A 57671-nucleotide genomic window follows, 5' to 3' on the forward strand; every position below is an offset into this window, starting at 1 on the left:
ATAAGTTCAGGTCAATAGACCATTTAAGGCATGAGATAAAAGAGTACATCAATTATTATAACAATGACAGGATTAAACTAAATTTAAATGGAATGAGCCCGACACAATATCGGATCCATCATTATCAATGTAACTATTAACTTGTCTAAACTTTTGGGTGCAGTCTAACAAATCCACACAAAAAAACTGAAGAAATTAAACGGGCCTTCAATGAGATTCCTCCTGCCGTCGGAATGACAAACGAAGCGTGTTAATCTGCGGCGGAGCGCAGCGGAGCCGCTAAACGTTCAGCAAAATAAGCGAAGTAAATGTTTCTCGCACAAGCAAATGTTCTTCGTGAGGCCGCGTTAGCGATTGAAGTGGAAATCCTTTTAACGCAGCGCAGCGTAGGTAAAAGATTGCAGCGTAAAGCGCGGTGGCGGCGAGGAAAACGCGAATAGCTTTTGACGAGCCGCCAAACGCCAATAAACAATAAAGAATATTGAATTTCGAACAACGAATGTCGAATATCGAATTCGCCTCAATCAACGACCAGCGGCGAGTCAAATGCGAACAGCTTTTGACGAGCCGTCAAACGCCAATAAATAGTAAAAATAAAGAATAGCGAATGTCAATCAACGACCCGCCAATAAATAATAAAAATAAAAAATAGAAAATTAAAACAACCCGCCCTGGATATTATTCCTAATCTTCCCAAGGTGCCTATACGCCTTCTCCGTCACCTCGCGTCCGCGCGGCGTACGGATGATGAAACCCTCCTGAATCAAAAACGGCTCATACACCTCCTCGATCGTCTCGCCGCTGTCGGAAACGGCCGTGGCCAGCGTAGACAATCCCACGGGGCCGCCCTTGAATTTGTCGATGATGGTGTTCAGGATTTTGTTGTCCATTTCGTCGAGCCCGTGCGCGTCTACGTTGAGCGCGCGCAGCGCATACTTGGCGATCTCGATGTCGATTTTGCCGTTGCCTTTGATTTGGGCAAAGTCGCGTACACGGCGCAACAAGGCGTTGGCGATACGCGGCGTACCACGGCTTCGGCCCGCGATTTCGATGGCGGCTTCCATGGTGATCGGCATTTTGAGGATGGACGAACTTCGTTGGACGATGGTCGTCAGGAGTTCGGTCGTGTAGTATTGCAGGCGGCTTTGGATGCCGAAACGCGCGCGCATGGGCGAGGTCAACAACCCCGAACGTGTGGTGGCGCCCACGAGCGTAAACGGATTGAGGTTGATTTGCACCGTACGGGCATTCGGTCCCGATTCGATCATGATGTCGATCTTGAAATCTTCCATGGCCGAATACAGGTATTCCTCTACGATGGGGCTCAGGCGGTGGATCTCGTCGATGAACAACACATCGCGTTCTTCTAAATTGGTGAGCAGTCCGGCCAGGTCGCCGGGTTTGTCCAGCACGGGCCCCGACGTGATTTTGATGCCCACGCCGAGTTCGTTCGCCAGGATATTCGCAAGTGTCGTTTTCCCGAGTCCCGGAGGCCCGTGGAACAGCGTATGGTCGAGCGCCTCGTTGCGCAAATTGGCCGCTTCTACAAAAACCTTGAGGTTGTCCAGAATTTGGTCTTGCCCCGAGAAATCGTCGAACGCCAGCGGCCGCAATCTTTTTTCGAGATCGAGCTCTTCGGGATTGTAACGTTGGTTCGTGGGGTCAAGATTTTCGTTCATACGGCAAATATAGCCAAACCGATTTACATCTGATAGCCCTCGGACAAAATGGAACGCCACTCGGGATGCTCGTTTACATAGGCCGAAACAAAGCTGCATTGCGGCACCAAAATGCGGTGGTGCGCTTTGAGGTGCCGCAACGTTTTTTGGATGAGCTGCGAGGCGATGCCCTGTCCTTGCATAGACGCGGGCACTTCGGTATGCGTGAGGTAAACTTTCTTGCCTTCGGTGAAGTATTCGACAAACGCAGTTTGCCCGTCGATTTGGAATTCGAATTGGTGGTCGGCTTCGTTATGGAGGAGCTCGAAATCCATCAGCCGATGTTGTAGCCCGGTGCAAGCAGCGACTTCCATTCGGGATTGCGTTTGAGATAAGCCGCCACAAACGGACACAATGGCGCGAGTTTGTAGCCGTTGTCCTTCAGGTAGTGCAAGGCCTTTTCCACGATCGACTTGCCGACGCCTTTGCCGCCGAGCGCAGTGGGCACTTCGGTATGGGTGAGGTACATGTTGTTGTCTTTGTCGACGATGAATTCGATAAAGGCGGTATGGCCTTCTACTTCGAGTTCAAAACGTCTCTTTTCGTCGTTGCGGTGCAGGGTGTTATCCATGGTTGGGTTTTTGGGCGTTTAGGTAAGTGCTCAGCGCACCCGATGGGCATTTGCTGACCTGTTCGATGATTTGCGCCGTGGTCGCGCCGTCTTGCTTGATCCAGGGCTTTTCGCGCGGCTGGAACACCTTGGGCAATCCGCGGGCGCAAATACCCGAATGGATGCACAACTCGGGCTTCCATACAATCGTGACTTCGCCGTTTGAATATTCTTTGGTCATCGGGTTTTGGTTTGTATAAATATACGCATTTATCGCTTGCCGACACCATAAAAAATGACGATGAATGACCTTGCCTTTTGGGTATAAAAAAAGCCTCCCTAAATGGAAGGCTTTCTATATTTTGATGAAGATTAGTGGTGCAACTCCTCTTCGCCGTCTTTCATTGGGATGTGCTGTGGCACGAAATCGTCGTCGTGGCCCGGCTTGCTGTAATCGTATGGCCAACGGTGTACTTCAGGGATTTCACCCGGCCAGTTGCCGTGCATGTGCTCGACCGGTGCGGTCCATTCGAGCGTGGTCGAACGCCAAGGGTTTTGCTCGGCACGTTTGCCGAAAAAGATGCTTGCGAAGAAGTTGTACAGGAACACCAATTGGAATGCCCCGCCCACCAACGCGAACAAAGTAATCAAAACGTTTACGTCCTGCAATTCGTCGAACAACGGGAACGCAGTGTTGGTGTAGTAACGACGCGGCAATCCGGCGAGTCCGATAAAGTGCATCGGGAAGAATACGCCGTACGCACAAACCGTGGTCACCCAAAAGTGTACATAGCCGAGGTTTTTGTTGAGCATGCGCCCAAACATCTTCGGATACCAGTGGTAAATACCCGCGAACATACCATAAAGCGCAGAGATACCCATTACGAGGTGGAAGTGCGCCACGACAAAGTACGTATCGTGTACGTTGATGTCGAGCGTCGAGTCACCCAAGATGATGCCTGTAAGACCACCCGTGATAAACGTCGATACGAAGCCCATCGAGTACAACATGGCAGGGTTCATCTGCAGGTTGCCTTTCCACAACGTCGTGATCCAGTTGAACGCTTTTACCGCAGACGGGATCGCGATCAAGAGTGTCGTAAAGGTAAACACCGATCCGAGGAACGGGTTCATACCCGACATAAACATGTGGTGGCCCCAAACGATGGTCGACAAGAACGCAATGGCCAAGATCGACATGATCATCGCGCGGTAACCAAAGATCGGCTTGCGCGAGTTGGTGGCCATGATTTCTGATACGAGACCCATCGCAGGCAAGATAACGATGTATACTTCGGGGTGTCCGAGGAACCAGAACAAGTGCTCGAACAATACCGGTGAACCACCTTGGTAGTGCAATACTTCGCCGGCGATGTAAATGTCAGAAAGGAAGAACGACGTACCGAAACTTCTGTCCATGATGAGCAACAATGCTGCCGACAAAAGTACCGGGAACGAAATGATACCGATGATGGCCGTGATAAAGAACGCCCAGATCGTCAGCGGTAGGCGCGTCATCGACATGCCTTTGGTACGCAAGTTCAAAACGGTCACGACATAGTTCAACGAGCCCATCAACGACGAAGCGATGAAGACCGCCATCGAAACGAGCCACAACGTCATACCTGCACCCGACCCGCCAATGGCTTGCGGCAACGCAGAAAGCGGCGGATAGATCGTCCAACCTGCCGATGCCGGACCGGCTTCGACGAACAATGAACACACCATGATGACCGACGACGTAAAGAACAACCAGTACGAAATCATGTTCAAAAAGCCCGACGCCATATCACGCGCGCCACATTGTAGCGGAATAAGCAGGTTACTAAAGGTACCCGACAAACCGGCCGTCAAGACAAAGAATACCATGATGGTTCCGTGGATCGTGACGAGTGCCAGGTACATGTCGTTGTTCATCACGCCGTTTGGCGCGTGATCGCCCAGGAAGAAGCTGAATACTTTGAACGATTCTTCTGGCCAAGCGAGTTGCATACGGAACAACATCGACATCCCGACACCGATAACCCCCATGATGATACCCGTGATCAGGTATTGCTTGGCGATCATCTTGTGGTCAATACTGAAAATGTATTTGGTGATGAACGTGTCCTTATGGTGGTGTTCATGGCCGTGATCGTGGTCGTGTGAATGGTCGTGATCGTGTCCGTGATCGTGAGCTAATGCTGACATATTGTGTACTTTTAGTTCTTTTAATGAATTATTTGGCGGCAACGGCTTTGGCTACTGCGGTCGTGTCTTGCGCTTTGGCCGAATCCTGTGTGGCGGCCGGCGCTTCTGTTTCGGCCGGGGTGGCGTTGGCCGCTTTGACCTCTTCGATGAGCGTTGGCTTCTCGGCCAACCACTTCTTGAAATCCTCAGGCGTATCGACCACCACTTTCATTTGCATGTTGTAGTGCGACGAACCGCAAATCTTGTTACACAACAACAAATAGTCGAAGGTATACGGGTCAAGCGGCTGTCCGCCTTTGGCGACGAGTTCCTGGCTTTTCTTGGCGCGGATCACGTTGATGTTGGCCACTTTTTCTTTCATGAAATCCATGTCGCGCATTTCGGCCGTGGTGTAAATCGGCTCGAAAGCAAACTCCGTCACCATGCCCGGTACACAGTTCATCTGCGCGCGGAAGTGTGGGAAATAAGCCGAGTGCAATACGTCTTGCGAACGGAACTTGAACAAAACCTTCTTTCCTTTAGGCAAATGCAATTCCTGCGTGACTTTGTCGTCTTGCGCATTCGGGTCGGCCAAATCGACACCCAGGGTGTTGATGCCTTCAATGTAACGCACGTTGGCTTTGCCGAGCACGTCGTCTTCGCCCGAGTAACGCGCCGTCCATTTGAACTGCTGCGCATACACCTCTACAATCATTACGTCTTCTTCTTTTTCGTCGACGAACATGATGTTGGTCCAGGCATACAAACCATACAAGATCAAACCTGCCAAAACGATGGCCGGGATCACAGACCAGATGAATTCGAGTTTGTCGTTATCGGCAAAATACAAGGCCTTTTTGTCCTTGGTGCCTCTGTATTTAAAAGCAAAGTAGTGCAACAGGAACTGCGTGATGGTTTGCACGACAAACAACAGCACCCAGGTGATGTTCATGAGGTTGTCGACCAGTCCACCGTGTGCCGATGCAGGCGTACTCAAAACGAAGTGGCCCCATTTGATCAAGCCGTAGATCGTCAGGATATAAATGAACGCCAAGAAGATGAACATCAGGTATCCTTGGATGTTATTATCCTTGTCGTTGGCTACCTGCGAATTATTTGCCTTGGCCGCGATTTGCGTCAAATCAAATATTTTCGTCAGCTGCCACAACGCGACGGCTAATAAGACTAAAACTATAATTACCAACAAACTTGTCATCTGACTCTTGCTTTAAATATTAATAATGAAAATGTTTACTTTCTTCGATGAACGGGTTGCGTTTTGGCATCAGCGGCACTTTGGTAAGCGCGGTAAACACCACAAAAATGAACAATCCGAGGAAGAAACATACCGATGCGATCTCTGGGATGCCGATAAACCATTGGTCGCCCACGGTAGCCGGCATGATCATGTTGAAGAAGTCGACGTAGTGGCCGCAAAGGATCACGACACCGGCCATCACCAATACCCATGAAATACGTTTGAAATCGGTGTTGATCAAAATCAGGATCGGGAACACGAAGTTCATCACGACCGCGCCCCAGAAAGGCAAGGTGTAGTCGTTGATGCGCGTCACGAAATAAGTGACCTCTTCAGGAATGTTCGCATACCAGATCAACATGAACTGCGAGAACCAAAGGTAGGTCCAGAAAACCGAAATACCGAACATGAACTTGGCCAAATCGTGGATGTGGCTGGTGTTGACATGCTCCAAATATCCGTTGTTCTTCAAGTAAAGCGTAATCATACAAATGGTGGTGATGCCGCTCACAAAGAAACTCGCGAACACATACCAACCGAACAAAGTCGAGAACCAGTGCGGGTCAACCGACATGATCCAGTCCCAAGACATGATCGATTCCGATACGATAAAGAACACGAGGAATCCGGCAGACATCTTGAATACTTTTTTGTAGTTGCTGTCGTCGCTCGATTCGTCTTGCGCCAATTGGCCTTTTCTCGAGAAATGACGGTACAGGTTCCATCCGATCAGGAAGATCGCCGCGCGGATGAGCCAGAACGATACGTTCAAATACCCTGATTTACCCGCGATCAACTTGTCGTAATTCGGACTGGCTGGATCGGTCACCCCATCGGCCATCCAAACAAACAAGTGGTTGAAATGGAACGCGCTCAAAAGCAACAGGATAAAGAAAATAACCGACGCCACCGGCAAGTAAGCCGTGATGCCTTCCATGACGCGGAACAATACCGGAGACCATCCGGCTTGCGCCACTTGTTGGATCGCATAGAATGCAAGTACACCCATCGAGATCAACAAGAAAAAGATACAAGCCACATACAAAGCAGCCCAAGGCTTGTTCTGCAATTGGTGCAATACGTGGTTCAAATGTTTTTCGTGCTCGGCGTGCTCATCAACCTTTTCGGTCTTGTGTTTGCGGATGCCCAAATCGGCAGGCGCCTCGGTGTGAACGACCGGCGCGGCAGCGATTGCAACGGTATCGACATGCATCGAATCGAGTTCTTTTTCAGCGACATTGGCTACAGGAACGGCGTCGTGGTGTACCGGATCTACGGTAGGCGCGTGCGCTTCGGTGGCTTCGGCTTTGTGCGCTTCGGCCCCGTGGGCGTCATGGCCTTTGGCTTCGTGGCCTTCATGACCCGCAGCTTCATGCCCTGTTCCGTGGCCGTGGTGTTCGGCTGCCAGGATTGCCTCGACTTCCTTAATGTCTTTTGGTGCAGTTAAAAACCCATACCCGATCCCAAGCAGTCCGACGACCATCAGGATCAAAGAAAATGTTTTTAATTTACTTGAAAATGTGTACATATCTATTGCAATCAGTTTGTTCTACATTATTTGTTTTTGAGTTCCATGACGTAGGCCGCAATCATCCAACGCTCCTTGGTGCTGAGTTGATTGGCGTGTGAACCCATGGCGTTCAGTCCGTAAGTCTCTACGTGAAAGACGCTTCCTTCGGTGATCACGCGGTCTTTGTAGCTCGGCACCCCAAGGAACTTCTCCTGTTTGACGAGTTTTCCTTTTCCGTCGCCGGCAGCCCCGTGACAAATCGCACAATAAATTTCGTAAAGTCCTTTTGCTTTTTCCTTGTCGGCCTCAGACCATGGTCCGTAAGGCGACTTCGAATTGGCTTTGGCCGCTTCGTAACCTTCGGTGGTATTTGGGTAATCGTATACCTCAAACCCTCTGTTGATGGTTCCTGCCGGTGGCAACTGACCTTCCTTGCCGTTCTTGAAAGCATCGGATTCTGCGTAGGTCTCATACGAAACCGCCTCGTACATGTTGGGCATGTACTGGTAGTTTGGTTTCTTGGTGTTTTGGCAAGACGATGCAATGATCGCTACTCCTGCTAAAAGCGCAATATGGTATACCCTTTTCATAGATTAATGCTTTTCAATTACTTTAACTTCGACGGCACCTGTGTTCTGGAAGAAAGACACCATGTCGTTTTCGTTCCCGCTCACGGCTACTTCCATCAGGAAGTGGTCGTCGGTGGTTCTCACATCTGGATTTTCGGCTTGTTTGAACGGCCACATACGGCTTCTCATGTAAAACGTGATCACCATCAAGTGCGCCGCAAAGAATACCGTCATCTCGAACATTACCGGCACGAACGCTGGCATGTTCTGGATGTAGCTGAAACTTGGCTTACCACCAATGTCTTGCGGCCAGTCCGAGATCATGATGTTGTTCATCATCCAGGTTGCCGTAGACAAACCGATACAACCGTAGATGAAGGCGCAAATCGCCAATCTGGTCGGGGCCAAGCCCATCGCCTTGTCGAGTCCGTGAACCGGAAACGGCGTGTATACTTCCTCGATGTGGTGGTGTGCCTTGCGCGTTTGTTTTACCGCGTCCATCAAGACGTCGTCGTCGTTGTAAAGGGCGTGTATAACTTTATTAGTGCTCATGATGCGAATGTTTATTAGCTTCTCTTTCTCTCTTATAGTTTTCTCCCGATGTCTTCAAGATTGTCTTAACCTCTGCCTGCGCGATTACCGGGAAGGTTCTCGAGTACAACAGGAACAAGACAAAGAAGAATCCGATGGTTCCGATAAAGATTCCGATATCGACAAACGTTGGCGAGAACATCGTCCAAGAAGACGGCAGGTAATCGCGGTGCAACGATGTCACGATGATCACGAAACGTTCGAACCACATCCCGATGTTTACCACAATCGAAATCACGAACGAGAACATGATCGACGTACGGAGTTTCTTGAACCACATGAACTGCGGTGAGAACACGTTACAGGTCATCATCGACCAGTAAGCCCACCAGTAAGGGCCGGTTGCACGGTTCAAGAACGCGTATTGTTCGTATTCTACGCCCGAGTACCAAGCGATGAACAACTCGGTGATGTAGGCCACACCTACGATCGATCCGGTGATCATGATGATGATGTTCATGAGCTCGATGTGCTGGATGGTGATGTACGCCTCCATGTTACACACTTTACGCATGATGATCAAAAGCGTGTTTACCATCGCAAATCCAGAGAATACCGCACCGGCCACAAAGTACGGCGGGAAGATGGTCGTGTGCCATCCCGGGATGACCGAGGTAGCAAAGTCAAAGGATACGATGGTGTGTACCGAAAGTACGAGTGGGGTAGCAAGTCCCGCGAGTACAAGCGAAACTTCTTCGAAACGCTGCCAATCTTTGGCACGTCCGGTCCATCCGAAAGAAAGGATGGTGTAGATTCTTTTGGCGAAAGGAGTCACCGCACGGTCGCGGATCATCGCAAAGTCAGGCAAGAGGCCAGTCCACCAGAATACGAGTGAAACCGAAAGATAGGTCGAGATCGCAAATACGTCCCAAAGGAGCGGCGAGTTGAAGTTGACCCACAAAGATCCGAATTGGTTCGGAATCGGAAGCGTCCAGTAAGCAAGCCACGGGCGACCCATGTGGATGATTGGGAACAGACCCGCTTGGACTACCGAGAAGATCGTCATCGCTTCTGCCGAACGGTTGATGGCCATTCTCCATTTTTGACGGAACAACAAGAGTACGGCCGAGATCAGCGTTCCCGCGTGACCGATACCCACCCACCAAACGAAGTTGGTGATGTCCCACGCCCAGCCGACGGTTTTGTTCAATCCCCAGGTTCCGATACCGGTAGAGACGGTGTAAATGATACAACCAACTCCCCAAAGGAATGCGGCGAGCGCAATTAAAAATACTGTCCACCATTGTTTGTTGGCGCGGCCTTCTACCGGCGCGGCAATGTCCACTGTTACATCGTGATAGTTTTTATCACCAATGACCAACGGTTTTCTGATGGGTGCTTCGTAGTGAGACGACATAATCTGTATCTTGTTTTCTTAATAATTTACTTTACTAGCTGTTTCTGACTTTCACGTGGTAGAACACATTCGGCTTGGTGCCTACGTGCTCGAGCAAGTGGTACATCCTGTCGCTTTCGGCCAATTGGGCTACTTTATCTGCTTTGTTGTTGACATCCCCAAAGGCCATCGCTCCCGAAGAACAAGCCGCCGAACAAGCCACTTCAAATTCATCTGCCTTGACTGCACGGCCTTCTCGTTTGGCTGCAAGGATTGTCGACTGCGTCTTTTGGATACAGAACGAACACTTTTCCATGACCCCGCGCGAACGCACGTTGACATCTGGGTTCAACACCATACGGCCGAGGTCGTCGTTCATGTGGTAGTCGAATTCGCTGTTTTTGTTGTAGAGGAACCAGTTGAAACGACGCACTTTATACGGGCAGTTGTTCGCGCAATAACGCGTTCCGATACAACGGTTGTACGCCATGTGGTTGTGTCCTTGACGCGAGTGCGACGTAGCGGCAACCGGACAAACCGTTTCACACGGTGCGTGGTTACAGTGCTGACACATGACCGGCTGGAACGACACCTGCGGGTTGTCGGCAGGGCTTTCCATTTCACCGAATCCGCCCAATGAACCTTTTTCGCCGAACAAGCCGTCGAAGTTGTTCTTCTTCTCGTTGTCTTTGGCGAAAGTCTCTTCCGAAGAGTAGTAACGGTCGATGCGCAACCAGTGCATGTCGCGGCTTCTTCTTACCTCCGACTTGCCCACCACCGGAACGTTGTTCTCGGCATGACAAGCAATCACGCAAGCCCCGCAACCGGTACAGGCGTTCAAATCGATCGAAAGGTTAAAGTGGTGGCCCACCGAGCTGTCGAAAGACTCCCAAAGATCGACGGTAGTGGCCGGCACTTCTTCGTGGTCCAAAGACACGACCGGAACCGGGTTCCATACTTCGGCTTCTTCTTTGTTGTAAATATCGAGTGTGGTTTCCTTGATGATGTCGCCACGGCCCATAAGCGTCTTTTGTCCTTGGACACAAGCAAACTCGTGATTGCCGCCCGCTTCCTTGACGGTCGCGGTTTGCACATTGTTGAAACCTTTATAGAGAACGTAGGCATTGACACCCACTTTCATTTCTTCTTTCATCGAAGCCGTACGACCGTATCCTACCGAAAGACCCAAGGTACCTTTGGCCTGACCCGGCTGGATGATTACCGGTACTTTCTCGAGCGTGGTGCCCGATACGGTAATGTTGACGTAGCTTCCGTCGAGACCACCGTTGGCGACGATTTCGTTGTACAAACCAAGGCTTTCAGCATCGGCTCTCGACACGGTCACGTAGTTGTCCCAAGACACACGCGTGATCGGATCCGGGAATTCCTGCAACCACGGGTTACCCGCTTGTTGCCCGTCGCCGAGACCGGTTTTGGTGTACAGGTGCAATTCGAAACCACCGGCTGGCTTGGCTTGTGCAAGCGCAGCGGCTGCGGCAGCATAATTGGCCCCGCCTGTAGCAGCAGCACCTCCTGTCGCACCTACGTAAATACCGTCGTGCAATACCTTGTTCCAGGTCGATCCGGCAATGATGCCCGACGCCGTAGCTTTGAGATAATCGTAATAAGTGCCTGCCGCTCCGTTCCAAGACATCAACGCCTCTTGGAATTGCTTGGTGTTGAAGATCGGACGGATGGTTGGTTGTGTAAGCGCGTACGTGCCTTTGGTCATTTCGACATCGCCCCATGATTCGAGGTAATGCGGTGCCGCCGCGGCAATTGTAGCGAGCGAAGCGGTTTCGTCTTCTTTCAAAGAGAACGCCACCGATGTTTTTACTTTCTTCAAACCTGCCGCGAAATCTTTTCCGTTCGGCAAAGTGTATACTGGGTTTACGCCGCTCATGATCAACGTACGGACGTTGCCCGCGTTCATGTCGGCTACGAGTTGCGCGACCTTGGCGTTTGATCCTTTGCGGATTTGACGCGTGCCGGCCGTCGTAAACGCCTCGCTTTGCAAAGCCTGGTTGATGGCCAGGACGAGCAATTGCGCGTTCTTGTCTTCGATACCCGAAACCAAAACACCTTTGCTGCCCGCTGCCTTGAGTTGCTGCGCCACTTTCATGACCGCGTCTTCGTTGGCAATTTTACCCGTGCCCACACCCGATCCGGTGATGACGTTGTATATTTTAACCAAGGCTTGCTTTTGATCGGCCGAAGTCATCGCCAGACGCTTGTCGGCTGCAGCGCCAGACAAAGTCATGTTGGCCTCCATCTGGAAGTGACGCGACATTTGACCGTTTCTCGGAATCCTGCCTTTGGCGTACCCCGAGTCGTAGCTTCCGCCTTGCCAGTCGCCCAAGAAATCGGCACCGATCGAAACGATCAGGTTGGCTTTAGAAAAATCATAATCCACCAACGCGCGTTCGCCATAGGCCATTTCGAACGCGTCGAGCGCCTCAGACGACGAAACGGCATCGTAAATGACATGTTTTGCGGTTGGATACTTGGCGGTAAATTCCGCGATCAACTTTTCTGTTGACGGGCTCGCCAGTGTACTGGTAAGAAGCACGATAGGCCCACCTTCGGCGAGGCTTGCTTTTACTTTGCTGTCTACATCTGCCCAAGAAGCGGCTTTACCCAAAATCTTTGGCTCTTTGAGACGCATGCTGTCATACATCGACAAAACCGAAGCGTGAACGCGCGCATTGGCGGCGAACTTGGCTCCAGGCAAAGTGTTGTTTTCGATCTTGATGGGACGGCCTTCGCGGGTTTTGATGAGCAGGTTGGCAAAATCGAATCCGTCGAACACAGACGTTGCATAATAATCCCAAACACCCGGGATGATTTGCTCTGGCTGTACGACATAAGGGATTGCTTTGTGCACCGGGCCCTCACAGGCGGCCAACGTGGCAGCGGCTGTACTAAAACCGACGTATTTCAAGAAATCACGACGCGAAGTCCCGTTTTCAGAAAGCGCCTCCTTGTCGCCAAGGAACTGCTCCGTCGGGATTTCCTCGACAAACTCGTTATTTCTAAGCGTCTCAACAATAGAACTATTTTCGTTTAGTTCCTCAACACTTTTCCAGTATTTTTTGTTTGATGACATCGTATATAAAAATTAGCTTCTTAATTTATCTTTTGTTTAATCGGTCAATCGGTTAATCGCCAATTCGGTTAAACGGTTAACCAAATCCACGGTTAAACGATTTCTAGTAGTGGCACTTACCACATTCGAGTCCGCCCATTTGCGCAGCCGTCAACTTGTCGACGCCGTACTTTTTAGACAGTTCCTCGTGGATTTTGGTGTAGTATTCGTTGCCCTCCATCTTGACATCTGTCTTTCTGTGGCAATCGACACACCAGCCCATCGTAAGCGGAGAGAATTGCTTCATGAGTTCGAACTCCTCTACCGGACCGTGGCAAGTTTGACATTCGATGCCCGCCACCGTCACGTGCTGCGAGTGGTTGAAGTAAGCAAAGTCAGGAAGATTGTGGATACGCACCCATTTGACCGGCTGTGTTTTCCCGGTGTATTTTTGGGCGGCTTTGTCCCATCCTACAGCGTCGTATAACTTCTGGATTTCGCCGTCGTAGAATGCTTTTGAATGTTCTGCAGTAGCGGTAGTATCCGAAACCTCCGAGATGTTCTTGTGACAGTTCATACACACGTTGAGCGACGGGATACCCGCGGTTTTGCTTACGCGTGCCGCCGAGTGGCAGTATTTACAATCGATGCCGTTGCTTCCGGCGTGGATGCGGTGCGAATAGTGGATAGGTTGTACCGGTTCGTAATTTTGATCGACACCTACCTGCATGGCCCATCCGTAGAAGAAGTAACCTGCAGCAAGCAACAAGAAAATTGAAGTAACCAACACCAGGAACTGGTTTTTGGCGAAAGCAACCCAGATTGGTGTAGTGGCTGGTTTTTCGGCGATTTCAAGGCCGTTTTTCTTGGCCACTTTTGTCAAGACATTGTTCACCATGAACAACATCACCACCAAGATCAACATCACGACACAAAGAGCGCCAAGAATTACGTTGTTCGAAATTCCGCCACCTGCGTTGGCAGCCGTTTCAGTTCTAGGAGGCGCGGCAGTGGTGCTTTTGGCAGGAGCCGGCTGTGAAGTATAAGCCAAGATGTTGTCGATATCACCTTCCGACAATTGCGGGAAAGCGGTCATGACCGACTTGTTGTTGTCGTTGAAAAGCTTGACGGCCACAGGGTCGCCGGCTTTGATCATTTCTGAACTGTTGTGGATCCATTTTACCAACCAAGCCTTGTCGTGCTTGTCGGCCACGTTGCGCAAGGCAGGACCTGTCGATTTGCCGTCGAGCTTGTGACAAGCAGCACAATTGGTGTTAAAAAGCTCTTTCCCTTTTACAGGATCTCCACCACCGGCAGGTGCAGCGGCCGCATCGGCAGCAGGAGCAGCGGTTGCCGCAGGTGCAGCATCTTGAGCCATTGAAGTGAAGGAGAACGTGAGCAGGGCCAGACTTAAAAACAATACCCTGGAAATCGAATTATGGTTACCCACTTTTTTCATATTACAAATGATTATCGACTGTATTTGGCGTCGATTTTTCGCGCAGGAAGCCCGAAAAATACACGCATGCTTAAAAAACTTGCACAAAAATACGACTTATGAACTATTCTTAAAACCTTAAAATGTTCTTAAATATCAATTTATATTAATTCTAAATAAGATTTTTTAGGCCCAATAATCGATTAAATAGTACATTTGTATTAAAATCACCATATTATGAGATTCTTACCTTTTGAGCGCCCCGTCCCGACCTTATTTTTCTCGCTTTTTCTTTCGTTCGGATTGCAAGCACAAGACAAAGGCGTGACCGTCACCCAAGACCCGAAATTCGAGCAAATGCTCAACGAAAAAAGGAAGATCAACTCATCGATTACCGTCAACGACCGGTACAAAATACAGATCTACAACGGCGAAAGCGAAAACGCCAAAAAAACGCTGACCGAATTCAGGAAAGACCACGAACAGTTCGACGCCACGATTGTCTTCAGCACCCCGACCTACAAGGTTTGGATCGGCAACTTCAAGTCGCGCATCGAAGCCGAACGCAACCTGGCGGAGGTTAAAAAAACCTATGCGAACGCGTTTTTGATCAAACCAAACAAATAGATAAAAAAAACAAATTCCAAATCTCAAATTCCAAATTCCAAGGGCGCTTAAGAACGATTGGATTTTGGGATTTTGGAATTTGGAATTTGGAATTTGGAATTTGGAATTTGGAATTTTAAAATTAAAAAAGGGGCCTCAGCCCCTTTTTCCTTATTTCAACTTTTTCTTCACGGCCACTTCCTGGAACGCTTCGATCGTATCGTTGAGCTCGATGTCGTTGTATCCCTTGATCTGGATACCGCAATCGTAGCCTTTGGACACTTCTTTAACGTCGTCCTTGAAACGCTTGAGCGCCGTCAGTTCGCCTTCGTGCACCACCACGCCTTCGCGGATGATACGCACCTTAGACGAACGGTAGATACGGCCATCGGTGACCATACAGCCCGCGATAGTACCCACTTTCGAGATCTTGAACAACTCGCGGATTTCGGCCGTACCGGTAACTTCTTCTTTCATTTCTGGCGACAACATGCCTTCCATCGCGTCCTTCAAATCGTCGATCGCATCGTAGATGATCGAGTAGTTGCGGATGTCGATTTCCTCCTTCTCGGCCAATTGCTTGGCGCTGCCCGCAGGACGTACGTTAAATCCGATGATGATGGCATCCGATGCCGAAGCGAGCATGACGTCCGATTCGGTGATCGCACCCACGCCTTTGTGGATGATGTTGATCTGGATTTCTTCGGTCGACAATTTCGAGAACGAGTCGGTCAGCGCTTCTACCGAGCCGTCCACGTCGCCCTTGATGATGATGTTGAGTTCCTTGAACTGACCCAGCGCGATACGGCGACCGATTTCGGCCAACGTAATGTGACGTTGTGTCCTGACCGATTGTTCGCGTTGCAACTGCGTACGCTTGACGGCAATTTGCTTGGCTTCGCGCTCGTCGTCAAACACGTTGAATTTGTCGCCTGCCGTTGGTGCGCCGTCCAATCCGAGCACCGATACCGGCGTCGACGGACCCGCTTCCTTGACGGTATGGCCGCGTTCGTCATGCATCGCACGGATCTTGCCGTGGTTCTTGCCCGCAAGCATGTAATCGCCTACGCGCAACGTCCCGTTTTGTACGAGGATGGTTGCTACATAACCCTTGCCTTTGTCGAGTTGCGCTTCTACAACCGTACCCGAGGCCAATCGGTCTGCGTTGGCTTTCAAATCGAGGATTTCGGCCTCGAGCAATACTTTCTCGAGCAATTCCTTGACGCCCGTTCCGGCCTTGGCCGAAATGTCGTGCGATTGGATTTTTCCGCCCCAGTCCTCGACCAGCAAGTTCATGGCCGCCAATTGCTCCTTGATCTTGTCGGGGTTGGCGTTTGGCTTGTCTATTTTGTTGATGGCAAACACAATCGGCACGCCCGCAGCTTGTGCGTGGCTGATGGCCTCACGGGTTTGCGGCATGATGGCATCGTCGGCAGCGACCACGATGATCGCGATGTCGGTGATTTGCGCACCACGTGCACGCATGGCCGTAAATGCTTCGTGACCTGGTGTATCGAGGAACGCGATTTTTTGTCCGTTCTCGAGCGTCACACCATAAGCCCCGATGTGCTGCGTGATGCCGCCCGATTCGCCCGCGATTACATTTTCCTTACGGATGTAATCGAGCAACGAGGTCTTACCGTGGTCTACGTGACCCATGACGGTGACAATCGGCGCGCGTGTCGCCAAATCTTCTTCGCGGTCTTCCTCGACCTGGATGTTTTCTTCCAAATCGGTGGTGATGAACTCTACATCGAACCCGAATTCGTCGGCCACGATGGTCAATGTCTCGGCGTCGAGGCGCTGGTTCATCGTCACCATGATACCGAGCGACATACAGGTTCCGATGACCTTGGTGATCGGCACGTCCATCATGGTCGCGATTTCACCCACGGTTACAAATTCGGTTACCTTGAGCGTTTTGCTTCCTTCTTCGAGCTCGCGTTGTTCGTCTTCCGATTTTTGACGGTGCGAATCGCGTTTGTCTCTTCTGTATTTGGCCGCTTTTGACTTACCGCCCTTGCCCTGCAATTTCTCTAGGGTTTCGCGGATTTGGTTTTTGACTTCTTCTTCGGTAGGCTCTACCTTGGCTGCGATGGCCGGACGGTTGCCCTTGCCGAACCCTGGCTTTCCTTTACCGCCGGCGCCAAGTTGTCCTGGTCTGGCACCAGGACCGCCCATACCGGGTCTTACGTCGCCTGGCTTAGACGGGATGCGCTTGCGCTTGCTCTTGGCCGCGTCGCCTCCTGCAGGGTTGTTTCCTCCTGGTCTAGGCTCTTCTTTTTTCTTTTTGGGCTTGTCGAACTGCGACAAATCGATGGTTTGACCTGTCAGCGTCGCACCAGACAATTTGTGGTACTGCGTTGCGATCGCCTCTTCGGCCGGTGCTTCGGGTGCCTTTGGCGCAGCAGGCTGCTCGACCGGCTTTTCGGTCACCTCCGGTGCTTTTGGCGTCTCGGCTTTTTGCGGATTGAGGTCGATGGTACCCACTTGCTTAGGGCCCGTAACGGTCGCACGCGCCTTGATCACTTCTTGGCGTTGGCGCTCCTCGTCGTGCTTGCGCTTGTCTTCGATTTCGCGTTCGCGTTCGATACGCAGGGCTTCTTTCTCCTTGCGCTTCTCTTCGCCCACTTCCATCGAGGCCACTTTCGCGCCCTTATCGGTCGAAAATTGGCCTTGCAGGATTTCGTATTCGCGTTCGGAAATCTTCGCGTTCGGGTTGGCATCTATGGCGATACCCTTATCCTTGAGATAATCGACGGCGCGTTCCAACGAAATATTGAATTCCCTTAAAACCTTGTTGATTCTTATTACTCTTTCTTCAGACATATAATCTTTTATTGTTACCTATTGTTGTGTTGTGCGTAGTTAGCGTATTAGCTGTTGAACTCTTCCTTGAGGATACGCATCACGTCGAGGATGGTTTCCTCTTCGAGATCGGTTCTTCTGACGAGATCTTCTACATCTTGCTTGAGGATGCTGCGCGCGGTGTCGAGGCCGATTTTGGCGAATTCTTCGATTACCCACTCTTCGATTTCGTCTGAGAATTCAGTCAATTCTACGTCGTCTTCTTCTTCGGCGATGTTGCCCTCGCGGATGACATCGAGTTCATAACCGGTCAAAAGTCCGGCGAGTTTGATGTTGTGTCCACCGCGTCCGATGGCCTTTGAAACTTCTTCCAATTTCAAGAATACTTCGGCGCGCTTGTTCTCTTCGTCGATCTTGATCGATGAAACTTTTGCCGGGCTCAACGCACGTGTGATGTACAAGTTTGTGTTGGTCGTGTAGTTGATCACGTCGATGTTTTCGTTACCCAATTCACGTACGATGCCGTGGATGCGCGAACCTTTCATCCCGACGCAGGCGCCCACCGGATCGATACGGTCGTCGTAAGAATCGACGGCTACTTTCGCTTTTTCGCCCGGAATACGCACGACGTTTTTCACCATGATCAATCCGTCGAAAACCTCAGGGATTTCCTGCTCGAACAACTTCTCAAGGAACTTTTCCGAGGTACGCGACATGATGATTTGCGGCTTGTTGCCTTTCAGCTCTACGTTCTCGATGATGCCGCGCACGTTGTCGCCTTTGCGGAAGAAATCAGACGGGATCTGCTTTTCTTTCGGCAAGACGATTTCGTTGCCTTCGTCGTCAACCAAAATCACGACGCGCGGACGCACGTGGTGTACTTCGGCGGTGTAAATATCGCCAATTAAATCTTTAAATTGCTTGTAAAGATTGGTATTGTCGTGTTCGTGGATCTTTGAAATGAGGTTTTGACGCAAGGCCAAGATGGCACGTCTTCCCAAATCGATCAATTTCACTTCTTCTGAAACTTCTTCGCCGATCTCGAAATCGGGCTCTATTTTACGCGCTTCGGTCAGGGTGATTTCTTCGTTTTCGAGGTCGAGGTCTTCGTCGGCCACAATCACGCGACGTCTCCAGATCTCCATATCGCCTTTGTCCGGGTTGATGATGATGTCGAAATTCTCATCCGACCCGAATTTCTTTTTCAGTGCATTTCTAAACACATCTTCCAATATCGCCATTAGCGTTACACGATCAATTAACTTGTCGTCCTTGAATTCTGAAAATGATTCAATTAATGCTAAATTTTCCATGCCAACTCTTTATTTTTAAAATGTTACTGTAACGATTGCTTCTTTTATTTCTGAATACGGAAGTTCCAGCTTTTTCTGGACGGTTTCCTTTCCTTTTCCTATTTTCTTGGGCTCGCGCGCCTGCCATTCGAGTGTGATAAAATCTTCGTTGGCCGCCGTAAGCTGGGCTTCGATTTTGTCGTCGTTGGTCTTGACGATCAGCGTTCGGCCGATGTTTTTCTTGTACTGACGCACCAATTTAAGCGGCGTCGACAAACCCGCCGAGGCCACTTCGAGCGAGAAATCCTGCTCCTCGCGGTCGAGGTTGTGTTCGATGGCGCGGCTGACGTCTATGCAATCCTGCAAAGTCACGCCGTTGTCGCCGTCTAAAGTTACGACAATTTTAAATGCGTCGTTGATGTGCAGATCGATCAAAAAAAGTTCCGGTTTTTCCCGGAGCCCTTCTTCGAGCAAACCCAACACTTTTTCCTTGAATGTCATAGATTTATAAAAAGAGGGGACAAATGTCCCCTCATTATTTAGTTCATAACAAATAACGGTGCAAATATAATCATTTTTTTATAAATCAAAACCCTAGCCTCGTCTAAAAAAAATTCATACCTTTATTGGACAAAATTGTTACACTTTTCAAAATAAATTTCTTACACTTCTAAATTATGAAACGAATTTTAGTACCCACCGATTTTTCCAAACACGCAGAGTACGCCTTACGGGTAGCCGCCCAGATTGCCCGAGAAAACAACGCCGAGATCATTTTGCTGCACATGCTTGAATTGCCGCACCAAGGCACCGATGCGATGGGTTCGGGAAGCGACATCCCAGAAATTATGTTTTTCAAGAACAGGGCCATCGACAAGCTCGAAGATTTGATGGATGTCGACTTCCTCAAAGGCATCAGCGTTTCTGAAATCATCCAGTTCGAAAAAGCGTTCGAGGGCATCTTGGGCGTAAGTAAAAAGAACGATGTCGATTTTATCGTGATGGGCTCACACGGCGCCAGCGGATTCCAGGAAATGTTCATCGGATCGAACACCGAAAAGGTGGTGCGTTTTTCAGATGTCCCGGTGTTGGTCATCAAAAATGAAACGCCTTCGTTCAGCGCTAAAAATCTGGTGTTTGCGTCTGATTTCTCCGATGAGATCAAAAAACCGTTCAAACAGTTGCTCGATTTTGCACGCGGTTTCAACGCCAACCTCAAACTGGTCATGATCAACACACCTAATACGTTCAAGCCTACGGCAGTAGCCGAGCGCATGATGGCCGATTTTATGGCCGAATTCGATTATCCGAACTATTCGACGCACATTTACAACGACGTCAATGTAGAAAAAGGGATCCTCAATTTCGCCAACAAAGTAGACGCCGATTTGATTGGGATGTGTACGCACGGCCGAACCGGCTTTGCGCATTTCTTTAACGGAAGCATCAGTGAAGACTTGGTCAACCATGCGATTCGCCCGGTAATAACCTTTAAAATTTAAAGGTAAATTCCAAATCTCAAGTTCCAAATTCCAAAACTTCTTTAGAACGATTGGAATTTGGATTTTGGAATTTGGGATTTGGGATTTCAAACCCGAGATTTGAAAATAAAAAAGCCTCCTTTTCAGGAGGCTTTTTCGTTGGCCCACTAGGACTCGAACCTAGAAAGACGGCACCAAAAACCGTAGTGTTACCATTACACCATAGGCCAATTCAGCTGCTTAAAGCGAGGGCAAATTTATAACAAATTTTAGTTTCCGCAAATATTTCGACTTTTTTTATCAAAAAAATTAACTGTAACGGCAGGCGCTTTTGTAAAGTCTTTGGGCTGTGGCGATAAGGTTTGCGGAATGCCGAACGGCGCTTCGCTTTTTTTTCGCCCTGCACAACTGTTGTGTAAAAAATGCACAACTGTTCTGCAAAAAAATTAGTTTCTTTGTACTTTAAAATCAATCCGCTCCTGTATGGCGAACTTCAACTTCAACAAATGGAACACCGTTTTAGGCTGGCTTTCATTTACCATTGCACTCGTTACTTTTACACTTACTGTTGAACCCACGATGAGTTTTTGGGATTGCGGGGAATACATTGCCACCGCGGCCAAGTTAGAAGTAGGTCACCCGCCGGGAGCGCCATTGTACCAAATGATGGGCGCTTTTTTTGCGATGTTCGCTACCGATGCGTCCAACATCGCGCTCATGGTGAACATGATGTCGGTGTTTTCGAGTGCCTTTACGATTTTGTTCATGTTTTGGTCGACGACGATGCTGTTGCGCAAACTCGTCTCGCAATTCGCCGAACTCAACGACAGCAACCTGATCGCCATTTTGGGCAGCGCCTTCGTGGCATCGCTTGCGTTTACGTTTTCGGACAGTTTTTGGTTCAACGCCGTCGAGGCCGAAGTATACGCCATGGCCACGCTGTTCATTGCACTGATGTTCTGGCTCGGACTGCGTTGGGAACAAGACATGGGTACGCCGCGCGGTAACCGTTGGCTGATTATTATTTCTTTGCTTACCGGTTTGTCGTTCGGGGTGCACTTTATGGCGCTTTTGACCATTCCGGCCATTTTGTTGCTGTACTATTTTAAGAATTACCAAACCGTCACGGTCAAGAATTTCATCATCGCCAACGTTGTGGTGGTGGCCATTTTGTTGTTCATCTTCAAATCGTTGTTGCCCTGGACAATGGCTTTGTTCGGAAAAACCGAAATCTTTATGGTCAACAGCATCGGACTGCCGTTCGATTCGGGTACCATTTTCATGTTCCTGTTGATTGTCGGATTGTTCTATTTTGGGCTCAAATACACCAAAGAAAAAGGCAAAGTGTTTTACAATACGATCATCCTTTGCGTATTGTTTGTATTGATCGGGTTCTCGACCTGGATGATGTTGCCGATACGCGCCAATGCCGATGTGGTCATCAACGAGAACAAACCATCGGATGCCGCCGAGGTGCTCGCCTACTACAACCGTGAACAATACGGCGTGAACCCGTTGTTCTACGGCCCGCAATTTTCGGACATGTTTGCCGGATTGGACGAAAAACAACCCTACCTCGACAAAAAACCCAACTACGAACGCGATTACCAGACGGGCAAATACATCATCACCAACAACTGGAAAAACGCCGAACAAAACAGCGACGACAACCACAAGACCTGGCTCCCGCGCATGTGGAGCACCGAACACGCCGAAAACTACATGAACTTTACCAAGGCGCTCGACTTTAGGATCAAGCCCGAGTACATGGAGGAACAGGAATTGGTGCAAATCGTGGCCGAGTTCCGCAAGGCGTATGCCGCGCAGGACATCGACAACGAAGGCTATGTACAATTCCTGAAAGAATACGGCGACTACCTGATCATCGAAAAACCGACCGCGGCAGACAACCTCGCGTTTATGTTCGAATACCAATTCGGCTACATGTACTGGCGCTATTTGATGTGGAATTTCACGGGCCGCCAGAACGACATCCAGGGCAAGTACGACAACCTCGACGGCAACTGGCTCAGCGGCATCGGGTTCATCGACGAAATGCATTTGGGATCGCAGGAAAACCTGCCCGACGACGTGTTGAACAACGCCGGACGCAATGTGTATTTCTTTTTGCCGTTCATCCTCGGGCTTATCGGTTTGATTTACCACGCCAACAAAGATTTGAAGAGTTTTTACGTCCTGCTCGTGCTGTTCCTGTTTACCGGATTGGCGCTCAAGATATACCTCAACGAACGGCCGTTTGAGCCACGCGAACGCGACTATGCGCTCGTAGGATCGTTTTATGTGTTTGCCATCTGGATCGGATTTGGCGTGTATGCCATTTACGAATACCTACAAAAATACCTGCAGCCCAAACTGGCCGGGCCGGTTGTCATTGCCGCCTCGTTATTGGCCGCTCCGGTACTCATGGCGTCTCAAAACTGGGACGACCACGACCGTTCGAACCGTTACACCGCCATCGCCATGGCCAAGGCTTACCTGACCTCGTGCGAACCGAATGCAATTTTGTTTACCATAGGCGACAACGATACGTTCCCGTTGTGGTATGCGCAGGAAATCGAACAGGTGCGTCCCGATGTGAAAATCGTCAACACCAGCCTGTTCATGACCGACTGGTACATCGACCAGATGAAACGCAAATCGTATACATCCGATGGCTTGCCGATTTCGTTCAAACACGACCAATACGTTGGCGACAAACTCGATTTTGCGTTCCACAACCCGCAAACCGAGAACCGTTGGACGCTCAAGGATTTTATCGGATTCATCGCTAGCGACGACCCGCGTACGATGGTGCAGATGCAAAACGGGCAAAACGTACATTTCTATCCTACCAACAAGGTGCGCATCCCGATCGACAAGGAAAACATCATTCGCAACAAAGTGGTCGCGCCCAAATATTATGACTCGATTGTGCCTTACATCGACATCGACATCAAAGGGCAAGCGTTGTACAAAAACCGTTTGATGATGCTCGACGTGTTGCTCAACAACGACTGGAAACGTCCTGTTTATTTCACGGGCGGCAGTTTTGGCGACGACGATTATTTGTGGATGAAGGACTTCCTGCAACTCGACGGCATGGTCTACAAGCTCGTCCCGGTGCGCACGGCCATCCCTAAAGACGGCAGCCCACTCGACATGGGGCAGATCGACACCGATAAAATGTACGACATTGTGACCAAGTGGGATTGGGGCAACAGCGAAAGCCCTGACATTTACCACGATCCAGAGACGCGCAAGAACAGCATTTCCTACCGCACCAACCTCGCGCGGTTGATGGAACAGCAAATCAACGAAGGCAAGAAAGAACAGGCCAAACGCATCATCGATCTGGCCATGACCAAGATGCCTGTCGAATATTTCGGTTACTATTCGTTGCTCGATCCGTTCGCGGGCGGGTATTACGAAGTGGGCGAAACGGCCAAAGCGCGCCAGCTACTCGACCGACTGGTGGTCAAATACCAGCAAAACCTGAACTATTACAAAGGATTGACGCCTACCGAACAAAACAACATCATCATCGACATCATCACCGACATCGAACGCTACCGCGGATTGCTCGAAGTGATGAAAGACCGTGGCGATACAGCACATTACGCCAAACACCGCGAAGTATTCAACCAATACAACGCCAAGTTTGAACGGTTCGGACGCGACAACGAATAACAATATTTCCTCTCAAAGGCGTTCGGGTTTTCGGACGCCTTTTTTCTTACCGCTATGAAGCTCTGGATCAAAACACACCCGCTCGTCAAATGGCTTTTCCCGAAGTACGTTTGGGACTTCAAGACCAACGAAAAAGTAGTCTGGCTTACGTTCGACGACGGGCCCATTCCGGAAGTCACCGAATGGGTTTTGGACCAGCTCGCGCGCTACGATGCCAAGGCGGCATTTTTTTGCATAGGCGACAACATCCGCAAGCATCCGGCGGTGTTGCAGAAAGTTTTGGCCGCCGGGCATTCGATAGGCAACCATACGTTCAACCACCTTAAAGGATGGGAAACCGAAACCGCGGCTTATATAGAAAACGTGCGTTTGTGCGCCGAAGAAATCACCAAACACACCGCGAACGTCTCGATCATGCGCCCGCCGTACGGCAAAATCAAACGCAAACAAGCGCAAATCCTGCGCAAAGCGGGTTACAAAATCATCATGTGGGATATTGTGAGCGCCGACTTCGACCTCGAAGTCACGCCCGAGCAGTGTTTGCAAAACGTCGTGAAAAATGTGCAGCCTGGCAGCATCATCGTATTCCACGACAGTGTCAAGGCTTCGAAAAACCTGCGGTATGCGCTACCTAAAACATTGGAATTTTTAGCCGAGAACGGCTATCGGTGTGAAGTACCCGATCAAATTTGCTCCTGAACGAGCCCGATGATGGTGTTGGCGTCCAGCTCTCCGGACTGTCTCCAAATCATCTGCCCCTCCTTGTAAATCATCAAGGTAGGAAGCCCTTTGATGCGCAAGGCATCGGCCAGCTCCTGATTTTTATCGACATCAATCTTGATGACTTTTGCCTTGTCTCCCAACGCTGCAGCCACATCGCGGATCACCGGATGCATCGATACCGACGACTCGTTCCATTCGGTGTAGAAATCGATCAGGACCGGAACCTGCGCGTTGATTAACTCTCCAAATTTTGACATAAAACCAAAATATTTAATTCCTAAATCGGTGTGATTCGGGCTTTTGCGGATACAAATGTAGCATTTTTAACGAATTATGCTAATTTTTCCCCTTTTTTTAGTTGAATCACCGTTATTTCGGGCATAATTCCTACCCTTCCCGGATAGGCATGGAACCCGAACCCGCGGTTGACGTACACATAACGGCCGAATTCTTCGTACAAACCGGCCCATTGGTTGTACACGAACTGCGCGGGGCTCCACTTGAACCAACCCGGGATTTCGATACCGAACTGCAGCCCGTGCGTGTGGCCCGACAGCGTCAAATGAAAATTCTTGTCGTGCTTTTTGACCTCGGCATCCCAATGGCTCGGATCGTGGCTCATCAGGATCTTGAATTCGTCGTTCGAAAGTGCGCCCGCGGCCTTTTGCAGATCGCCCGCCTGCTTGAAATTGCGTCCCCAGTTTTCGACTCCCACCAAGGCGATGCGCTGGCCGTCTTTTTCAAAAAAGCGGTGTTCGTTGAGCATCAGGTTGAAGCCGATTTGACGGTGTAAATCTTTGATGGCCTCGAAATTCTCGTTTTTTTCGCGTTGCGATGGCCAGTCGATGTACTCGCCGTAATCATGGTTGCCCAGTACCGAATGTTTGCCGAAGCGGTGCGGCTGGATGCGGTTGAACGTATCTATCCAAGGATGCATCTCTGTGGCGTGCGTATTGACGATATCGCCGGTAAAAAGGACAACATCCGAATTTTGTTCATTGATCAAATCGATGGCGTAATTGATCTTTTCGGGATTGTCGAAACTACCGCTGTGCACATCGGAAATGTGCGTGATCTGGAATCCGTCGAACGCCTCGGGCAAATCGGGAAAGAAAACGGTTTGCTTGAACACCTTGAAATTGTAACGCCCCACCGCCATGCCATAAATCAACGACAGGAACGGAACAGCCGCAAGCCCGAGCCCTACTTGACTCACAAACTGACGGCGCGCGGGAAAAACGCCCGTATCCATATCCGACCCATAAAAATAATTGATGCCGCCGCGCAACAACCGGTAAATTTCTTCGCCGAGCATGACGAGCATCAGCAAAATCTTAGGCAAGTACACCAGCAACAGCAGCCCAAACGTAAAAAGTGTTTGCTTGGTTTGCCCTACCGACCGATCGAATTGCGTGAACGAATACAGGATGAACACCAGCACCAGCAAGCTGGCTACCACATAAGCCACCAACACTCCTTTGGGACGAAACAGCGTCCGGATGGCCTGGAACGCATAAAATTCGATGAAAAGTAAAACCAGGATAAAGATGATCCAGCGTGCCATTGGCGAAGTTTTGCACAAATTAACGAAGAAATGGCGCGCGGCGTTGGCGTATTGGATAAAATTTAACGAATCCGATGGTGAGCCGGCCTTTTGCTTTTTTAGATTTCAAAAAAGTCAAACGGGTTTCTTATATTTACCTAAATGCTCGATCATGCGCAACGGCATCACCATTTTTTTCCTTTTTGTCGTTAGTGCTGCTTTCAGTCAGTCCGAACAGTGGCTCGACAAGGCTTGGGACTACACTTCGCAAAAGAACGACAGCGCGCTGATTTACATTCGCCGCGCCAACGAGACGGCCCGCAAAACATCGAACCGCGTGCTCGAAGCAAAAGCGATGGAAGCCGAGGGATTGTACTATGAGCTCGCAAAATCAGACTATTCGAAAGCGACCGGCTTTTACATGAAGGCCATCGCGCTTGCCGAAAAATACGACCTCGACTACCTGCCCAATCTTTACCATACGATGGGCGTGTTGTTCCACACCACCGACAACTACGAAAAAGCCGACGAATACTATAAGCTCACGTTGCCGTTGGCCGAGCAAAAAAAAGATACCGATCTATTGGTCAAGTGCATGATCAACCTGGCGTCGAGCGCATCGAGTCAAAAAAAGTTCGCCGAAGCCGAGTCGGTCTTCAAAAAAGCGTTGCAATACAACAATGATTTCGAAGTAAACCGCGTCATTTATGCCAACATGGCCAATCTATACATGCGGCAGGGCGCGTACCGCAAGGCCATGCCCTATCTGCTCAAGGGCATCGCTACCAACACCGAAAACGGGAAATCGGGTAGTCCGCTGGAGTATGCCTATTTACTCGACGGGATGATTGCGTTGCAAGACAAAAAAGGTTTGGATACCATGCTTATCCAGTCCCGCGCGCAGTTGCTCCAGAACCCCTCGCGGCGACATAAGAGCATTTTGTTGAAAAGCATGGGCCAGGGCGCGGCGTTGGTGGGCGATTTTAAGACGGCCGTCGATTTGAAAGACCAATACATTGCGCTCTACGATTCGATCAAGGCCGAGCAACGCGACCATTTGGTGTATGAACTCGAAACCAAATACCAAACCGAGAAACAGCAAGCCGAAATCGACCAGACCGAAAAAGAAAAACGACAACTGTCGTGGCTTGCCGGGCTTGCCGCCTTGGTCATCCTGGTACTTGGCTGGTTGGTCTATTCGAACCTCAAAAAGAAAAAGAGCCTGGCGCTCAAAACCGCGCAACTTGAGAAGTTGGTCGACGAAAAAAACCTGTTGCTCCGCGAGACGCACCACCGTGTCAAAAACAGCTTCCAAATCGTATCGAGCCTGCTGTACCTGCAAAGCGAAAACATCAAGGACAAAGAGGCGGCGCTGGCCGTCAAAGAAGCCCAAAACCGTGTGAAATCGATGGTTTTGATCCACCAGAAACTCTACAGCAAAGACCAGCTGGTGGGCGTAAACGCCAAAGAATACCTCGAAGATTTGGTACGCGACATCATAGACAACCATTCGGCCCACCATATTTCGGTAAACGCGACCATCGAGCCGTTGGTCCTGGGGATCGACACCATTACGCCCATCGGCCTGATCGCCAACGAGCTGATCACCAACATCCTCAAACATGCTTTCGACGCCCAAACGACCCAACCTACAATCTGGGTTTCGTTCGCAAAAACAGACGACACAATCCTGTTCTCGGTAGCCGACAACGGCAAAGGTATGGGCACCCCGCGCGAAGATTCGTTTGGGATCAAATTGATACGATCGCTGTCTAAAAAACTCAAGGCCGATGTCGATTTTAAAACCGGCGACGGCGTAACCGTAGATTTAAAAATCCGCAAATTCGAACTGCTATGAACCGCATTTACATTGTCGAAGACGAACCGTTGATTGCCGATACCATTCGGATGGCGCTGGAAAAAGAAGGCTATGAGATTTGCGGCGAGGCCGACAATGCCGCCGATGCGCTCTTTGGGATTGCCGATACCCAACCCGATCTGGTGCTGCTCGACATTACACTCGACGGCGAGGCGACCGGTATCCAACTGGCGCGGCAAATCCAGAAACTGCCGGGAATTCCGTTTATCTTTTTGACGTCTTTGGCCGATGACGACACGATAGCGCAAGTGATGGCCACTCATGCCGCGGGTTATCTGGTCAAACCATTCAACGAAAAAACGCTTAAAGCCAATATTGAACTGGCCTTGCATCGGTTTAAGGAAAAACAACCCAAAGCCGAAATTGTGGTTTCGACCGACGCTTTTTTTGTCAAGGAAAAATCGGGACTGACAAGGATTGACACGCATTCCATCCAATTTTTTGAAGCGTTCGACAACTATGCTTACCTGGTAACTTCGGATAAAAAAATCCTGTTGCCGCATACGCTAAAGTCGGTCGAAGAAAAACTGCCGTCGGGTTTTTTGCGCGTCCATCGAAGCTACATCGTCAACCTGTCCTTGATCGAATCGCTGCAAGAAAACATACTGGTGATTGGCAGGCATCATATTCCGGTAGGCAAATCGTTTCGCGAAACGCTGATGAAACACCTCCCGACACTCTGACTAAAAAAAGCGGCGCATTCACCCGTCAAAAAAGGCCGTTCACTCGGTTTTATCACGTAAAAAACACTGTTATTCATAGCTTTAGCTACCGAAAGCTAAGGTCATGAAAGCGATTTATACCGTATCTACCCTGTTTGTCTGCCTGGTGTCTATGGCCCAGGTTGGCGTCAACACCGCTACGCCCGATCCATCGTCGGTGCTTGATGTGGTGGCAACCGACAAAGGAATGTTGGTGCCGCGCGTGAACCTTCCCGACATTAACGTCACGATGCTCGACGGCATAAATACGGCCGCTGCCGGATTGTTGATTTACAACACCAATGTGGCTACTGTGGGCGGAAACGGCGTCGGGTTTTACTATTTTAACGGTACCGTCTGGGCGCCTTTGACCACCACGGCAACCGATGACCAAACCATCGACCATCTCTCGCTTGTGGGAACTACGCTGAGACTTTCTCTCGAAAACGACGGACAGCCGGCGCAAACCCTCAACCTCGCTTCGATCGATACCGACGACCAGACGATTGATGCCATTTCGCTTGTGGGAACAACGTTGGGAATATCGCTCCAGAACGATGGCCAACCGCCGCAAACTGTAAACTTATCAGGACTGCAAGATCATGATTGGTACGAAGTGGGTGGAACGACTCCGGCCAATGCCATTTCGGACGACATCTATAGCTGGGGCGACGTGTCAATCGGAAAATCAACGGCTGCCACTGCGCAGCTGGACGTTGCGGCATTGGGCAAAAACATTACGATGGATTTGACCAACATCTATACTTTATCTGCCGCAAAAATTGGGCTACGGAATCAGCTGACGATTGACGGATCGTTTGGCGGTACTGGCGTCTATAATTTTTTGACCGGAAACTCCGCGTCGAAATTCGGCTACAGAAATAACTTTTACTCGATCGCATCGGGCCCCAAGTCTGAAATAGGTTTGGAAAGTCTTTCGGGTTCGACTGGAGAGACTTACTTTACCGGGACAAAAAACACTGTTGCGCCTCCAACGTCCAATACTGGCCCCTTTATAGGCCTACACAACGATGTCCTCAATTACCAGCAAGGCAACACCTATGGCATTTACAACAACTTCAATGCCTTAGGAAACACCAGCAGCATTTATGGCTTGTACAATAATTTGGCAGGAACCGGCAACGCGTCGGTTACCGGTGTATATACTTCAATCAATACGAACGGAACGGGAACAAAATACGGTGAGTACATCTATATCCCAAATTCTATCGGCGGAACGCACTACGGATTGCACGCCGAAGTTACCAAGTTCGGAAGTTTTGCAGGATACTTCCTAGGACGGGTTTCATTTGGTACGACCACGAGCAACAATTACATTTTTCCGGCGTCGCGTGGAACAAGCGGACAGATCATGCAAACCGATGCGACCGGGAACTTAAGTTGGGTTACTCCGGCTATAACTTCAGACGATCAAAATCTGACGACAGCCACTTTGACCGGGACGACCTTAAATCTTGGCATCGAAAGCGGAACCGGAACATCGATCGACCTTTCACCGCTTCAGGACGGAACGGGAACCGACAGTCAAACCGTCGACACATTTGCACTCGTGGGGAATACCTTGGGGATTTCGCTTCAAAACGACGGGCAACCCGTACATACCGTCAACCTATCCGGTCTATCGGACCATGACTGGCACGAAGTGGGCGGTACGAATCCGGCCGATAACATTACCGATGACATTTATACCATGGGTGCCGTTTCGATTGGACAACCAAATTCGGCGTCGGCCAAGGTCGATATTCTGTCAAACAATAAAGCCATCACGCTGAATCTTTTTAACCATGACCCGATGACATCCGGCATAAAAATGGGCATTCAGAATCAAATCACCGCAGCCGGGAACTCAACTACTACTGGAATTCAAAATTCTATAATGGGCGACGGCAACTATAAGTTTGGAATTCGAAACCATTTCTCTTCACCTACTCCGGTAGCTTTTAATGACGAGACAGGTATTCAAAACCTGTCGAATTCGACTGGCAGTAACCGTTTTACCGGAACAAGCAACATATCGGCTCCAATCGCCAATAACACCGGAGTTTTTATCGGCGTCGAAAACTTTGCTACGAATGCAACAGCAGGACCGGTTATGGGTGTTTTCAATAACATCTCGCCGGTGACAAACAATAGCGAACTGATCGGTGTCAATAATAATATGTCTGGGGTAGGAAACGCGCAGGTTAAAGGCCTAAATACAACTATTACGACAAGCGGAACCGGGACAAAATATGGCGACTACATCCGGATTCCCGGTTCTGTTGGCGGCACACATTACGGATTGTATTCGGACGTGACCAAGGCAGGGTCGTTCGCAGGATACTTTTTGGGCGATGTTTCGATTGGAACGACAACAACCAACAATTACATCTTGCCTGCATCACGCGGAACCAACGGACAAATCATGCGAACAAACGGCGCCGGAGTGGTCTCGTGGGTCAATCTGCCGGCTTTTTCAGACAATCAAAATCTACTGACGCCAACCCTTACCGGAACGACGTTGAATTTAGGCATAGAAAACGGAACTGGAACCACAATCGACCTTTCACCACTCCAGGACGGTACGGGAACCGACGACCAAAATCTTACGCCCGCTACGCTATCGGGAACAAACCTAACACTGGGAATCGAAAACGGATCGGGTGTCAGCGTGAACCTCGGCCCTCTTTTAAACAGTGTTGCCGCGAACAATGGCTTGAATGTCGATGCCGGAACTGTGCAATTGGGCGGACCGTTGATCGAGGACACAACAATTCCGTTCGCGGCGAATACGATGCGCTACAACCTCAACGGCACCGGCGATTTCATCGTTCAGGACACAGGAACAGACATGTTCAGGATCAACGACGACGGCACTGCATTTCTGGAAAGACGTTTTAGTATTGGCGAGGCCGATAATGCCAACGCGGCGGTTAACGTCAGCAAGAACTCGTCCAACACCAATTTCCATGTCGAACTCGAGCAGATCAACGCCAACGAAGGCGCGCGGCTCAGGTTTACGAACCAGGCCGAAACCAATTCTTCTTGGGTGATGCTCGGTCGCGCCGACGACACCATTGCCGATTCTTTTTTCACCCTTAACGCCTTGGGCCACAACAACAATATCATTTACGCAAGGGCGACGGGTCAGGTTGGCATCAACCGTATTCCCACAACAAACGAACTCGAGGTAGGCGGCAATGCGTCAAAAGCAACTGCAGGAGCGTGGCTTGCGAATTCGGATGCGCGTCTGAAAAAAGACATTATAACCATCGCACCCGAGAAAGCACTCGAAAAACTGCTTTCACTGCGCGGCGTCACCTATAAATGGAATGATGACAAAACAGGAATTCAGCGCCCGGAGTCGATTCGGTATGGCTTTGTCGCACAGGAAATCCAGCAGGTGTTTCCCGAAAAAGTCAAAGCCGACGCACAAGGATATCTGCAAACGGCCTATGGCGATTACGATGCGCTCATGGTGCAATCGATGAAGGCCATAGTCGAACGGCTCGAAAAGCTCGAAGCCGAAAATGCCCAACTTAGGGCCATCGTCCAATCGAAAAACCAAGAAACCGCATCGACCGAACGATAAAATTTTACGGCACGGCCAAAGTTTGTACATTTGTGTTTCACGTAAAAACTTTGTCATGTCTGCACAAAAACGTCTTTTCCTGCTCGATGCCTACGCGCTTATTTTTCGCGGATACTACGCGCTGATCAAAAACCCGCGGATCAACTCGAAAGGAATGGACACCTCGGCCATCTTGGGTTTCATGAACTCGTTGCTCGACGTCATCCGGCGTGAAAAACCCGATCATTTGGCCGTCGCGTTCGACAAAGGCGGCTCTACGGTGCGCTCGGAAATGTTCCAGGACTACAAGGCCAACCGCGACGCGACGCCCGAAGCCATTTCGATTGCCGTACCGTGGATACAGGAATTGTTGCGCGCCATGCACATCCCGATTGTCGAAGTCGCGGGTTGCGAAGCCGACGACCTTATCGGCACGCTCGCCAAACAGGCCGAAAAACAAGGCTACCAGGTTTTTATGGTAACGCCCGACAAGGATTATGCGCAATTGGTTTCAGAAAATGTGTTCATGTACCGACCGTCACGACTCGGCAACGACATCGAGATTTGGGGCGTGCCCGAAGTGCTCGCGCGTTTCGAGATCGAGCGCCCCGAGCAAGTCATCGACTACCTGGGCATGATGGGCGATGCGGTAGACAACATTCCGGGATTGCCCGGCGTGGGCGAAAAAACCGCCAAGAAATTGTTGGCCGAATTCGGGTCGATGGAAAACCTGCTCGAAAACACGCACCAGCTCAAGGGCGCACTCAAGGAAAAAATCGAAGCGAACAAAGAGCAGGGCATCATGTCCAAAAAACTCGCCACCATCATCACCGATTGCGATGTGACCTTTGACGAAGACGACTACGAACTTTCTAAACCAGACGTCGCCAAAACCGACGCGATTTTCAACGAGCTCGAGTTCCGGCAAATGAAAACGCAGTTCGACAAACTCTTTGGTGGCGGGGCCGAATACGACGAAATCACTACGGGCGACAACGCAACGCCAAAACCCAAAAAAACCAACGAAGACCAGTTCTCTTTGTTCGGATTCGAGGACGAAACCGAACGCCGTCCAGACAGTTTTTACGCCACGCTCGACAATACGCCGCATTTGTACCAAAGCATCGAAGGCGATTTGCCGACCAAGTTGCTTTTGAACAACCTTTTGCAGCAAACCTCGGTGGCGTTCGATACCGAAACCACGGGCATCGACGCGCTCAACGCCGAACTCGTCGGGCTGTCTTTCTCTTGGGAAAAAGGACAGGGCTTTTACGTCCCGATTCCAGACGATTATGAGCAAGCCAAGGCCATCGTGCAAAAGTTCGCGCCTTTTTACGAAAGCGAAACCATCGAAAAAGTGGGGCAAAACGTCAAATACGATTTGAAAGTGCTCAAGAATTACGGCATCACCATCAAAGGGCCGGTGTTTGACACCATGCTCGCGCACTACCTCATCAACCCCGACATGCGCCACAACATGGATGTTTTGAGCGAGACCTATCTGAAGTATTCGCCCAAATCGATCGAGACGCTCATCGGCAAAAAAGGCAAAGGCCAGCTTTCGATGCGCGACGTACCGCTCGACGACATCAAGGAATATGCGGCCGAAGACGCCGATGTGACGTTCCAGCTCAAGCAACATTTCAAGCCGATACTCGAAAAAGCAGGCACCAAGAAACTGTTTGACGAGATCGAAGTGCCGCTGCTGTCGGTGCTTGCCGATATGGAAGCCGAGGGCATTCGACTCGACATTGGATTTTTAAACCAGCTTTCGGGGCAATTCGACAAAGAGGTGCAAACCATTGAGGCCAAGATCTATGAGCAGTGCGGCGAAAAATTCAACCTTGGGTCGCCCAAACAACTCGGCGATATTTTGTTCGAAAAGCTCAAGATCGGCGGGGCCAAACAAAAAAAGACCAAGACGGGCCAGTATGCAACGGGCGAAGAAGTGCTCGGCTATTTGGCCAAGGACAACCCGGTGGTGGCCGACATACTCGACTGGCGCCAGCTTGTCAAACTACAAAGTACTTATGTCAATGCGCTGCCGGGCCAGGTCGATGCCAAGACCAACCGCGTGCATACCGATTACATGCAAACCGTAGCCGCCACGGGCCGATTGAGCTCGAACAATCCGAACCTGCAAAACATTCCGATCAGAACCGAACGCGGTCGATTGATCCGCAAGGCGTTTGTGGCGCGCGACGAAAACTACACGCTGCTCTCTGCCGACTACTCGCAAATCGAACTGCGCATCATCGCGGCGCTGTCGGGCGAACAAAACATGATCAAATCGTTTCAGGAGAAAGAGGACATCCATAGATCGACCGCGGCCAAGGTGTTCAACGTACCGCTCGAAGAAGTCACACGCGACCAACGCTCGAACGCAAAAACCGTCAACTTTGGGATCATTTACGGCGTATCGGCCTTTGGGCTCAGCAACCAAACCGATTTGTCGCGGTCCGAAGCCGCCGAACTCATCACCGCCTACTACAACACCTATCCCGAACTCAAATCGTTCATGGGCAAACAGGTCGATTTTGCACGCGACAACGGTTATGTGCAAACCATTTCGGGAAGGCGTCGTTATTTGAAAGACATCAATTCGGCCAATGCCGTCGTGCGTGGCGCGGCCGAGCGAAACGCGGTCAATGCGCCCATCCAGGGCAGTGCAGCCGACATCATCAAGATCGCGATGATCAACATCCACAAAAGACTGACCCAGGAAAATTGGAAAAGCAAGATGTTGTTGCAGGTACATGACGAATTGGTGTTCGACGTACACCACTCGGAACTCGAAAAGATCAAACCGATGATCAAGCACGAAATGGAAAATGCGTTTCCGATGGCCGTGCCGCTCGAAGTCGAGATGGGAACGGGCGCCAACTGGCTCGAAGCGCATTGATTTTTGAACAATCGGCAAAAAAGCACAGGCTTGTTCGCATAACTTTCATTTTTATTTGTAATTTTAGTCGAAACAACTAAAAACGAATCACTTATGAAAAAAACAATGCTAACGCTTGCCGCCGTCATACTGGTGGCAACCGCTTGTAAGAAAACCGAAGAAACGCCTCCGGCCGATGCAGCCGTAGCCGTCGACACCATAGCCGTAGCCGATGAAACCGCCGAAGCGGCCCAACCGATGGACTCCGCGGCCATGATGAAAGCATGGGAAGCCTACGCCACGCCGGGCGATCCGCACAAAATGCTGGCCGCAGAAAGCGGCAACTGGAGCGCAGAATCAACCATGTACATGAGCGCCAACGATCCGAATCCGATGAAAATGGCCATGACGTCGACCACCAAAATGGTCATGGGCGGCCGTTACCAGGAATCGCGCTATTCGGGCAACATGATGGGACAACCGTTCGAAGGTTTGGCGACGGTGGGCTACAACAACGCCTCGAAAAAATTCGAATCGAACTGGATCGACAACATGGGTACGGGCGTGATGCAAATGTCGGGCGAATATGACGCGGCCACCAAGACCATCAACCTGGCCGGCGAATGTATGGACCCTATGACCGGCAAAACCAAAAAGATGCGCGAAACATGGAAAATCGTAGACGACAACACGCGCAAGATGACCCTGTATGACACCGACCCAAGCGGCAAGGAATTCAAGTCGATGGAAATCGTGCAAACACGAAAAAAGTAGGACTTTTTTAAATTCCAATTCTAAAATTCCAAATTCCAATCGTTCCTAGGACGTTTTGGGATTTGGAATTTGGTGCTTGGAATTTGGTGCTTGGAATTTGAAATTTTCAGATTGGTTTACAAAACAAATCTGTATGTTGCCTTGATCAGGAAAATGTTCTCGGGGCGCTTGTCTAAAATTTGCGAATCGAGTCCTTCAAACAAGCCGTCGCGCGTATTGGCGAGCCCTGTCATACCTTGCGACCACACCAAAAACACTTCCGAACCCGGAATGTACTCCCAACGCAACACCAGGTTCGAACGGAACTGCACATACGAAAAATCGGGGTTGGCGAACGAATAATCGACCGTGCCGTCGGTGTTCTCATCTATCGCATAACGCGCGCCATCAAAGCCAAGCTGTGCGGCACCAAACCACGCGACGCGGTCGGTGTGTTTGTTCGCGGTGGGACTGGTTACGCGGTTGAAACGCGAATAAATTCCCTTCGAAATAAACGGTTGTCCATAGTATTGGATCGTCAAATTCGGGTTGATGTTGTAATCGAGCCGGATGGACGCGCTAAGCGTACGCTGATCGATGTCGGCCATCAGATAACGGCGCTCGGCACCAAAATCGGTTTGGCCCACATACTGGGTTTGGTTGCTGTTGCGGCTGTAATTGGGCCCGAGCGAAATCGTACAAGCGTTCACCGGACGATAGGTAAATCCCGCGTCGAATTCGGTGTAAAAAAACGATTGATCCTTGCCCTGCGACATATACGCGCCGCCATAAAACGACAATTTGCGACGCGAATCGGTATTGAAATTGAGCGACTCGAACACCTCGTTGGAATACCTGAACCGCGGCCCGCCTTGCAAAACGGCGTTCTTGTAAATCCGCGGTGCATAGTTGACCTTTGCGTTGACATACCAGTTGTTCTTGAGGTTGGCGTTGGTGCTCAGCGAGTACTGCATCAGGTTGAAATTGCCTTCAAAATCGTGGAACGACACCTGCTCGAAACGCGAATTGATCTGTCTGAAATACCCGAATGGCTTGAGCGTTTGGTGCGTCAGGATCGCATACTGGCGGATCTCATCGGCCTGGCGCAAAAACCCTACGTCATTGAGTTCGAGTTCGGGTGAACGCCACATCAACAGTCCGTAGTAGCGCCAGTTCCCGACGCTTTGCTTGCCGCCTTCGATGCGCCCGCCCGTACCCGTGAGCGACGTACGGCCCGGGTCTACGGCCACGTGACCTGCATCGGAACGTTGGAACAAATGCGCAATCGACCGCTGGGTCGCCTCGATCGCCTGCGCATGCCCTTTGACATGGCTCGTCACAAAATTGGCCGTCACGAAATATTTGCGGTTCTTCCAGTTGTGGTTGAAATCGACGCCCGCGGTGTAGGCCGCGCTGTGCAAAAAATCCGATTCGGCGCCTTCGAGATTGCGGTTGGTGGCCGTAAACATCGCGCCCAAAAAAGTATTGCGTTGGTTCATGTCCTTTTGCACGCGCCCTACAAAATAGTTGGTCATGGGCTCTACGACCGATGTCCTTCGGTAAAGGCCGTTGTCGATACGCGCAAATTCCCTGGCGGTGACGCTTTCCAAAACGCCAATCGACCAGCCGTCCTTGGTTTTGCCGCTGAATTTGGCCGCGCCCAAAATGGTGGTGTTGTCTGGGATGTCGACAAACTCACCCGGCGTTGTGGCGGGATAGCCTTGCGGACTACGACCGATGCGGCGCGAATAGAACAAATTGTCCTGCCCGTCGGCAAACCTGAAATTGAACACGTTTTTATTTTCGACAAAAAAGGGCCGTCGTTCCTCGAAGAAAATCTGGAACCCGTCGAGCGCGATGGCGGCCGGATCGGCATCGACTTGCCCAAAATCGGGGTTGATGGTCAAATCGAGCGTCAAATCGTTGGTCACGCCAATCTTGGCATCGAGACCGCCGTTGAGTTTGTAGTCGTTCCCGGTGCGGAACGGATTCCCCGGCTCAGCTTCGTAGGTATCCTGCTGGGCCACGACAAAAGGTTGTATCTCGAGTTGCTTTTGCGGCTGCAAATCGATGAGCCCGCGCAGTTCGCCAAACTCGCTCACCCAACCCGGCGCATCGCGCGGTACGCGTTGCCATACCGAGCGTTCTTCGGCGCGAAAGTAACGTCTTGTAGATTGCAAACCCCAGATTTGCTCCTTGCTGTCGCCAAACTTGAGCTGGCTGAAAGGAATCTTGACTTCGGCCGTCCAACCCTCGTCGTCGATATGGGTCTTCATGTACCAGATGGGGTTCCAGCTGCCGTCCCAATTGTTGCCGTTGTCCGAGACAAATTCGTCGCCCTTGACCCCCGATACCGAAACGGTGAACGAAAAAGCCGTGCGTTTGTCGTTGTAGCTGTCGATGTTGATCTCGACCCAATCGCCCTCGAACCCGTCGCGGCGCGACATGCGCTTGACGATGCCCTTGGGATCCTTGTCGTAACAGCGGAACGCGAAATAGAGGAATTTTTTGTCGTAGACGATCTTGAACTTAGTCTGTTCGGTGGGCGGTGTGTTTTCGTCGGGCTGGTTTTCGATGTAGTCGCCGGTCCATTCGACGATGTCCCAGGCCTTCTCATCGATCAATCCGTCGATGGTGGGCGATTCGACGTCTTGGAGCGCCCGCGTCGTATAACTTTTCTTGGGAACAGCCGTCGATTGGGCACTGGCCATAGCGGTGTAAAGCAAAAACGAAACAAAAATGCAACGCATGGTTTTTTGATTTCCCGAATAGACTCGCGTTTGGGGGTTGCGTTACAGTTTTTGGGGTGCGATTTGGTGCAAAAAAAAAGCCATCGAAAAGATGGCTTGCTATTCCTTATTATTAATGTCTACAATTTGCGCGTCGAATCGCGTTGGCGCAATTCGGTTTGGATGACCTGCGTTTGGAACCCTTCCTGATCGCGGCTTTCAAGCCGGGCGATGAGCAATTTGGCCGCTGCCTCGCCGATTTCGGGACCGTGCTGGCTTACCGTCGAAAGGCTTGGCGTCATGCGGCGCGACCAGATGCCGTCGGCGAAACCAATGACCGAAAGCTCTTCGGGGATCTTGTACCCGTGACGCAAACCGAATTTGATCGAAGAGACCGATGTGTGTTCGTCTACGGCAAAAACCCCATCGACCTTATGCGCCTTGAACAACGCCTCGGCTTTTTGGTTGAAATCTTCTTCGGAATCGGTGCGAATGATGAGTTTGTCATCGACTTTAATATTGTTTTTCTCGAGTGCATCAAAATAACCCTTGGCGCGCAATTTCCCGACGCTCAAGTTGTCGATGGCCGAAAACAACGCAATCTTGCGGCAACCGAGTTTGATCAAATGCTGTGTGGCGTTGACCGCCGATTCGTAATCGTCTACAATGACTTTGTCGCAGGCCACTTCGTCGGACACGCGGTCGAACATGACCACGGGTGTACCACCTTTGATGATTTCCTTGAAATGGTCAAACTCGCCGAGCTTTTGCGCTTCTTCCGAAATCGAGAGTACAAACCCGTCGATCGTACCGTTGGAGAGCATGTCGAGCGCATGCACTTCCTTTTCGAGCGATTCGTTCGAGATACAGGTGATTACATTATAACCCTTTTCCTCTGCCACCTTTTCGATGCCGCTGAATACCTTGGCGAAAAACGAATTGAGGATGTTGGGCACGATCACCCCAATGGTCTTGGTCGAGCGGTTCTTGAGGTTGAGCCCGATGATGTTTGGCTTGTAGTTTTTGAGCTTGGCATATTCCTGAATCCGGACCTTGGTGGGCTCGGAAATCTCGGGGCTGTTGTTGAGCGCTTTCGAGACGGTAGATACCGAAACATGCAGCTCTTTGGCTATTTGCTTGAGGGTCGCTTTTTCTTTCATACGGCGGGTTGGTTGGCTGATGCGTAGCAAATATAAGAATATAATTGTCGGAGTGAATATTATTACCGATTTTGGTTTGTTTTTTAGGCATTTTTGCGACTGCATTTTACAGTGTTAAAATTATCTTGTATAGGCATTTGCATTTAAAATAAATAATTGTACTTTTGCAACCCCTTTATTGGGGATGGAATGTTTAATTAAAATAAATTATTGTGAACACATTAAGCTACAAGACAGTTTCAGCCAACAAGGCAACCGTCTCTAAAGAGTGGGTTGTCGTGGATGCTGAAGGTCACAACTTGGGTCGTCTGGCTTCTAAGGTCGCTATGATCTTGAGAGGCAAGTACAAGCCAAGTTACACACCGCACGTTGACTGTGGCGATAACGTAATTGTTATCAACGCAGAGAAAATCAACCTTACGGGAGCCAAATTGGACGACAAAATCTACATGCGTCACACCGGCTATCCAGGGGGTCAGAGAACTTTGACCGCTAAAGTATTGCAGCAAAAGAACCCTGCAGCTTTGGTAGAAAAAGCAGTGAAAGGAATGCTCCCGAAAAATAAATTGGGCGCTGAGCTTTTCAGAAATTTGAATGTTGTTGTAGGCGGAGAGCACAAACACGCGGCTCAAAAACCTAAAACTGTTAACCTAAACGATCTTAAGTAATGGCAGTAATTCACAAAATCGGCCGTAGAAAAACAGCCGTAGCACGTGTGTATGTTTCTGAAGGAACAGGCAAAATCACGGTAAACAAAAAAGAATTCGCGACTTACTTCCCGACCGCTACGTTGCAGTACAAAGTAATGCAGCCTTTGCAAATGACCGAAAACGCAGGTAACTTCGACGTAAAAGTAAACGTTTACGGCGGCGGTACTACCGGTCAGGCAGAAGCAGTTCGTATGGCTTTGTCTCGCGCGATGTGCGAAGTAGGCGAAGGAAACCGTGCGATCTTGAAGCCTGAAGGATTGCTTACCCGCGACCCACGTATGGTTGAGCGTAAGAAATTTGGTCAGAAAAAAGCGCGCAAGAGATTCCAATTCTCTAAACGTTAATTTTCAGTCGAATGTCGAAAGTCTGAAAGTCGAAGGACAAAAATCAGACGACAAAGACAAAAAAACAAATTCATCAAAAAAGTTATTGTTGTTCTCAGGCTGCGGCCTGAAATTAGTTTAGCATCAAAATGAAGCCTTGCCAAAGTGCACATCGGTTAACACCGAAAGCCAAAGGGAACATTGCTAATTCAACAGAACGTAAACTATTATCAAAATGGCAAACAAAGTAGAAGTTAAAGACTTACTGGAAGCAGGCGTCCACTTTGGACACATGACCAGAAAATGGGACCCGAACATGGCCCCGTACATTTACATGGAGCGTAATGGTATTCACATTATCAACCTGTACAAAACTGCCGCGAAAATCGAAGAAGCCAACGAGGCTTTGAAAAAAATCGCCGCATCTGGCCGCAAAATCCTTTTTGTTGCGACCAAAAAACAAGCGAAAGACATCGTTGCTGAAAAAGCACAATCGGTAAACATGCCGTACATCACTGAAAGATGGCCAGGTGGTATGTTGACCAACTTCGTCACCATCCGTAAAGCTGTTAAGAAAATGGCTTCTATCGACAAGATGAAGAAAGACGGTACTTTCCAAACCCTGTCTAAAAAAGAACGTTTACAAGTTGACCGTTTGCGTGCGAAACTCGAGAAGAACTTGGGTTCAATCGCCGACATGTCTCGATTGCCGGCTGCGCTTTTCGTAGTTGACATCAAAGCTGAACACATCGCAATTAAAGAAGCACACAAATTAAACATTCCAGTTTTTGCCATGGTCGACACCAACTCTGACCCGCGTGAGGTAGACTACGTGATCCCGGCCAACGACGATGCTTCTAAATCAATCGATAAGATTTTAACCTTGGTTACCGCTGCCGTACAGGATGGTCTTTCTAACAGAAACACCGACGCTGTAGTAGAAGACGACGCCGAAGCAAACGACATGGAAGCTGCTGCTGTTGCAGAAGTTGAAACGCCGGTTGCCCAAGTTGAAGCTCCTGCCGTAGAAGCAGAAGAGAAAACCGAAGAGTAAAACTTTAAATTCCAATGAACAAATTCCAAATTCCAAACTTAACATAACGTTCAAACTGGAATTTGGGATTTGGAATTTGGAATTTTTACTTTTAAAAAGAATTCAAACTTTATAACTAATTTAAATTATGGCAACTATAACAGCTGCAGACGTAAATAAATTAAGAACAATCACCGGTGCCGGTATGATGGATTGCAAAAAAGCCTTGGTAGAAGCCGACGGCGATTTTGATTTGGCCATCGAAAACCTGCGCAAAAAAGGCCAGAAAGTAGCCGCCAACCGTTCAGACCGTGAGTCTACCGAAGGGGCTGCCGTAGCCGTAGTTAACGCCGACAAGACCGAAGGCGTTGTGATCACTTTGAACTGTGAGACCGACTTTGTAGGTAAAAACGAAGGCTTCCAGAAATTGGCCAACGACATGGCAAACATCGCCTTGAACCACGACACCAAGGAATCATTCCTGGCTGCCGACTTCAACGGTATCTCTGTTGCCGAAAAATTGATCGAGCAAACCGGTGTCATCGGCGAGAAAATCGAGGTCGCTTCTTTCGAGAAATTGAAAGGCGCTTTCGTTGGATCGTACGTTCACTCGGGTAAGATTGCCGTTTTGGTATCGTTGTCGGCTGCTGTAGCCGGTGCCGAAGAAGCTGCCAAAAACGTAGCCATGCAAGCCGCTGCGATGTCGCCGATTGCTTTGGACGAAACCGGTGTCGATGCCGATACGGTAGCCAAAGAAATCGAGATCGCCAAAGACCAATTGCGTCAGGAAGGCAAGCCAGAGGCCATGCTCGACAACATCGCGAAAGGCAAATTGCAACGTTTCTTTAAAGACAACACCTTGGTCAACCAAGATTATATCAAAGACAGCTCGATGAGCGTGTCTGCCTACGTAAAATCGGTCGACGCCGGTCTTACCGTTACAGGCTTCAAGCGTGTTGCATTAGGTTAATCCTTATTAATTCACGATAAAAACCCGGTACTGTGTATCGGGTTTTTTGTTTTTTGGGCGTTGCCGCAACGCGAACGTTCTTTCTAAATTTCAACTTTTGAAACGTTGCGGCCGCGTTATCGGCTGCACGCGGTGCTTGCCTCTACCGCTAACGCGGTTTACGTTCAACCGGACGTTCGTGGTTATAGTGGTGTTTTCGCTGCCGCGGGCTTTCTTTTGTCTGGCAACAAAAGAAACAAAAATGCCTAGGCGCAAGACCGCTCGGCGACCAGCCAGTTTTCGCTGGCTAAATCAAAAAAACTCGCCTGCGGCTCAAACACTTTTTGATTTTACGCCAGCTTCAAACGGCCGGTGCCCGCCTGCACGCTCAATTGCGCCAACCTCACGACGAACGTTTATCGTAGATCGAAAATCCGTCTTCCGCTTTGGGCGTTCGTCCAACGCGCTGGGAAGATTGTCGTGACCGGAAGATACTTCCCCGCGAGGACGTTTTACGACGAACGTCCCAAGCGAGACGATTCGTTCAACTTTGAAAGAACGTTCCTCGTGCGGATTTTTGGCGCAGCGGGCAAGCCAAAAATGCAAATATGACTTTCCTGACGGGCGCGGCATTCACTATCGCAGCGTTAAGAAAATCAAATGAGTGAGCGTTAAGAGCCAGGTGCTGTCTGAGCGAAGCGAGTTCAGCTGGCTTAGCGAACGAATTTGATTTTTAGCGAGAGAGTGTGCCGCTACGCCTTTTTGCTACTTTTGCGGCGAGGCAAAAGTAGGCCTGCGGCAGCATAGCCCCGATTGAAGCGGCATCCTTTTGCGAAACGCAGTGAAGCAAAAGATACAGCGGAAAGCGGGAAACAGCTCCAAAAAAATTAGCTATATTTACCCAACAAACCACCCCCATGTTCCAAACCAAAAAAGAAACCCTCTACCTCATCCTGGCCGGTGTTTTCATCACCAATGCCGTAACGGCAGAGCTTATTGGCGGCAAACTCATCGACGTGTTCGGCGTGCCGATGAGCGTGGGGATCCTGCCTTGGCCCATTGTGTTTTTGACCACCGATTTGATCAACGAATACTTTGGCCCCAAAGGCGTCCGAAAGTTGTCGTTTCTTACCGCGGGGCTCATCGCCTATTGTTTTTTGCTGCTGTTTTTGGCGCTCGGGATTCCGGCTTCGGGGATCAGCGGTGTGAGCGACCAGGCGTTTTTTGCGGTGTTCGGACAAAGCATGTGGATCATCGTGGGCAGCATCACGGCGTTTTTGGTTTCGCAAATGATCGACGTGACGATTTTTCATTTCGTCAAAAACAAGACCGGTCCCAGAATGTTGTGGTTGCGCACCACGGGATCTACCGTCATCTCGCAATTCTTCGACAGCTTTATTGTGCTCGGCATCGCCTTTTGGCTCACGGGCAAAATGGATACGGCCACGTACATCCAATCGGGGCTTATGGGTTATTCGGTCAAACTCGTTATTGCCGTGGCGCTGACACCCGTAATTTATCTGGCCCATTCGCTCATCGACAAATACATTCCACATGGAAACTAAAAAACGCTGCGCCTGGTGCGAAAAAGACGATTTGTACCGCGATTACCACGACAACGAATGGGGCAACCCCGTGTATGACGATGCCACCTTGTTCGAATTCCTGCTGCTCGAAACGTTCCAGGCAGGCCTGAGTTGGTACACGATACTGGCCAAACGACAACACTTTGCCAAGGCTTTCGACCGTTTCGACTACCAAAAAATAGCCCGGTACGACGAAGCCAAAATACAAGAACTTATGCAGGACGCGGGCATCATCCGCAACCAGCTCAAGATACGCGGCACGGTTTCGAACGCCAAGGCATTTATGGAAGTGCAAAAGGAATTCGGCAGTTTCTCCAAATACATTTGGGGATTTGTAGACGGCAAACCCATCGTCAACCACCACCAAAGCATGGGCACGGTCCCGGCCACGACGCCACTTTCGGACGCCATCAGCAAAGATTTGAAGAAACGCGGGTTCAAATTCGTCGGCTCGACGGTAGTGTACGCGCACATGCAAGCCACAGGCATGGTCGACGACCACATGGCCGATTGCTGGAAACGCAACTAGGCCAGAATCTCCTTGTACAAAATTTCGCCCCTGACAATGTTGAGCCCTTTCTCGAGGTCCTTGTAACGCGCGCACGCTTCCTCCCATCCGAGGTTGGCAATTTTGAGCACATACGGCAACGTCACGTTGGTGAGCGCCAGCGTAGACGTGTAGGGCACGGCCCCGGGCATGTTGGCCACGCAATAATGCACCACATCGTCTATGATGTAGGTTGGATCTTCGTGCGTCGTGGCGCGTGTGGTCTCGAAACAGCCGCCTTGGTCTACGGCCACGTCCACGAGCACGGTGCCTGGCTGCATTTCCTTGAGCATGTCGCGCGTGATGAGTTTGGGCGCCTTGGCCCCCGGAATCAACACGCCGCCGACGATCAAATCGTGCGTCTTGATGTGTTTTTTGATGTTGTAGGCGGTAGACAATTCGGTCACAACATGGCTCGGCATCACATCGTTGACATACCGCAGCCGCTTCATGTTGATGTCGAGGATGGTCACGTGCGCCCCCAATCCAGCGGCCATTTTCGCGGCCTGTATCCCGACGACGCCCGCACCCAGGATAAGCACCTTTCCGGGCGGAACACCCGGCACACCGCCCAGCAATACACCGCGTCCCTTGATGGGTTTTTCGAGGTATTTGGCGCCCTGTTGGATGGCCATACGACCGGCCACTTCGCTCATGGGCGTGAGCAACGGCAGCGAACCGTCGGCGTCTTCGACCGTTTCGTAGGCGATGCAGATGGCCTTGCTCGCGATCATGGCTTCGGTAAGCTCGCGGCTCGACGCAAAATGGAAATAGGTAAAAACGATTTGTCCTTCGCGGATAAGCGGGTACTCGACGGCAATCGGTTCCTTGACCTTGACGATCATGTCGGCCGCCGCATAAACCGCCTCGGCACTGCCCGTGAGCGTTGCGCCCGCATCCTCATAATCCGGATCGGGAAAGCCGCTGCCTTCGCCTGCCGAGCGTTGGACGAATACGGTATGGCCCGCACGGACGAGTTCGAATACACCTGCCGGCGTCAAGCCCACGCGACTCTCATTGTTCTTTATTTCTTTTACTACCCCTACTTTCATGATGGTTGATTTTAAAAATTTAACCAAATATAAAAGTTTACCCTATCAAAAATAGGGGTCGGATATAATTTTCGATGAAAATTACGATTTTAACGTCCTAATAAATGCGGCGCGTGGTATTTCGCGACAACCCAAAAGCGCGAGGTGGTCGTTGTAAAGCTGGCAATCGAGCAGTTTGTACTGGTTGGCCCGCAAATGCTCGACCAACGCGATAAAGGCCACCTTCGAGGCGTTGGACACCACAGAGAACATGCTTTCGCCGCAAAATACATGACCCAAGTCGGTACCATACAAGCCGCCCACGAGACGGCCCTCCTGCCACACCTCGACCGATTGCGCCTTACCCAATTCGTGCAGCTTGCAATAGGCCTCTACGATCTCGTCGGTGATCCAGGTGCCGGTTTGCCCCTTGCGTTTCGATTTTTTGCAATGCGTGATCACGCCGCGAAAATCGCGGTTGAACGTTACCTCGAAAATGCCCCGGTTCAAGATGTTGCGCATGCTTTTCGATACGGTGAATTCGTCGAGGAACAACACCATACGCGGATCGGGCGACCACCACAAAATGGGGTCGTCCTGGTCGAACCACGGAAAGATGCCGTGGCGGTAGGCCAGCATCAGGCGTTCGGGCGACAGGTCGCCGCCAATGGCCAGCAAGCCGTTCTCGTCGGCCGTTTCGACCGCGGGAAAAAACAAATCCTTTGACAAAAAATACATAACGACAAAGCCCCGAAAACGGGGCTCTTGTTTATTGGTTTACCTATGATTAGAACGGCAAATCGTCGTGCTCTTCCTCGTTGAAATTCGCGGCAGGTTCGAACGTTTGGGCCGCAGGCATTGGCGGCGCTTGCTGGGCGACCGGCTGTTCGGCCTGCAAACGCTCTACGCGCCAACCCTGGATGGTATTGAAATAGCGCGTCTCGCCTTGCGGGCTCACCCATTCGCGGCCGCGCAGGTTGATCGACACTTTTACCTGATCGCCTGGCTTGTATTGGTTGAGCAGTTCGGTTTTGTCCTGCGTAAATTCGATCATGATGTGTTGCGGGTATTGCTCGTCTGTGGTCACGACCAATTCGCGTTTCTTGAAACTGGCGCTTACTTGCTGTTCGGCGTTGATTACTTTGATTCTTCCTGTTACTTCCATCTTTCTTTGTTTTAAAAATTCTTATTGCGGTTTGGCCAGCAATACCTTCCAAGCCGACTGCACGTCGTTTTGGTCGATGTATTCCTTGGCCTTTTGGTGTTGTTTCAAGGCGTCGTCACTACTGAGCACGCCCTTGACGGCAAAATTCTCACCGACAAAAACGGCGATCTCCTCAGGCGTGGGCAACGATTCTACATTGCCGAGCATCCCCAGGTCGTTGCCGTCGAATACGGTGCTGCGTTTGACAAAATCGGGGATCTGGTCTACGCCGATGCCGAGCGTCGTAAGCGGTTTGGGCACCTCGAACAGCCCTGCGTTGGCACGCGAATACCAATTACCGCCCAACCTGGAAACCAAATCGATTTTGTGCTGGTCGATGCGACCAGCCTCGTCGAGGATGGCTTCGGAGAGGTGCATCTGGATTACCTCGCAGATGACCAGGTTGCCCGCGCCCCCGTTTTCGCCCAAAGCGATCACGTCGTTGACCTTGCACTCGAACTGTACCGGCGATTCGGCCACGCGGTACGGCTTGACCTTGAGCGACGGCAACTTGGTGAGCCCCGACTTGACGAATTCGTCTACGCCCTCGGCATATTCGGTACTCGAGAGCGAGGCCTGCTGTACGATGTTATAATTGACCACGTTGATCACGACCTCCTTGGTCTCGAGCACGTTTTCGAGCGTGTGCTTGGTGGTGTTGTCGCGTACGCGGCGCGATGGTGAAAAGACCAGAATCGGCGGGTTGGCGCTAAAGAGGTTAAAGAAGCTGAACGGCGACAAATTGGGCTTTCCCGATGCGCTCAAGGTACTCGCAAACGCGATGGGACGCGGCGCGACGGCACCCTGCAGGTAGGCTTGCATTTGGACGGTAGGGACTTCTTTGGGGTCTATGGTGATCATACAGGCGGTTTGAACAAAAGTATAAAAACGATGTCAGACTGCGTTGCAGATTTTCTACGACTTATCAACCATTCCAGCATTTCCTTAGACGGACCTATCGCGATTGCGAAGGTTTTCATGGCTGTAAAAATTTATACTTATAAAAATAGGCTTTAACCTATTGCAGAAGCAAAAATTTATATCTAAATTCGACTTTTATCAATTTGATTTTCAGCCTCTCGTATAAAAAAATGACAAACATGCCTTTCCCTAAAAAACACCTGTCCCTGAAGTATCTTTTCGCACTGACCTTGGCCTTGGTCTTTACAAACTGTCAAGACGACGACGCCCAACCAGACAGCTCCGGGCGCAACGGCGGCGCGGCCTACCGTTACCAGGCCGTCCTGATCGACTTGCCCGAAACGCAACTTACGCAAAACCATTACGGAGCTACGCTTGCCGGCCAAAACATTCTTTTGCTGAAAGTAGACGACCACACGCTTGTTTTTAGCGTCCCGGGCGATTTTCCTTTGGGTAATGCCGAGCTGCTGGTGCCTGAATTGGACAATATGAAGATTGCCTACAACATTGTACAGCCTGCGCTCACCCAAAGTGCGGAGGCTACGATTGCTCCGCTTATCTTAAATTTTGAAACCTACTTCGCGAGTATCGAAACACCAAATGAAGACAGCAATCTGGCACTTAACAATTATCTGGCGTTCAAGAACTATGTAGACACCCAAGCAACGGCAGAGGAAAAAATGGAAATTGCCCTTTTTTATCAAACGAACAAAACAGTGATCGACGATTTCCTGTCGGTAGAAGATCTTGGCGGACGTGTCCTTTCAAGCAATGACGTTTCGGAAGAATTGCGGCAGAAGATTTACACCAAATTCGGCAAAGCCGGCGCTATGGCCATTGCCGCTGCGCTTGGCGGCGCGGGCATAGGAGGAATAATTGCAGGGCCTGTGGGTGCAGCGATTGGCGCAGCGGCGGCTTTTAGCGTTGTCTATCATAAAAACAAGGAAATAGGTGACGATATCGGCAACGACTACGGTATCGCGTATGAAAACGCGGTCAATGGTGTGACCGGTGAAAACGACAGAAATACCACCAGTACCATGAGCCTTTCCAGTGATACACCCGCGACTTTTACTTTTCAAATCGCAAGAAGAACCATTATCGCAACCGACGGCAGTAACCAAAACGAAGCCATGCAAAAGTACTTTTCAAGTGTTTCGATGTTCAATGAAGCCGTAGACCACATGAACGGCATTATCAATAGCATCTCGATAGTCGATTTCACGGAGTTTAGCCACGAAACAGTTCCCTCTGACAGCAACGCCCAGCAGCAGGACGTAACGCTTGAAACCATGAACAATTTTTCATTCAGCATCGCCCACCCCAACCTTCAACTGATAAATTCGACACTGGAGAACGAAGGCCTATTAAATCTGAAGGTAAAAATAGTAAACACGACGCAACCGTCCGTATCGGGAGAACTAAGGTATGCGTACAGCGATGCGCTGAATGGTTTTTCGGGAAAATTCCCAATAGAGGTAGAAAATAACCTGCAAGGTACCTGGACATTGACCCATTTTGATGGCTATGCCATGGGGATATGGGACAATGCTGACTGCCCGCGATACAGAACGGTATCGGGCAGCATTACCTTTACCGGGCAGTCCTTTTCTGCGCAATCCTATTCACAAGACCAAGGAACATGGATGGATGAGTTTGGCCAGATTCAATGCAGCACCATGAGTTCCGGGAACGAAACTTTTACCGGAAATTATGCAGGCGACGGCTCCAATTACCTGGTAACAAATCTTCAACTATCAGGGCCGACGATTGGCGGTAATCCAAACGGACATATAACTGTGGTCGACAACAACCATATCGAAATGACCCTGAATGTCATTTGGGACGGTGTAGAGCCTGACACCGTAGTGCTCAAATACACCCGACAATAGTCAACCAAAACCCGAATTTTCCACGTCATTTAGATGCGCTTATTTCTCGCGCAATTGCGACTCAAGCCACTTTTGTTCGTGTTGCTGGCGCTCGAGCCGGATTTGAAATTCCACGAGCGATCGTACGAGCTTATCGGCCGCGGCGCCCGGTTTGGGAAACGAACTTTTTTGGGGCTGGCCTTTTCGGCGTTGCATATCGAGTTCGGCCAACGCCCTGAAGTTGTCGCGTTGTTGCAGTTGCTTGGTCAGCGCTTCGACCTTGCCTTGGTTGTAGACCTGTCCGTGGCGGTTCTTGGCAAGCAGTTCTTCGAGTTGTTTGCGGCGTTCGGCGGCGAGCGCCGCATCGTTCAGTTGGGCCGCCTTGAGCGCGTCGTGGTCTTTGCGGATCTCGGCCAGCCGTTGTAAAGCCTCTACCGGCAAACTGCGCCGACCCGAGTCGAACATGGCCATTTGGCTACGGCTTACGCCCAACATCAACGCCAGGTCGGATTGTTTGATGCCGAGCATTTTGCTTGGGGTGGATTCACTTCTTTTCATTGTATCGATTTGTGACAAATTTACATAAAATGTCAACATGTCACACGATTTGGTGTGACATGTTGGTATTTTGTGTGAAAATGTTACAGGATTGGATGGGCGTTTTCCGACCGTTGTTTGTCACAACATCGGTTGCTGTCGCAGAATTCGGTATATTTGAAGTGCATTTCGCAAACCGATATGCCGCAAACAACCAGACCCTCACCTATCCCTTGAAAATCAAAAGCCTCCACCATACCGCCATCATCGCATCGGACTACGCAAAATCCAAAAAGTTCTACACCGAAATCTTAGGGCTTGAGATCGTGCGCGAGGTGTACCGGTAGCAGCGCGATTCCTACAAGCTCGATCTGTCGCTGAATGGCCAATACGTGATCGAACTGTTTTCGTTCCCGAACCCGCCCAAAAGATTGACCCGACCCGAAGCGACCGGTTTGCGGCACATCGCCTTTGCCGTAGAAAATATAGACGATGCCGTGACCGAGCTGCTATCCAAAAACATCAACCCCGAACCCGTGCGGACCGATGAGTTGACGCACAAAAAGTTTACGTTTTTTTATGATCCCGACGGTTTGCCGATCGAGATTTATGAACTTTGATTGCTAGCCTTGGATGGCCTTCCGTGCGCATTTTTAGAACGTTACATGGTACGTATTCCACCAAGAAACCTTATCTTCGGGATAACGGATCATCGCTTTTACGGTCATCGCAGCCGCCTGCGGGGATGTAGGCCTTCGAACCCAAAATCGGACTTCTTTTGGACACAAAAAAACTACATTACTTCTCTGGCGTTGCGATTGCGATTTTCGTGGGATTTCACTTGCTCAACCACCTGTACAGCCTTTGCGGAGCAAATGCCCACATCGCATTAATGGATGATTTGAGGGTCGTCTATCGAAACAGGATTGTGGAGACCTTGCTTTTATTGGCGGTCGCAATCCAAATCATTTCGGGGATCAAGTTGGCCGCAGAAAAACGGAAATCTGCATCGGGTTTTTTTGAAAAGCTACAGATTTGGACGGGGCTTTACTTGGCGCTCTTTCTCGTCATCCATGTAAGCTCGGTGCTGATGGGCAGGCTGGCATTGCACCTGGACACCAACTTCTATTTTGGCGTCGCCGGGCTCAATACGTTTCCGTTGAGTTTGTTTTTCTTTCCGTACTATGGCTTGGCCGTACTTTCGTTTTTTGGCCATGTAGCCGCCATCCACGCGAAAAAAATGAACCGCAACATCGTGGGCATTCGGCCGATCAACCAGTCTTTCATCATCGTCGGTTTGGGAATACTATCGACATTAGTGATGTTTTACGGACTTACAAATGGCTTTAAGGGCGTGACCATACCCAAAGCCTATGGGGTATTGACGGGCCAATAAAACTGGCAACCGCGATAAATTCCCCCAAGTCACCGACGGTCAAAACAAAGAAAAATCAAAAACTAAAAAACACAAGACATGCAACAGCTACAATTCAAAAAAGACATCCACGCGCCGGCGCAAAAAGTATACGAAACCATGCTTGGGCTCAAGGACAAGGCCTCTTACGAGTATTGGACGGCAGCGTTCAACCCGACTTCTACCTATGAGGGGAATTGGGAAAAAGGCAGCAAAATTCTTTTTGTAGGTACCGATGAGAACGGCAAAAAAGGCGGTATGGTTTCGGAAGTAGCCGAGCACCGGCCTGCCGATTTTGTTTCGATACGCCACTACGGATTTTTGGACGGCGACACCGAAATCACCACAGGCGAACAAGTCGAAAAGTGGGCCGGCGGACACGAAAATTACCGCTTCGAGGAGCACAACGGCACGACCACCGTAACCGTCGAGATGGACACCGTCGAAGATTACCTGGATTATTTCCACAACACCTATCCGAAGGCTTTGGAGAAATTAAAGGAGGTTTCGGAGCGGTGAAAAATGACCGCGGGCGGTGAACCCACGCAAATTCGCTATATTTACCCCACAAATTAGCCGCATGCAGTTCTCGGAACGAAAAAACTTTACCCGCTGGATCCTGATCGCCGCGTCCTTTGTGATCGTGACGCTGATCCTTTGGAACACCTATATGTTTTTCCAGATCTTCAAGAACGAGGAGCGCATCAAGATGGAACATTGGGCCGAGGCGCAAAAGACGCTGCTCAACGCCAACGAATTCACCGACTTGGAGCTGCCGCTGAACGTCATCAGCCACAACACCACCATCCCGATCATCCAGACCGACGAAAAGGACAGCATCATCAACATGGCCAACATCGACGAAAAGGTGGCCAAAAGCGCTGTAGAATCGAAGGCGCTGTTGCGCAAAATCAAGAACGAAAACGACCGGATCGCGGTAGAATATGTGCCGGGCAAGTTCCAGTACCTGTACTACGGGAATTCGTCGCTACTCAACAAACTCAAGTACTATCCCGTTGCGTTGGTGCTCATCATTGTGCTGTTTGGCGCCTTGGTGTACAACTTTTACAAAAGCACCAAGATGGCCACGCAAAACAAGCTGTGGGCCGGGATGGCCAAGGAAACCGCGCACCAGATCGGCACGCCGTTGTCGTCTTTGCTGGGTTGGATCGAAATCATGAAGGCCGACAATGTAGACGAAACCACGGTCACCGAAGTCGAGAAAGATGTGTCGCGTTTGCAGACCATCGCCGACCGTTTTTCGAAGATCGGCTCCGAACCGGTGCTCGAACGGCAAGACATTGTGGCGGCCACGCGTGAATCGTACGATTACCTGAAGTCGCGCGCATCGAGCCAGATCAAATTCTCGCTTACCGCCCCAGACCACAAGCAAATGGTGTCCTTTAACGCCGCGCTGCACAGCTGGACGATCGAAAACCTCGTCAAGAATGCGATCGATGCGATGAAAGGCAAAGGCACGTTGGCCGTCGAGATCATCGACGCGGGTGCGTTCGTCAAGATCAGGGTATCGGACACCGGAAAAGGCATCCCCAAAAACCAATTCAAAAGCGTATTCGAACCGGGCTTTACGACCAAGAAACGCGGCTGGGGATTAGGTTTGTCGCTCACCAAGCGCATCGTAGAGGAATACCACAAAGGTAAAATCAAGGTGCGTTCGTCTGAACTGAACAAGGGAACGACCATGCAGGTCACGTTCAAAAAGTCATAAAAAAAACCGACGTGACGTCGGTTTGAATTTTACAGGTTGGCCGCAATGGCGTGGGCCAAATCTTCGAACTCGTGTTTTTCCAGTTTTACTTTGCGCTCAAAACGCATGTCGTCCATGTCCTGCAACGGGATCAAATGGACGTGCACATGCGGCACCTCGAGCCCTACGACGGCCACGCCGATGCGTTTGCACGGCACCGTTTTCTCGAGCGCCTTGGCGATTTTTCGGGAAAATTGCATTAGCGCCAGATAATGGTCTTCGTCCATGTCGAAAATCTTGTTGATTTCCTGCTTTGGTACGCACAGCGTATGGCCCTTGGCGTTCGGGTTGACGTCGAGAAAGGCGATGAAATTCTCGTCCTCGGCCACTTTGTAGCTCGGGATCTCGCCGTTGATGATTTTGGTAAATATCGAACCCATGATCTGATGTTCTTTTGACTTTTGACTTTCGATTCTAGTCGCGCGACACTTCGAGGACCTCGAATTTAAGCGTCCCGTTCGGTACGGTAATCTCGGCGATTTCACCCACCGATTTGCCCAGCAAGCCTTTGCCGATGGGCGAGGTTACCGAAATTTTTCCCGTTTTGAGATCGGCTTCACTTTCGGCCACGAGCGTATACTTCATCTCCTGCCCGTTCGCCTGGTTCTTGATTTTGACGTTCGACAACACCAACACCTTCGAGGTGTCGAGCTGCGACTCATCGATAAGCCTTGCGTTGGCGTATACCTCCTCGAGTTTGCCGATACGCATCTCGAGCAGGCCTTGGGCCTCTTTGGCCGCATCGTATTCTGCATTTTCAGACAGGTCGCCTTTGTCGCGCGCGTCTGCTATATCTTGCGACGCTTTGGGGCGCGCCACGTTTTTCAAATGGTCTAATTCGTCCTTTAACTTCTTTAATCCTTCTGCGGTGTAATAAGATACTGCACTCATAATCTTGGTCATTTATAAACAGAAAAAATCCCTTTACGGGGATTCTCTTGCAAAGATAATTGTATTTTGCGTCGGTATAATTATATGTTAATCATATAGCAGCCAAAGGTAAATAATTTAATTTTGTCCGCAACGCTGTTTTAACAAATATTATAATGAAAAAAACGATTTCGCTGTGGTTGCTCGCATCTGTATTTTTGGCTTGTGACAAGGATTCCAATACGCGCAACGTCAATCCGTATTTGCCCGAATATTCGTTTTCTGTTTCCATCAATACCAGCTTGCCGCAATACAGCGGGCTCAACTCCCCGATCAATCCGGTTCCGGTAGACATCGAGGGTGCGGGTGTGAGCGGACTCATTGTCATGAAAGTCTCGGACACCGATTACCGTGCGTGGGAAGCCGCCTGCCCGAACCAGTATCCGACGGCCTGTTCCAAGATGTCGATCAAGAATGCCACAACGGCCCAGTGCAGTTGCGAGAACTTCGAATACAACCTGCTCACGGGCGTGGGTGGCGGCGGTTATACGATGCGCCCGTACCGTTATGAGATCCAGGGTTCGGTGGTGCGTATTTACAATTGATCGCGTTTTTGGGCGTAGGAAAATGTACAGTTTTTATGTAGGCCGGGTATTGAAAAAATTTGTAGTTTGTCCCTAGTAAGGGCAGGGGGAGTAAGGTTTACCCCTAACTAATTGCGATGATAGTCGGTTATAGAAAATCTGTAGTTTTTGTTAATTTTTTCACCCTTTCTTGTTGGGGTTTCGGGTTGGATTTTTTTAGTCGTACTGAAGATTTCCTGTAAGAAGGGTATTTAAAAATTTTGTAGTTTGCCACCAGTAAGGGCAGGGGGAGTAAGGTTTACCCCTAACTAATTGCGATGATAGTCGGTTATAGAAAATCTGTACTTTTTGTTAAAGTTTCCCGACGTTGATTTTTAGGATTGTTCCCAAAGCCGTTACCCGTTTTTTCTGACTGCAAATCGCGCGGTGCTCCTGGTCTCCAAAAAAAAATCCCGATGCCAGAACACCGGGACTCTTCCACTAAATAAAATAATCTAAAACTTCAAGGTCAGTCCCGCAAGGAAGTTGATGCCTGCTTGCGGATAGTACCCCGCGCCTTCGATGATGGTGATGGCCGGCGGGTTTGAAAAATCGTCGTCGTAGGTATAGAAATAGCCGTTGCTCTCGTACTCGTAATCGAACAGGTTGTTGAGCAATCCGCTGATGGTGATCGACTCGAACACTTTTTTGGTCTCGATTGTATACGACACACTCAAATCGCTCACCGCATACGACTCGAGCTTAGAAGCCTGCGAATCGATGTTGCCCATGTACTGATCGCCCACAAACTTACTCAAAAGCGTCGCCTGGAACCCTTTGAACGGCAACCACTGGATCTGGTTGGCGGCAATCACGCCCGGAGAGAACGCAATGTGCGTGTCGCCCAAATTTTGCAACTGTCCATCGCGTTGGAAATAAAAGTCCTGATTGCGGTTTTGGCTTACCGTCAAATTCGGTTTGACATACAGTTTGGGCGTGACGCGTATCACCGCTTCGGCCTCGACACCCATGCGGTAGCTGTCGCCCACATTTTCGCGTACGGGCGCACCTACATCGTCGAGCGCGCCGGTCAACACCAATTGGTTCTTGTACTTCATGTAGTAGCCGTTGATGTTCAACCGAACCGCCGACGTATTCAAACGCCAACCCAATTCAAAATCGTCGAGCTGCTCGGGCTCGGGGTTGCCGCTTTCGTAGTCGCTGCGGTTGGGCTCGCGGTTGGCGCGGGCATACGACGCATAAACGGTATGCTTGCCATTGACCGCGTAAGTCAAGCCCGCCTTGGGGTTAAAAAACGAAAACGAATCGTCTACCAATCCCGTGTCGTTGCCGTTGGCTTCATAGTTCACGTTGCGGTACTGCAAATCGGCATAGGCCGACAATCCGCCCACAATGCCTACGGTGGCCTTGGCAAAGACGTTGCCGTCGGTTTTGACCGCATCGTCGTCATAGTATTTGTCGCCCAGTTCGCCATCAGAAAAATAACGCGCCCAAATGACTTTGCCGTAGTGCGCGCCTTCGTATTTGTTCCAGCCGCCGCCCACGATCACGTCGAACCGGTCGTTTTTAAAATTCACCGAGCCCGTCGCGCCGTAAAAGTCGTTGTCAAGCCATTTTTGACGTACCAGATCGGTCGCATCTACGCCGGTCACGGGTGGTGTCATCGCAAAATCCTCGAACGCGGCGTCTTCTTCATAGTTCTCGTAGTAGCCCTTGCCTTTGGTGTAATGCAACGCGAGGTTGGTGCTGAACCGCAAACCGATCTTTTGGTTCCAGTGCAATTGGTAGTGGTCCTGCTGGTAGTTGTCGGTTTCGTTGTCGTAAAAACGCGTGTTGCCGAACTCGTCGGTGAATTGGCCCGCGGTGTTGTAGGTACGGTCGTGCTTTAACTTTTCGGGATCTTCAAGTCCGTTCCACGATTGGTACGTTTTTTCGGTACCGCCAAACGCGAGCGCCTTGATGAGTGTGGTTTGGCCCACATAGGTACCTTGCAGGAAGTAGGATTTCAACGTCGATTCGGCGCGGTCGATGAACCCATCGGAATGAAGGTTCGACAAACGTCCCGCGAGTTCAAAACGATCGTGGAGCAACCCCGAACTGAACTTGACCGTATGTTTGCGCGTGTTGAAACTGCCGAACGAATTGGAAATCTCGCCCGAAGCCTTTTGCGCATAATTGTCGGTGAGCATGTTCAAGCTCGCCCCGAAAGCGCCCGCACCGTTGGTCGAAGTCCCCACGCCGCGCTGCAATTGCAAACTCTCGACCGACGAAGCAAAATCGGGCAT

The 57671-nt window shown here is 50.2% G+C and carries 49 protein-coding genes, 1 tRNA gene and 1 pseudogene (1 of these 51 running past the window's edge); 22 read left to right on the forward strand and 29 right to left on the reverse strand.

Annotated features, from left to right (window positions below):
* The first annotated feature begins 14 nt into the window (after positions 1-14).
* The gene (locus BLP55_RS10745; RefSeq protein WP_394331923.1) at positions 15-140 is read left to right on the forward strand and encodes an IS3 family transposase; all 126 of its coding nucleotides are present in this window, start codon (positions 15-17) and stop codon (positions 138-140) included.
* A 516-nt stretch (positions 141-656) separates the two neighbouring features.
* Here the strand turns inward: BLP55_RS10745 and ruvB are convergent.
* From ruvB to BLP55_RS10805, 12 genes are all read right to left on the reverse strand, one after another.
* Complete coding sequence (ruvB, locus tag BLP55_RS10750) at positions 657-1679, reverse strand: Holliday junction branch migration DNA helicase RuvB (protein WP_091143550.1); 1023 nt, start codon at positions 1677-1679, stop codon at positions 657-659.
* 23 nt (positions 1680-1702) lie between these two features.
* On the reverse strand, positions 1703-1993 hold the full coding sequence (locus BLP55_RS10755; protein WP_091143555.1) for a GNAT family N-acetyltransferase: 291 nt from the start codon (positions 1991-1993) through the stop codon (positions 1703-1705).
* Entirely contained in the window at positions 1993-2289 is a 297-nt protein-coding gene (locus BLP55_RS10760; protein ID WP_091143559.1) for a GNAT family N-acetyltransferase, read from the reverse strand. The genes BLP55_RS10755 and BLP55_RS10760 overlap by 1 nt, the downstream gene beginning before the upstream one ends.
* On the reverse strand, positions 2282-2509 hold the full coding sequence (locus BLP55_RS10765) for a (4Fe-4S)-binding protein (protein WP_091143562.1): 228 nt from the start codon (positions 2507-2509) through the stop codon (positions 2282-2284). The genes BLP55_RS10760 and BLP55_RS10765 overlap by 8 nt, the downstream gene beginning before the upstream one ends.
* Before the next feature lie 131 nt (positions 2510-2640).
* Positions 2641-4458, reverse strand: a complete 1818-nt coding sequence (locus tag BLP55_RS10770) for a cytochrome c oxidase subunit I (RefSeq protein WP_091143567.1) — start codon at positions 4456-4458, stop codon at positions 2641-2643.
* A 28-nt stretch (positions 4459-4486) separates the two neighbouring features.
* Entirely contained in the window at positions 4487-5653 is a 1167-nt protein-coding gene (locus BLP55_RS10775; protein ID WP_091143571.1) for a cytochrome c oxidase subunit II, read from the reverse strand.
* Between the two features lie 19 nt (positions 5654-5672).
* Positions 5673-7223, reverse strand: a complete 1551-nt coding sequence (locus tag BLP55_RS10780; RefSeq protein WP_091143574.1) for a quinol:cytochrome C oxidoreductase — start codon at positions 7221-7223, stop codon at positions 5673-5675.
* A gap of 26 nt (positions 7224-7249) precedes the next feature.
* Entirely contained in the window at positions 7250-7795 is a 546-nt protein-coding gene (locus tag BLP55_RS10785; protein ID WP_091143578.1) for a c-type cytochrome, read from the reverse strand.
* A 3-nt stretch (positions 7796-7798) separates the two neighbouring features.
* Positions 7799-8326 (reverse strand): DUF3341 domain-containing protein, encoded by a 528-nt coding sequence (locus tag BLP55_RS10790; RefSeq protein WP_091143582.1) that lies wholly within the window; start codon positions 8324-8326, stop codon positions 7799-7801.
* Positions 8316-9722 carry an NrfD/PsrC family molybdoenzyme membrane anchor subunit gene (gene nrfD, locus BLP55_RS10795; RefSeq protein WP_091143586.1) on the reverse strand — a complete coding sequence of 469 codons (1407 nt, stop codon included), beginning with the start codon at positions 9720-9722 and terminating at the stop codon, positions 8316-8318. Before nrfD ends, BLP55_RS10790 begins: the two co-directional genes overlap by 11 nt.
* Positions 9723-9756: 34 nt before the next feature.
* Positions 9757-12807 (reverse strand): TAT-variant-translocated molybdopterin oxidoreductase, encoded by a 3051-nt coding sequence (locus BLP55_RS10800; protein WP_091143590.1) that lies wholly within the window; start codon positions 12805-12807, stop codon positions 9757-9759.
* Positions 12808-12910: 103 nt separating this feature from the next.
* Positions 12911-14245, reverse strand: coding sequence for a c-type cytochrome (locus BLP55_RS10805; protein ID WP_091143593.1), 1335 nt, complete (start codon positions 14243-14245; stop codon positions 12911-12913).
* A gap of 216 nt (positions 14246-14461) precedes the next feature.
* Between BLP55_RS10805 and BLP55_RS10810 the strand changes: the two genes are divergently transcribed.
* Positions 14462-14851, forward strand: coding sequence for an SPOR domain-containing protein (locus BLP55_RS10810; RefSeq protein WP_091143597.1), 390 nt, complete (start codon positions 14462-14464; stop codon positions 14849-14851).
* A 150-nt stretch (positions 14852-15001) separates the two neighbouring features.
* Here the strand turns inward: BLP55_RS10810 and infB are convergent, their stop codons facing one another.
* The 3 genes from infB to rimP are packed head-to-tail and all read right to left on the reverse strand — an operon-like array spanning position 15002 to position 19431.
* Entirely contained in the window at positions 15002-17659 is a 2658-nt protein-coding gene (gene infB / locus BLP55_RS10815) for a translation initiation factor IF-2 (protein ID WP_091143600.1), read from the reverse strand.
* A 47-nt stretch (positions 17660-17706) separates the two neighbouring features.
* Entirely contained in the window at positions 17707-18951 is a 1245-nt protein-coding gene (nusA, locus tag BLP55_RS10820; protein WP_091143604.1) for a transcription termination factor NusA, read from the reverse strand.
* 15 nt (positions 18952-18966) lie between these two features.
* Entirely contained in the window at positions 18967-19431 is a 465-nt protein-coding gene (gene rimP, locus BLP55_RS10825; protein WP_091143609.1) for a ribosome assembly cofactor RimP, read from the reverse strand.
* 176 nt (positions 19432-19607) lie between these two features.
* On the opposite strand from rimP, the gene BLP55_RS10830 reads away from it, so the two are divergent.
* Complete coding sequence (locus BLP55_RS10830; RefSeq protein ID WP_091143613.1) at positions 19608-20432, forward strand: universal stress protein; 825 nt, start codon at positions 19608-19610, stop codon at positions 20430-20432.
* Between the two features lie 138 nt (positions 20433-20570).
* Here the strand turns inward: BLP55_RS10830 and BLP55_RS10835 are convergent.
* Positions 20571-20641: transfer RNA gene (locus BLP55_RS10835), tRNA-Gln, on the reverse strand.
* A gap of 2 nt (positions 20642-20643) precedes the next feature.
* Positions 20644-20883 carry a hypothetical protein gene (locus BLP55_RS10840; RefSeq protein WP_091143616.1) on the reverse strand — a complete coding sequence of 80 codons (240 nt, stop codon included), beginning with the start codon at positions 20881-20883 and terminating at the stop codon, positions 20644-20646.
* An 11-nt stretch (positions 20884-20894) separates the two neighbouring features.
* On the opposite strand from BLP55_RS10840, the gene BLP55_RS10845 reads away from it, so the two are divergent.
* Both BLP55_RS10845 and BLP55_RS10850 read left to right on the forward strand, forming a co-directional pair.
* The gene (locus BLP55_RS10845) at positions 20895-24098 is read left to right on the forward strand and encodes a DUF2723 domain-containing protein (protein WP_091143619.1); all 3204 of its coding nucleotides are present in this window, start codon (positions 20895-20897) and stop codon (positions 24096-24098) included.
* A gap of 54 nt (positions 24099-24152) precedes the next feature.
* Positions 24153-24797: a polysaccharide deacetylase family protein gene (locus BLP55_RS10850; protein ID WP_091143622.1), complete on the forward strand. Its 645-nt coding sequence runs from the start codon at positions 24153-24155 to the stop codon at positions 24795-24797.
* Here BLP55_RS10850 and BLP55_RS10855 read toward each other — a convergent pair.
* Together BLP55_RS10855 and BLP55_RS10860 are read right to left on the reverse strand one after the other, a co-directional pair.
* Complete coding sequence (locus BLP55_RS10855; protein WP_091143626.1) at positions 24782-25078, reverse strand: thioredoxin family protein; 297 nt, start codon at positions 25076-25078, stop codon at positions 24782-24784. The genes BLP55_RS10850 and BLP55_RS10855 overlap by 16 nt on opposite strands.
* A 74-nt stretch (positions 25079-25152) precedes the next feature.
* Entirely contained in the window at positions 25153-26385 is a 1233-nt protein-coding gene (locus BLP55_RS10860; protein ID WP_091143911.1) for a metallophosphoesterase, read from the reverse strand.
* Between the two features lie 151 nt (positions 26386-26536).
* Here BLP55_RS10860 and BLP55_RS10865 point away from each other — a divergent pair, with 151 nt between their 5' ends.
* From BLP55_RS10865 to BLP55_RS10885, 5 genes are all read left to right on the forward strand, one after another.
* Complete coding sequence (locus BLP55_RS10865; protein WP_170826847.1) at positions 26537-28222, forward strand: tetratricopeptide repeat-containing sensor histidine kinase; 1686 nt, start codon at positions 26537-26539, stop codon at positions 28220-28222.
* A complete protein-coding gene (locus BLP55_RS10870; RefSeq protein ID WP_091143633.1) occupies positions 28219-28926 on the forward strand; it encodes a LytR/AlgR family response regulator transcription factor in 708 nt (235 codons plus the stop codon). The genes BLP55_RS10865 and BLP55_RS10870 overlap by 4 nt, the downstream gene beginning before the upstream one ends.
* 103 nt (positions 28927-29029) lie before the next feature.
* A complete protein-coding gene (locus tag BLP55_RS10875; protein ID WP_091143637.1) occupies positions 29030-32536 on the forward strand; it encodes a tail fiber domain-containing protein in 3507 nt (1168 codons plus the stop codon).
* Between the two features lie 55 nt (positions 32537-32591).
* Positions 32592-35417, forward strand: a complete 2826-nt coding sequence (polA, locus tag BLP55_RS10880; protein WP_091143641.1) for a DNA polymerase I — start codon at positions 32592-32594, stop codon at positions 35415-35417.
* 93 nt (positions 35418-35510) lie between these two features.
* Positions 35511-36170 carry a DUF1579 domain-containing protein gene (locus tag BLP55_RS10885; RefSeq protein ID WP_091143644.1) on the forward strand — a complete coding sequence of 220 codons (660 nt, stop codon included), beginning with the start codon at positions 35511-35513 and terminating at the stop codon, positions 36168-36170.
* Between the two features lie 116 nt (positions 36171-36286).
* Here BLP55_RS10885 and BLP55_RS10890 read toward each other — a convergent pair whose 3' ends face one another.
* Both BLP55_RS10890 and BLP55_RS10895 read right to left on the reverse strand, forming a co-directional pair.
* Positions 36287-38899, reverse strand: a complete 2613-nt coding sequence (locus BLP55_RS10890) for a DUF5916 domain-containing protein (protein ID WP_091143647.1) — start codon at positions 38897-38899, stop codon at positions 36287-36289.
* A 119-nt stretch (positions 38900-39018) separates the two neighbouring features.
* Positions 39019-40038, reverse strand: coding sequence for a LacI family DNA-binding transcriptional regulator (locus BLP55_RS10895; RefSeq protein ID WP_091143650.1), 1020 nt, complete (start codon positions 40036-40038; stop codon positions 39019-39021).
* Between the two features lie 212 nt (positions 40039-40250).
* Between BLP55_RS10895 and rplM the strand changes: the two genes are divergently transcribed.
* The 6 genes from rplM (at position 40251) to BLP55_RS10930 (ending at position 45168) form a co-directional block, all read left to right on the forward strand.
* A complete protein-coding gene (gene rplM, locus BLP55_RS10900) occupies positions 40251-40706 on the forward strand; it encodes a 50S ribosomal protein L13 (RefSeq protein WP_091143655.1) in 456 nt (151 codons plus the stop codon).
* A complete protein-coding gene (gene rpsI, locus BLP55_RS10905) occupies positions 40706-41092 on the forward strand; it encodes a 30S ribosomal protein S9 (protein WP_091143659.1) in 387 nt (128 codons plus the stop codon). The genes rplM and rpsI overlap by 1 nt, the downstream gene beginning before the upstream one ends.
* 214 nt (positions 41093-41306) lie before the next feature.
* Positions 41307-42125: a 30S ribosomal protein S2 gene (rpsB, locus tag BLP55_RS10910; RefSeq protein ID WP_091143662.1), complete on the forward strand. Its 819-nt coding sequence runs from the start codon at positions 41307-41309 to the stop codon at positions 42123-42125.
* A 127-nt stretch (positions 42126-42252) separates the two neighbouring features.
* Positions 42253-43074 (forward strand): translation elongation factor Ts, encoded by an 822-nt coding sequence (gene tsf / locus BLP55_RS10915; RefSeq protein ID WP_091143666.1) that lies wholly within the window; start codon positions 42253-42255, stop codon positions 43072-43074.
* 896 nt (positions 43075-43970) lie between these two features.
* Positions 43971-44618, forward strand: coding sequence for a queuosine precursor transporter (locus BLP55_RS10925; RefSeq protein ID WP_091143673.1), 648 nt, complete (start codon positions 43971-43973; stop codon positions 44616-44618).
* On the forward strand, positions 44608-45168 hold the full coding sequence (locus tag BLP55_RS10930) for a DNA-3-methyladenine glycosylase I (RefSeq protein WP_091143677.1): 561 nt from the start codon (positions 44608-44610) through the stop codon (positions 45166-45168). Before BLP55_RS10925 ends, BLP55_RS10930 begins: the two co-directional genes overlap by 11 nt.
* Here BLP55_RS10930 and ald read toward each other — a convergent pair.
* From ald to BLP55_RS10950, 4 genes are all read right to left on the reverse strand, one after another.
* Positions 45165-46238 (reverse strand): alanine dehydrogenase, encoded by a 1074-nt coding sequence (ald, locus tag BLP55_RS10935; protein WP_091143681.1) that lies wholly within the window; start codon positions 46236-46238, stop codon positions 45165-45167. The two genes, BLP55_RS10930 and ald, sit on opposite strands and share 4 nt — an antisense overlap.
* Before the next feature lie 81 nt (positions 46239-46319).
* Entirely contained in the window at positions 46320-46955 is a 636-nt protein-coding gene (gene aat, locus BLP55_RS10940; protein ID WP_091143683.1) for a leucyl/phenylalanyl-tRNA--protein transferase, read from the reverse strand.
* 49 nt (positions 46956-47004) lie between these two features.
* Positions 47005-47382, reverse strand: coding sequence for a DUF3127 domain-containing protein (locus BLP55_RS10945; protein WP_091143687.1), 378 nt, complete (start codon positions 47380-47382; stop codon positions 47005-47007).
* Positions 47383-47403: 21 nt separating this feature from the next.
* Positions 47404-48282, reverse strand: a complete 879-nt coding sequence (locus tag BLP55_RS10950) for a flavin reductase family protein (RefSeq protein WP_091143691.1) — start codon at positions 48280-48282, stop codon at positions 47404-47406.
* A gap of 239 nt (positions 48283-48521) precedes the next feature.
* Here BLP55_RS10950 and BLP55_RS10955 point away from each other — a divergent pair, with 239 nt between their 5' ends.
* Positions 48522-50234, forward strand: coding sequence for a hypothetical protein (locus tag BLP55_RS10955; RefSeq protein ID WP_139149651.1), 1713 nt, complete (start codon positions 48522-48524; stop codon positions 50232-50234).
* A gap of 39 nt (positions 50235-50273) precedes the next feature.
* Here BLP55_RS10955 and BLP55_RS10960 read toward each other — a convergent pair whose 3' ends face one another.
* Positions 50274-50771 carry a helix-turn-helix domain-containing protein gene (locus tag BLP55_RS10960; RefSeq protein ID WP_091143698.1) on the reverse strand — a complete coding sequence of 166 codons (498 nt, stop codon included), beginning with the start codon at positions 50769-50771 and terminating at the stop codon, positions 50274-50276.
* 212 nt (positions 50772-50983) lie between these two features.
* Between BLP55_RS10960 and gloA2 the strand changes: the two are divergent.
* From gloA2 to BLP55_RS10980, 4 genes and pseudogenes are all read left to right on the forward strand, one after another.
* Positions 50984-51370, forward strand: a pseudogene (gloA2, locus tag BLP55_RS10965) (SMU1112c/YaeR family gloxylase I-like metalloprotein).
* Positions 51371-51528: 158 nt separating this feature from the next.
* Positions 51529-52146 (forward strand): succinate dehydrogenase/fumarate reductase transmembrane subunit, encoded by a 618-nt coding sequence (locus tag BLP55_RS10970; protein ID WP_091143701.1) that lies wholly within the window; start codon positions 51529-51531, stop codon positions 52144-52146.
* Positions 52147-52224: 78 nt separating this feature from the next.
* Positions 52225-52683, forward strand: coding sequence for an SRPBCC family protein (locus BLP55_RS10975; protein WP_091143705.1), 459 nt, complete (start codon positions 52225-52227; stop codon positions 52681-52683).
* 61 nt (positions 52684-52744) lie between these two features.
* Positions 52745-53893, forward strand: a complete 1149-nt coding sequence (locus BLP55_RS10980) for a sensor histidine kinase (protein WP_091143710.1) — start codon at positions 52745-52747, stop codon at positions 53891-53893.
* Between the two features lie 29 nt (positions 53894-53922).
* Here BLP55_RS10980 and BLP55_RS10985 read toward each other — a convergent pair whose 3' ends face one another.
* Together BLP55_RS10985 and greA are read right to left on the reverse strand one after the other, a co-directional pair.
* Positions 53923-54312: an HIT family protein gene (locus tag BLP55_RS10985; protein WP_091143714.1), complete on the reverse strand. Its 390-nt coding sequence runs from the start codon at positions 54310-54312 to the stop codon at positions 53923-53925.
* A 34-nt stretch (positions 54313-54346) separates the two neighbouring features.
* Complete coding sequence (gene greA, locus BLP55_RS10990) at positions 54347-54823, reverse strand: transcription elongation factor GreA (protein ID WP_091143914.1); 477 nt, start codon at positions 54821-54823, stop codon at positions 54347-54349.
* A 155-nt stretch (positions 54824-54978) separates the two neighbouring features.
* On the opposite strand from greA, the gene BLP55_RS10995 reads away from it, so the two are divergent.
* Complete coding sequence (locus BLP55_RS10995; protein WP_091143717.1) at positions 54979-55407, forward strand: hypothetical protein; 429 nt, start codon at positions 54979-54981, stop codon at positions 55405-55407.
* 473 nt (positions 55408-55880) lie between these two features.
* Here the strand turns inward: BLP55_RS10995 and BLP55_RS11000 are convergent, their stop codons facing one another.
* Positions 55881-57671, reverse strand: the 3' portion of a protein-coding gene (locus BLP55_RS11000) for a TonB-dependent receptor (RefSeq protein ID WP_091143721.1). It continues 498 nt past the right edge of the window; the window shows 1791 of its 2289 coding nt (coding positions 499-2289); its start codon lies off the right edge, out of view; the stop codon is at positions 55881-55883.

This window comes from Flavobacterium caeni (assembly GCF_900101895.1).
In the GTDB taxonomy this organism is placed as follows: Bacteria; Bacteroidota; Bacteroidia; order Flavobacteriales; family Flavobacteriaceae; genus Flavobacterium; species Flavobacterium caeni.

Coding starts and splice junctions, on each gene's coding strand:
- BLP55_RS10985 (WP_091143714.1), bottom strand. CDS start 54,312: ATGGGTTCGATATTTACCAAAATCATCAACGGCGAGATCCCGAGCTAC.
- BLP55_RS10930 (WP_091143677.1), top strand. CDS start 44,608: ATGGAAACTAAAAAACGCTGCGCCTGGTGCGAAAAAGACGATTTGTAC.
- BLP55_RS10870 (WP_091143633.1), top strand. CDS start 28,219: ATGAACCGCATTTACATTGTCGAAGACGAACCGTTGATTGCCGATACC.
- BLP55_RS10755 (WP_091143555.1), bottom strand. CDS start 1,993: ATGGATTTCGAGCTCCTCCATAACGAAGCCGACCACCAATTCGAATTC.
- BLP55_RS10960 (WP_091143698.1), bottom strand. CDS start 50,771: ATGAAAAGAAGTGAATCCACCCCAAGCAAAATGCTCGGCATCAAACAA.
- BLP55_RS10790 (WP_091143582.1), bottom strand. CDS start 8,326: ATGAGCACTAATAAAGTTATACACGCCCTTTACAACGACGACGACGTC.
- BLP55_RS10800 (WP_091143590.1), bottom strand. CDS start 12,807: ATGTCATCAAACAAAAAATACTGGAAAAGTGTTGAGGAACTAAACGAA.
- BLP55_RS10830 (WP_091143613.1), top strand. CDS start 19,608: ATGAAACGAATTTTAGTACCCACCGATTTTTCCAAACACGCAGAGTAC.
- BLP55_RS10775 (WP_091143571.1), bottom strand. CDS start 5,653: ATGACAAGTTTGTTGGTAATTATAGTTTTAGTCTTATTAGCCGTCGCG.
- BLP55_RS10760 (WP_091143559.1), bottom strand. CDS start 2,289: ATGGATAACACCCTGCACCGCAACGACGAAAAGAGACGTTTTGAACTC.
- BLP55_RS10890 (WP_091143647.1), bottom strand. CDS start 38,899: ATGCGTTGCATTTTTGTTTCGTTTTTGCTTTACACCGCTATGGCCAGT.
- BLP55_RS10950 (WP_091143691.1), bottom strand. CDS start 48,282: ATGATCACCATAGACCCCAAAGAAGTCCCTACCGTCCAAATGCAAGCC.
- BLP55_RS10860 (WP_091143911.1), bottom strand. CDS start 26,385: ATGGCACGCTGGATCATCTTTATCCTGGTTTTACTTTTCATCGAATTT.
- BLP55_RS10955 (WP_139149651.1), top strand. CDS start 48,522: ATGCCTTTCCCTAAAAAACACCTGTCCCTGAAGTATCTTTTCGCACTG.
- BLP55_RS10805 (WP_091143593.1), bottom strand. CDS start 14,245: ATGAAAAAAGTGGGTAACCATAATTCGATTTCCAGGGTATTGTTTTTA.
- greA (WP_091143914.1), bottom strand. CDS start 54,823: ATGAGTGCAGTATCTTATTACACCGCAGAAGGATTAAAGAAGTTAAAG.
- BLP55_RS10885 (WP_091143644.1), top strand. CDS start 35,511: ATGAAAAAAACAATGCTAACGCTTGCCGCCGTCATACTGGTGGCAACC.
- nusA (WP_091143604.1), bottom strand. CDS start 18,951: ATGGAAAATTTAGCATTAATTGAATCATTTTCAGAATTCAAGGACGAC.
- BLP55_RS10980 (WP_091143710.1), top strand. CDS start 52,745: ATGCAGTTCTCGGAACGAAAAAACTTTACCCGCTGGATCCTGATCGCC.
- BLP55_RS10785 (WP_091143578.1), bottom strand. CDS start 7,795: ATGAAAAGGGTATACCATATTGCGCTTTTAGCAGGAGTAGCGATCATT.
- rimP (WP_091143609.1), bottom strand. CDS start 19,431: ATGACATTCAAGGAAAAAGTGTTGGGTTTGCTCGAAGAAGGGCTCCGG.
- BLP55_RS10925 (WP_091143673.1), top strand. CDS start 43,971: ATGTTCCAAACCAAAAAAGAAACCCTCTACCTCATCCTGGCCGGTGTT.
- tsf (WP_091143666.1), top strand. CDS start 42,253: ATGGCAACTATAACAGCTGCAGACGTAAATAAATTAAGAACAATCACC.
- BLP55_RS10855 (WP_091143626.1), bottom strand. CDS start 25,078: ATGTCAAAATTTGGAGAGTTAATCAACGCGCAGGTTCCGGTCCTGATC.
- BLP55_RS10865 (WP_170826847.1), top strand. CDS start 26,537: ATGCGCAACGGCATCACCATTTTTTTCCTTTTTGTCGTTAGTGCTGCT.
- polA (WP_091143641.1), top strand. CDS start 32,592: ATGTCTGCACAAAAACGTCTTTTCCTGCTCGATGCCTACGCGCTTATT.
- infB (WP_091143600.1), bottom strand. CDS start 17,659: ATGTCTGAAGAAAGAGTAATAAGAATCAACAAGGTTTTAAGGGAATTC.
- BLP55_RS10975 (WP_091143705.1), top strand. CDS start 52,225: ATGCAACAGCTACAATTCAAAAAAGACATCCACGCGCCGGCGCAAAAA.
- BLP55_RS10845 (WP_091143619.1), top strand. CDS start 20,895: ATGGCGAACTTCAACTTCAACAAATGGAACACCGTTTTAGGCTGGCTT.
- aat (WP_091143683.1), bottom strand. CDS start 46,955: ATGTATTTTTTGTCAAAGGATTTGTTTTTTCCCGCGGTCGAAACGGCC.
- BLP55_RS10895 (WP_091143650.1), bottom strand. CDS start 40,038: ATGAAAGAAAAAGCGACCCTCAAGCAAATAGCCAAAGAGCTGCATGTT.
- ald (WP_091143681.1), bottom strand. CDS start 46,238: ATGAAAGTAGGGGTAGTAAAAGAAATAAAGAACAATGAGAGTCGCGTG.
- nrfD (WP_091143586.1), bottom strand. CDS start 9,722: ATGTCGTCTCACTACGAAGCACCCATCAGAAAACCGTTGGTCATTGGT.
- BLP55_RS10945 (WP_091143687.1), bottom strand. CDS start 47,382: ATGGAAGTAACAGGAAGAATCAAAGTAATCAACGCCGAACAGCAAGTA.
- BLP55_RS10810 (WP_091143597.1), top strand. CDS start 14,462: ATGAGATTCTTACCTTTTGAGCGCCCCGTCCCGACCTTATTTTTCTCG.
- BLP55_RS10780 (WP_091143574.1), bottom strand. CDS start 7,223: ATGTACACATTTTCAAGTAAATTAAAAACATTTTCTTTGATCCTGATG.
- BLP55_RS10850 (WP_091143622.1), top strand. CDS start 24,153: ATGAAGCTCTGGATCAAAACACACCCGCTCGTCAAATGGCTTTTCCCG.
- BLP55_RS10770 (WP_091143567.1), bottom strand. CDS start 4,458: ATGTCAGCATTAGCTCACGATCACGGACACGATCACGACCATTCACAC.
- BLP55_RS10995 (WP_091143717.1), top strand. CDS start 54,979: ATGAAAAAAACGATTTCGCTGTGGTTGCTCGCATCTGTATTTTTGGCT.
- ruvB (WP_091143550.1), bottom strand. CDS start 1,679: ATGAACGAAAATCTTGACCCCACGAACCAACGTTACAATCCCGAAGAG.
- BLP55_RS10875 (WP_091143637.1), top strand. CDS start 29,030: ATGAAAGCGATTTATACCGTATCTACCCTGTTTGTCTGCCTGGTGTCT.
- BLP55_RS10765 (WP_091143562.1), bottom strand. CDS start 2,509: ATGACCAAAGAATATTCAAACGGCGAAGTCACGATTGTATGGAAGCCC.
- rpsB (WP_091143662.1), top strand. CDS start 41,307: ATGGCAAACAAAGTAGAAGTTAAAGACTTACTGGAAGCAGGCGTCCAC.
- rpsI (WP_091143659.1), top strand. CDS start 40,706: ATGGCAGTAATTCACAAAATCGGCCGTAGAAAAACAGCCGTAGCACGT.